The organism is Shinella sp. HY16 (assembly GCF_028534175.1).
Classification (GTDB): Bacteria; Pseudomonadota; Alphaproteobacteria; order Rhizobiales; family Rhizobiaceae; genus Shinella.
The window spans coordinates 459,858-515,321 of the sequence record NZ_JAHYXL010000003.1 but is presented as its reverse complement, the minus strand read 5'-3'; the positions used below and the strand labels follow the sequence as shown (position 1 = coordinate 515,321).

Annotated in this window: 57 protein-coding genes (2 of these 57 running past the window's edge); 14 read left to right on the top strand and 43 right to left on the bottom strand. The window is 64.4% G+C overall.

Annotated features, from left to right (window positions below):
• Positions 1-553, bottom strand: the 5' portion of a protein-coding gene (locus tag K0P03_RS28790; protein ID WP_023514513.1) for an ABC transporter permease. 371 nt of this gene lie to the left of the window's left edge; 553 of the gene's 924 nt are visible here — the first part of the coding sequence; the start codon lies at positions 551-553; its stop codon lies off the left edge, out of view.
• Between the two features lie 2 nt (positions 554-555).
• On the bottom strand, positions 556-1,656 hold the full coding sequence (locus K0P03_RS28785) for an ABC transporter ATP-binding protein (protein WP_050744652.1): 1,101 nt from the start codon (positions 1,654-1,656) through the stop codon (positions 556-558).
• A 257-nt stretch (positions 1,657-1,913) separates the two neighbouring features.
• Here K0P03_RS28785 and K0P03_RS28780 point away from each other — a divergent pair, with 257 nt between their 5' ends.
• The 3 genes from K0P03_RS28780 to K0P03_RS28770 all read left to right on the top strand — a co-directional run bounded on the left by K0P03_RS28780 (position 1,914) and on the right by K0P03_RS28770 (position 3,384).
• Positions 1,914-2,600, top strand: a complete 687-nt coding sequence (locus K0P03_RS28780) for a GntR family transcriptional regulator (protein WP_023514511.1) — start codon at positions 1,914-1,916, stop codon at positions 2,598-2,600.
• Between the two features lie 119 nt (positions 2,601-2,719).
• Complete coding sequence (locus K0P03_RS28775; protein ID WP_023514510.1) at positions 2,720-2,887, top strand: hypothetical protein; 168 nt, start codon at positions 2,720-2,722, stop codon at positions 2,885-2,887.
• A gap of 32 nt (positions 2,888-2,919) precedes the next feature.
• Positions 2,920-3,384, top strand: a complete 465-nt coding sequence (locus K0P03_RS28770) for a GFA family protein (protein WP_272791365.1) — start codon at positions 2,920-2,922, stop codon at positions 3,382-3,384.
• Between the two features lie 83 nt (positions 3,385-3,467).
• Here the strand turns inward: K0P03_RS28770 and K0P03_RS28765 are convergent, their stop codons facing one another.
• The 11 genes from K0P03_RS28765 to K0P03_RS28715 form a co-directional block, all read right to left on the bottom strand.
• Entirely contained in the window at positions 3,468-5,126 is a 1,659-nt protein-coding gene (locus K0P03_RS28765; protein ID WP_272791364.1) for an FMN-binding glutamate synthase family protein, read from the bottom strand.
• Positions 5,127-5,283: 157 nt separating this feature from the next.
• Positions 5,284-5,493: a hypothetical protein gene (locus K0P03_RS28760; RefSeq protein ID WP_023514507.1), complete on the bottom strand. Its 210-nt coding sequence runs from the start codon at positions 5,491-5,493 to the stop codon at positions 5,284-5,286.
• 214 nt (positions 5,494-5,707) lie between these two features.
• Positions 5,708-6,247, bottom strand: a complete 540-nt coding sequence (locus K0P03_RS28755) for an NUDIX hydrolase (RefSeq protein WP_336314304.1) — start codon at positions 6,245-6,247, stop codon at positions 5,708-5,710.
• Positions 6,244-6,414, bottom strand: a complete 171-nt coding sequence (locus tag K0P03_RS28750) for a hypothetical protein (RefSeq protein ID WP_272791363.1) — start codon at positions 6,412-6,414, stop codon at positions 6,244-6,246. Before K0P03_RS28750 ends, K0P03_RS28755 begins: the two co-directional genes overlap by 4 nt.
• Positions 6,415-6,730: 316 nt before the next feature.
• On the bottom strand, positions 6,731-7,717 hold the full coding sequence (locus tag K0P03_RS28745; protein ID WP_037409682.1) for an ABC transporter ATP-binding protein: 987 nt from the start codon (positions 7,715-7,717) through the stop codon (positions 6,731-6,733).
• Between the two features lie 8 nt (positions 7,718-7,725).
• Positions 7,726-8,685 carry an ABC transporter ATP-binding protein gene (locus K0P03_RS28740; protein WP_272791362.1) on the bottom strand — a complete coding sequence of 320 codons (960 nt, stop codon included), beginning with the start codon at positions 8,683-8,685 and terminating at the stop codon, positions 7,726-7,728.
• Positions 8,682-9,653 carry an ABC transporter permease gene (locus tag K0P03_RS28735; protein ID WP_050744648.1) on the bottom strand — a complete coding sequence of 324 codons (972 nt, stop codon included), beginning with the start codon at positions 9,651-9,653 and terminating at the stop codon, positions 8,682-8,684. The genes K0P03_RS28740 and K0P03_RS28735 overlap by 4 nt, the downstream gene beginning before the upstream one ends.
• Positions 9,653-10,669, bottom strand: coding sequence for an ABC transporter permease (locus K0P03_RS28730; protein WP_272791361.1), 1,017 nt, complete (start codon positions 10,667-10,669; stop codon positions 9,653-9,655). The genes K0P03_RS28735 and K0P03_RS28730 overlap by 1 nt, the downstream gene beginning before the upstream one ends.
• A gap of 21 nt (positions 10,670-10,690) precedes the next feature.
• Positions 10,691-12,352 carry an ABC transporter substrate-binding protein gene (locus K0P03_RS28725; RefSeq protein WP_050744647.1) on the bottom strand — a complete coding sequence of 554 codons (1,662 nt, stop codon included), beginning with the start codon at positions 12,350-12,352 and terminating at the stop codon, positions 10,691-10,693.
• A 25-nt stretch (positions 12,353-12,377) separates the two neighbouring features.
• On the bottom strand, positions 12,378-13,283 hold the full coding sequence (locus tag K0P03_RS28720; RefSeq protein WP_050744646.1) for a proline iminopeptidase-family hydrolase: 906 nt from the start codon (positions 13,281-13,283) through the stop codon (positions 12,378-12,380).
• A 21-nt stretch (positions 13,284-13,304) separates the two neighbouring features.
• Positions 13,305-14,819, bottom strand: a complete 1,515-nt coding sequence (locus K0P03_RS28715; RefSeq protein ID WP_050744645.1) for a leucyl aminopeptidase — start codon at positions 14,817-14,819, stop codon at positions 13,305-13,307.
• Positions 14,820-15,078: 259 nt separating this feature from the next.
• On the opposite strand from K0P03_RS28715, the gene K0P03_RS28710 reads away from it, so the two are divergent.
• Both K0P03_RS28710 and K0P03_RS28705 read left to right on the top strand, forming a co-directional pair.
• A complete protein-coding gene (locus K0P03_RS28710; RefSeq protein WP_023514497.1) occupies positions 15,079-15,981 on the top strand; it encodes a LysR family transcriptional regulator in 903 nt (300 codons plus the stop codon).
• Positions 15,982-16,089: 108 nt separating this feature from the next.
• The gene (locus K0P03_RS28705; RefSeq protein WP_050744644.1) at positions 16,090-17,064 is read left to right on the top strand and encodes a threonine ammonia-lyase; all 975 of its coding nucleotides are present in this window, start codon (positions 16,090-16,092) and stop codon (positions 17,062-17,064) included.
• 24 nt (positions 17,065-17,088) lie between these two features.
• Here K0P03_RS28705 and K0P03_RS28700 read toward each other — a convergent pair whose 3' ends face one another.
• The gene (locus K0P03_RS28700) at positions 17,089-17,526 is read right to left on the bottom strand and encodes an acyl-CoA thioesterase (protein ID WP_197283989.1); all 438 of its coding nucleotides are present in this window, start codon (positions 17,524-17,526) and stop codon (positions 17,089-17,091) included.
• Between the two features lie 88 nt (positions 17,527-17,614).
• Here K0P03_RS28700 and K0P03_RS28695 point away from each other — a divergent pair, with 88 nt between their 5' ends.
• Complete coding sequence (locus K0P03_RS28695) at positions 17,615-18,571, top strand: LysR family transcriptional regulator (RefSeq protein ID WP_082342459.1); 957 nt, start codon at positions 17,615-17,617, stop codon at positions 18,569-18,571.
• Here the strand turns inward: K0P03_RS28695 and K0P03_RS28690 are convergent.
• From K0P03_RS28690 to K0P03_RS28560, 27 genes are all read right to left on the bottom strand, one after another.
• Entirely contained in the window at positions 18,568-19,596 is a 1,029-nt protein-coding gene (locus K0P03_RS28690) for a histone deacetylase family protein (RefSeq protein ID WP_050744642.1), read from the bottom strand. The two genes, K0P03_RS28695 and K0P03_RS28690, sit on opposite strands and share 4 nt — an antisense overlap.
• Positions 19,593-20,087 (bottom strand): GNAT family N-acetyltransferase, encoded by a 495-nt coding sequence (locus K0P03_RS28685; RefSeq protein WP_130514259.1) that lies wholly within the window; start codon positions 20,085-20,087, stop codon positions 19,593-19,595. The genes K0P03_RS28690 and K0P03_RS28685 overlap by 4 nt, the downstream gene beginning before the upstream one ends.
• A gap of 9 nt (positions 20,088-20,096) precedes the next feature.
• A complete protein-coding gene (locus tag K0P03_RS28680) occupies positions 20,097-21,026 on the bottom strand; it encodes a 3-keto-5-aminohexanoate cleavage protein (RefSeq protein WP_272791360.1) in 930 nt (309 codons plus the stop codon).
• 9 nt (positions 21,027-21,035) lie between these two features.
• Positions 21,036-22,406, bottom strand: coding sequence for an aminotransferase family protein (locus tag K0P03_RS28675; protein WP_272791359.1), 1,371 nt, complete (start codon positions 22,404-22,406; stop codon positions 21,036-21,038).
• Positions 22,407-22,451: 45 nt separating this feature from the next.
• Positions 22,452-23,216: an amino acid ABC transporter ATP-binding protein gene (locus K0P03_RS28670; protein WP_272791358.1), complete on the bottom strand. Its 765-nt coding sequence runs from the start codon at positions 23,214-23,216 to the stop codon at positions 22,452-22,454.
• Positions 23,213-23,872 carry an amino acid ABC transporter permease gene (locus K0P03_RS28665; protein ID WP_130514256.1) on the bottom strand — a complete coding sequence of 220 codons (660 nt, stop codon included), beginning with the start codon at positions 23,870-23,872 and terminating at the stop codon, positions 23,213-23,215. The genes K0P03_RS28670 and K0P03_RS28665 overlap by 4 nt, the downstream gene beginning before the upstream one ends.
• Before the next feature lie 2 nt (positions 23,873-23,874).
• Entirely contained in the window at positions 23,875-24,525 is a 651-nt protein-coding gene (locus tag K0P03_RS28660; RefSeq protein WP_023516440.1) for an amino acid ABC transporter permease, read from the bottom strand.
• Positions 24,526-24,599: 74 nt separating this feature from the next.
• The gene (locus K0P03_RS28655) at positions 24,600-25,385 is read right to left on the bottom strand and encodes an ABC transporter substrate-binding protein (RefSeq protein ID WP_130514254.1); all 786 of its coding nucleotides are present in this window, start codon (positions 25,383-25,385) and stop codon (positions 24,600-24,602) included.
• 333 nt (positions 25,386-25,718) lie between these two features.
• Entirely contained in the window at positions 25,719-27,815 is a 2,097-nt protein-coding gene (locus tag K0P03_RS28650; RefSeq protein WP_272791357.1) for a xanthine dehydrogenase family protein molybdopterin-binding subunit, read from the bottom strand.
• Positions 27,815-28,291 (bottom strand): (2Fe-2S)-binding protein, encoded by a 477-nt coding sequence (locus K0P03_RS28645; RefSeq protein ID WP_272791356.1) that lies wholly within the window; start codon positions 28,289-28,291, stop codon positions 27,815-27,817. The genes K0P03_RS28650 and K0P03_RS28645 overlap by 1 nt, the downstream gene beginning before the upstream one ends.
• Positions 28,288-29,274, bottom strand: coding sequence for a helix-turn-helix transcriptional regulator (locus tag K0P03_RS28640; protein WP_023516436.1), 987 nt, complete (start codon positions 29,272-29,274; stop codon positions 28,288-28,290). Before K0P03_RS28640 ends, K0P03_RS28645 begins: the two co-directional genes overlap by 4 nt.
• 48 nt (positions 29,275-29,322) lie before the next feature.
• On the bottom strand, positions 29,323-30,273 hold the full coding sequence (locus K0P03_RS28635; protein WP_272791355.1) for an electron transfer flavoprotein subunit alpha/FixB family protein: 951 nt from the start codon (positions 30,271-30,273) through the stop codon (positions 29,323-29,325).
• Positions 30,270-31,022 carry an electron transfer flavoprotein subunit beta/FixA family protein gene (locus K0P03_RS28630; protein ID WP_272791354.1) on the bottom strand — a complete coding sequence of 251 codons (753 nt, stop codon included), beginning with the start codon at positions 31,020-31,022 and terminating at the stop codon, positions 30,270-30,272. The genes K0P03_RS28635 and K0P03_RS28630 overlap by 4 nt, the downstream gene beginning before the upstream one ends.
• Before the next feature lie 64 nt (positions 31,023-31,086).
• Complete coding sequence (locus K0P03_RS28625) at positions 31,087-32,331, bottom strand: acyl-CoA dehydrogenase family protein (RefSeq protein ID WP_023512142.1); 1,245 nt, start codon at positions 32,329-32,331, stop codon at positions 31,087-31,089.
• A 212-nt stretch (positions 32,332-32,543) separates the two neighbouring features.
• Entirely contained in the window at positions 32,544-33,596 is a 1,053-nt protein-coding gene (locus tag K0P03_RS28620; RefSeq protein WP_272791353.1) for an alpha/beta hydrolase family protein, read from the bottom strand.
• Positions 33,597-33,633: 37 nt separating this feature from the next.
• Entirely contained in the window at positions 33,634-34,176 is a 543-nt protein-coding gene (locus K0P03_RS28615; protein ID WP_272791352.1) for a gamma carbonic anhydrase family protein, read from the bottom strand.
• A gap of 24 nt (positions 34,177-34,200) precedes the next feature.
• A complete protein-coding gene (locus K0P03_RS28610; protein WP_272791351.1) occupies positions 34,201-34,533 on the bottom strand; it encodes a cupin domain-containing protein in 333 nt (110 codons plus the stop codon).
• Between the two features lie 8 nt (positions 34,534-34,541).
• Positions 34,542-35,546, bottom strand: coding sequence for a quinone oxidoreductase family protein (locus tag K0P03_RS28605; RefSeq protein WP_272791350.1), 1,005 nt, complete (start codon positions 35,544-35,546; stop codon positions 34,542-34,544).
• A gap of 31 nt (positions 35,547-35,577) precedes the next feature.
• Complete coding sequence (locus K0P03_RS28600) at positions 35,578-36,456, bottom strand: 3-keto-5-aminohexanoate cleavage protein (RefSeq protein WP_272791349.1); 879 nt, start codon at positions 36,454-36,456, stop codon at positions 35,578-35,580.
• Complete coding sequence (locus tag K0P03_RS28595) at positions 36,456-37,217, bottom strand: SDR family NAD(P)-dependent oxidoreductase (protein WP_050744629.1); 762 nt, start codon at positions 37,215-37,217, stop codon at positions 36,456-36,458. Before K0P03_RS28595 ends, K0P03_RS28600 begins: the two co-directional genes overlap by 1 nt.
• Before the next feature lie 3 nt (positions 37,218-37,220).
• The gene (locus K0P03_RS28590) at positions 37,221-38,147 is read right to left on the bottom strand and encodes a dioxygenase family protein (RefSeq protein WP_050744628.1); all 927 of its coding nucleotides are present in this window, start codon (positions 38,145-38,147) and stop codon (positions 37,221-37,223) included.
• An 18-nt stretch (positions 38,148-38,165) separates the two neighbouring features.
• Positions 38,166-38,951, bottom strand: a complete 786-nt coding sequence (locus K0P03_RS28585; RefSeq protein ID WP_023512134.1) for a glutathione S-transferase family protein — start codon at positions 38,949-38,951, stop codon at positions 38,166-38,168.
• A 63-nt stretch (positions 38,952-39,014) separates the two neighbouring features.
• Positions 39,015-40,061: a branched-chain amino acid ABC transporter permease gene (locus tag K0P03_RS28580; protein ID WP_050744626.1), complete on the bottom strand. Its 1,047-nt coding sequence runs from the start codon at positions 40,059-40,061 to the stop codon at positions 39,015-39,017.
• On the bottom strand, positions 40,058-40,936 hold the full coding sequence (locus K0P03_RS28575; RefSeq protein ID WP_023512132.1) for a branched-chain amino acid ABC transporter permease: 879 nt from the start codon (positions 40,934-40,936) through the stop codon (positions 40,058-40,060). The genes K0P03_RS28580 and K0P03_RS28575 overlap by 4 nt, the downstream gene beginning before the upstream one ends.
• 12 nt (positions 40,937-40,948) lie before the next feature.
• A complete protein-coding gene (locus tag K0P03_RS28570; protein WP_050744625.1) occupies positions 40,949-41,677 on the bottom strand; it encodes an ABC transporter ATP-binding protein in 729 nt (242 codons plus the stop codon).
• Positions 41,677-42,423, bottom strand: coding sequence for an ABC transporter ATP-binding protein (locus K0P03_RS28565; protein WP_050744624.1), 747 nt, complete (start codon positions 42,421-42,423; stop codon positions 41,677-41,679). The genes K0P03_RS28570 and K0P03_RS28565 overlap by 1 nt, the downstream gene beginning before the upstream one ends.
• Before the next feature lie 85 nt (positions 42,424-42,508).
• Positions 42,509-43,786 carry an amino acid ABC transporter substrate-binding protein gene (locus K0P03_RS28560; RefSeq protein WP_023512129.1) on the bottom strand — a complete coding sequence of 426 codons (1,278 nt, stop codon included), beginning with the start codon at positions 43,784-43,786 and terminating at the stop codon, positions 42,509-42,511.
• Between the two features lie 316 nt (positions 43,787-44,102).
• Between K0P03_RS28560 and K0P03_RS28555 the strand changes: the two genes are divergently transcribed.
• Complete coding sequence (locus tag K0P03_RS28555; protein WP_130514242.1) at positions 44,103-45,140, top strand: LacI family DNA-binding transcriptional regulator; 1,038 nt, start codon at positions 44,103-44,105, stop codon at positions 45,138-45,140.
• 84 nt (positions 45,141-45,224) lie between these two features.
• Here K0P03_RS28555 and K0P03_RS28550 read toward each other — a convergent pair whose 3' ends face one another.
• Positions 45,225-45,998 (bottom strand): SDR family oxidoreductase, encoded by a 774-nt coding sequence (locus tag K0P03_RS28550; protein WP_130514241.1) that lies wholly within the window; start codon positions 45,996-45,998, stop codon positions 45,225-45,227.
• Between the two features lie 140 nt (positions 45,999-46,138).
• Here K0P03_RS28550 and K0P03_RS28545 point away from each other — a divergent pair, with 140 nt between their 5' ends.
• From K0P03_RS28545 to pncB, 7 genes are all read left to right on the top strand, one after another.
• The gene (locus tag K0P03_RS28545; RefSeq protein ID WP_023512126.1) at positions 46,139-47,038 is read left to right on the top strand and encodes a LysR family transcriptional regulator; all 900 of its coding nucleotides are present in this window, start codon (positions 46,139-46,141) and stop codon (positions 47,036-47,038) included.
• A 542-nt stretch (positions 47,039-47,580) separates the two neighbouring features.
• Positions 47,581-47,835, top strand: a complete 255-nt coding sequence (locus tag K0P03_RS28540; protein ID WP_023512092.1) for an acyl carrier protein — start codon at positions 47,581-47,583, stop codon at positions 47,833-47,835.
• Complete coding sequence (locus K0P03_RS28535; RefSeq protein ID WP_272791348.1) at positions 47,832-49,004, top strand: acyl-CoA dehydrogenase family protein; 1,173 nt, start codon at positions 47,832-47,834, stop codon at positions 49,002-49,004. Before K0P03_RS28540 ends, K0P03_RS28535 begins: the two co-directional genes overlap by 4 nt.
• A 4-nt stretch (positions 49,005-49,008) precedes the next feature.
• Positions 49,009-49,923, top strand: a complete 915-nt coding sequence (locus K0P03_RS28530; RefSeq protein WP_272791347.1) for an amino acid--[acyl-carrier-protein] ligase — start codon at positions 49,009-49,011, stop codon at positions 49,921-49,923.
• Positions 49,924-49,925: 2 nt separating this feature from the next.
• On the top strand, positions 49,926-50,894 hold the full coding sequence (locus tag K0P03_RS28525; protein WP_272791346.1) for a DUF1839 family protein: 969 nt from the start codon (positions 49,926-49,928) through the stop codon (positions 50,892-50,894).
• An 11-nt stretch (positions 50,895-50,905) separates the two neighbouring features.
• Positions 50,906-53,353 (top strand): beta-mannosidase, encoded by a 2,448-nt coding sequence (locus tag K0P03_RS28520; RefSeq protein WP_443020616.1) that lies wholly within the window; start codon positions 50,906-50,908, stop codon positions 53,351-53,353.
• A gap of 194 nt (positions 53,354-53,547) precedes the next feature.
• Positions 53,548-54,852 carry a nicotinate phosphoribosyltransferase gene (pncB, locus tag K0P03_RS28515; RefSeq protein WP_130514236.1) on the top strand — a complete coding sequence of 435 codons (1,305 nt, stop codon included), beginning with the start codon at positions 53,548-53,550 and terminating at the stop codon, positions 54,850-54,852.
• On the opposite strand, the gene K0P03_RS28510 is transcribed toward pncB, so the two are convergent.
• A protein-coding gene (locus K0P03_RS28510) for an aspartate/glutamate racemase family protein (RefSeq protein ID WP_272791345.1) crosses the window boundary here: on the bottom strand, positions 54,849-55,464 show its 3' portion. 68 nt of this gene lie beyond the right edge of the window; 616 of the gene's 684 nt are visible here — the last part of the coding sequence; the start codon falls outside the window, past its right edge; it ends in the stop codon at positions 54,849-54,851. The genes pncB and K0P03_RS28510 overlap by 4 nt on opposite strands.

Sequence of the window (55,464 nt, the reverse complement as noted above, 5' to 3'; positions counted from 1 at the left end):
AGACATAGGTCATGCCGAGCAGGTTGGCGGTGTCCGTGTACATGATCTGCAGGGGGGAATCGATCACGCCGAGCCAGATCAGGGCGTTGTTGAGCAGACCTTCGTTGCGGATGACCTGCTGCATGGCGAAAGTGCGGATCAGAAGGTTGGTCCAGAACGGGATCGTCACCAGGAAGACCCAGATCTCACGGGTATGCGCCGGGCGCGTCGCGATGAAGTAAGCGGTCGGAAAGCCGAGGATCAGGGTGAGGAGCGTCGTGAAGAACGACAGCTGGAGCGAGCGCCAGATAATCGACAGATGCGCATCCGCAAGCCCGAGCGTATCGTCGAATATGTCGCGCTGGAAGAAGACCGAGACCCAGCCGTCGAGCGAGAACTCCCCGAACTTGACGTCGCCGTAGTCGCCCTTCGCCATGAAGGAGTAGAGCAGCATCACGAGCAGCGGGCCGACGGCCGCAAAGAAGATGATGAGCAGGGCCGGCGTGCTGAGCAGCCAGCGGGAGCGGATGTCCTTTTTCTGCGCCGCGAGAGCGGCCTGCTGTGCGCCGCTCATCGTCAATCCCTCAAGATCTGGGCGACGTCGTCGCTGAGGCTGATGCCGACCACCTCGTCCTTCGAAAAGCCGCAGGACCCGCTGCGGGCATTCTGCTGGCGCACGGTGAAGGTCGTGCCGTCCTCGAGGCGAATGTGGAAATGCGTGTCCGTGCCGAGATAGACGATTTCGTGGATGGTGCCGCGCAACACCGAAGACGGCGAGGGGGCTGCGACCTGGGCATGTTCGGGACGGACGACAACAGTCACCTTGCCGCCGGGCGTCAGGTCGGCCGGGAAGGTCGCCGGGATCTCCGCGCCGGAGGAGAGCCGCACGCGGGCCCGGTCGCCGGAAACCGCAACGACCTCGGCCGAAAGGAAATTCGTCTCGCCGATGAAGTCGGCCACGAAACGTTCGGCCGGACGGTCGTAGATATCCCAGGGCGAGCCCACCTGGCGCACCGTGCCCGTCGACATGACGGCGATGCGATCGGACATGGTGAGCGCTTCCTCCTGGTCGTGCGTGACGAAGACGAAGGTGATGCCGGTTTCGGTCTGGAGGCGCTTCAGCTCCATCTGCATGGACTTGCGCAGTTTCAGGTCGAGCGCGGAAAGCGGTTCATCGAGCAGCAGCACCTTCGGTTGCGGCGCGAGAGCCCGGGCGAGCGCCACGCGCTGCTGCTGGCCGCCGGAAAGCTGGGTGACCGGATTGTCGCCTCGCCCATCCAGATGGACAAGCTTCAGCATGTCCTTGACGACGCTGTCGATTTCCGAGCGAGGCTTGCCCAGCATCTTGAGGCCGAAACCGATGTTCTCGGCCACCGTCAGGTGCGGGAAGAGGGCATAGTTCTGGAAGACCGTGTTGACGGGCCGCTGGTTCGGCAGAAGGCTGGAAATATCCACGCCATCGAGCAGGACCTGTCCTTCGGTCGGCAGCTCGAAGCCGGCGATCATACGCAGGAGCGTAGTCTTGCCGCAGCCGGAAGGGCCGAGAAGGGTGAAGAATTCATTCGACCGGATATCCAGCGTCACATTGTCGACGGCCTGGAAATTGCCGAACCATTTCTTGATGCCATGCATGCCGATGGCACCGCCATGGGCCGCGGTCGTTCGGGTCTCAGTCATCGGTTCCCCGTTTATCGTCCGGCCGCCCGAGCGTGCTCCGCCCAAAGCGCCGGCTGTCCTCTGTCCGACCGCTGATCGCGGTTCTTATGTGATAGGCTTATCTTGCTTATGATCACAACAAATCATAATTTGATCAAATCTGTAAAGGGTGATTTTGAGCTTTGCGATTTTATCCGCCTTGCGTGCAAGGGTCGCAGAATTCAGCCCAGAGACGATAAGCCGGCAGAGGCCGGGTCGACAGAGGGGAGGGTTTCCGCATGCTGGTTGCTGCCGGTCGCGAAGCGTCCGAATCCGCCAAGCAATGGGTCTACCGCGTGCTGCGGCGGGCCGTCATGACGGGCCAGTTCGAGCCGGGCGATCCGGTGACGATCAACGGCCTGGCCGAATCCCTCGGCGTCAGCGCCATGCCGGTGCGCGAGGCGCTGCACAGGCTGGTTGCCGACGGCGCGCTGGAACTGCTCGATAATCGCCGCGTCCGCGTGCCGGACATTGATCCGCAGCGCTTCGAAGAGGTGCTGGAGGCCCGCATCGCGCTCGAAACCCGCGCCGCCGAACGCGCCATGCCCTTCATCGATGAGGCCCGACTCGCGCGCCTGCGCGCCTTCGACCAGCAGGCCGACGAGGCACTGGCACGGCGCGATTTCGGCCGCCTCGTGGAGGCGAATTTCGATTTCCACCGCTGCCTCTACGAGGCCCGGCCGGGCACGGTGATGCTGCCGCTGATCGAATCCCTCTGGCTGCGCCTTGCGCCCTTCATGCGCCGGGCGGGCGAAACCCTTTCCGCCACCTACCAGATCGACCGCCACGCCGAAGCGCTCGCTGCCATCGTCGCGCGCAATCCCGACGCGCTCAAGGCGGCCATCGCCGCCGACATCCGCGACGGCACGGGCCATCTCGGGCAGATGCATTTCGAACAGATGGGCGCCGCGCGGAAGGCGAGTTGACGGCACCGGGGTTTCCACGACAACCCGACCGGTATTCTTCTTTGGTGAGCGCTTGCAGAAAGGGGCAGATCGCCGGTAAAGCTCTCGGCGACTGCCAAGCCCGCGCACCGGAGGATGCCATGAACGACAACAATGTTCTGAAATTCGAACGCCGGAAGCCGCAGCAGGAAAACAAGAACACTCCGAAGGCGCCGCAACCGAAAAAGGGCCTCATCTGGATAGCCGTTCTCGCGGTGATCGTCCTTGTCTGGGCCTATTACCAGTTCATCGCGCCACAGACGCTGTAAGCGGGCGGGACCGATCGTCGAAGGAGGCCCCAATGGCGCACGGAGAAAATCCCCTCGACAAGGATATCGACACCATCGGCGGCGCCTGCCACTGCGGCTCCGTCCGCTTCCGGGTTCGCCTTGCAAATGGGCTGCACAGCGCACGCCGTTGCTCCTGTTCCTATTGCCGCATGCGCGGCGCCATCGCGGTTTCCGCCAATCTCTCCGACATCGCCATCGAGGAGGGCGAGGAGCTGCTTACCCTCTACCAGTTCAACACGAAGACAGCGAAACACTATTTCTGCGCACGCTGCGGCATCTATACCCACCACCAGCGCCGCTCCAACCCTGAGCAATACGGTGTCAACGTCGCCTGCCTCGAGGGCATCAGCCCCTTCGATTTTTCTGAAATTCCAGTCAACGACGGCGTCTCGCATCCATCCGACAGGCCAGCCGGAATCGGCCCAAGCCTTGCGGGCGTGTTGCGGTTCATTCCGGCTGATGAGTCCGAGCCCTAAGAGACCGGCAAACGATCACATAAGCTTAATTATGGAACACAAATACCAGGCAGCGCCCCGGCGTATCCGGGGCGCTGTAACCGTCAAGCGGCCTTGCGCTTGCGGAACGGCCCGTGGGGGATTTCCGGCGGGGCGAAGCTTTCGGCGCTGGCACGGTCCCAGCGGTCGTGCCAGTCGGCCAGTTCCGGAATTTCCGAGCCGGAGACGAGAAAGCCCTCGGGCAGATAGGGATAGGCCTCGTTGCCGTCGAGGAACTCGTTGTCCTTCTGCCGGAACATGAAGTGGTAAGGCATGAAATCGCTCGGATCGCCAAGGCCGGCGGCACCGGCGATCTCGCCCAGCGCATGCATGGTATTGCGATGGAACCGCGCGACGCGGTCGCTCTTGTCGCCAAGATCGATCGCGCGCTGACGCACGGGGTCCTGGGTGGCGATGCCGACCGGACAGCGATTGGTGTGACAGGACTGCGCCTGGATGCAGCCGATGGCAAACATGAAGCCGCGCGCGGCGTTGCACCAGTCCGCGCCAAGGGCCAGCGTGCGGGCAATGTCGAAGGCGGAGACGATCTTGCCCGCCGCGCCGATGCGGACCTGGTTGCGGATGCCTGCGCCGCGCAGCGTGTTGTGCACGAAGGTCAACCCCTCGAGCATCGGCATCCCGACGCGGTTTGCGAACTCCACCGGGGCGGCGCCCGTTCCGCCCTCCGCACCGTCGACCACGATGAAATCGGGAACGATGCCCGTTTGAAGCATGGCCTTGACCATGCTCATGAACTCACGGCGATGACCGATGCACAGCTTGAAGCCGACCGGCTTTCCGCCGGAGAGCTCACGCAGCTGCCCGACGAACCGCATCAGGCCGATCGGGGTCGAGAATGTGCTGTGCGCAGCCGGTGAAATGCAGTCGATACCCATCGGAATGCCACGGGCCTCCGCGATTTCCGGCGAGATCTTCGAGGCCGGCAGCATGCCGCCATGGCCGGGCTTTGCCCCCTGGCTCAGCTTGATCTCGATCATCTTGATCTGGGGATCGGCAGAAAGCTGGGCGAATTTTTCAGGCGAAAAGCGGCCATTCTCGCCGCGGCAGCCGAAATAGCCGGATGCGACCTGATAGATCAGATCGCCCCCGCCCTGCCGGTGGTAGCGGCTGATGCTGCCCTCCCCCGTATCATGCGCGAAGCCGCCCTTGCGCGCGCCGGTGTTGAGGGCGAGGATGGCATTGCCCGAGAGCGAACCGAAGCTCATGGCCGAGATGTTGTAGAGGCTGGCTTCATAGGGCTGCCGGCAGGCCGGCCCACCGACGCGCACGCGGAAGTCCGTATCCGCAATGGCGACCGGCGTCGCGGAATGGGTGAGCCAAGCATAGCCGGAACCGTAGACATTCTCGATCGTGCCGAACGGCCGCTTGTCCTCAACCCCCTTGGCGCGCTGATAGACGAGGCCGCGGTCCTGCCGGTTGAACGGGACTGCGTCATTGTCGCTTTCGATGATGTACTGGCGGATTTCCGGCCGGATGCTCTCCAAGAGGAAGCGCAGATGCCCGACCACCGGATAGTTGCGCAGGATCGCGTGCCTGTGCTGGCGCAGATCGTGAATGCCGAGCAGGAACAACGCACCGCAGGCCGCGGCGACGAGGAACAGCCAGCCGCTATAGAGCAGCGCGCCGCCGAGGGAGGCGAATGCAGCCACCCCGACAAGGAAGAACACTGCATAACGCTGGTTGGAAACGAGGGCCTTTACCATATGTCTGGTCCGAAAATCGCTGGTATCGTGGGGAAATCGATGTGATCGGGGCGTTCGAGGAGGAGATGCGGCGAACGACGCCACCATGCCGGTACCACATCTTTGTGTCAGCAGATGTTTACCGGACGGTAAAGGCAATCGTTCGCCGCGCCTCACGTCACTTGAAGCCTGCGCCCGCCAGCTTCTCTGTCAGCACAGCGCGATCCTCGATGGATTGCAGGCGCACCGTCAGGGCCGTGCTCTTCACCGGAACCTGCGGCGGCAGGGAGAAAGCGATGCCCGGCAGGTTTTCCGCCGCCCACTGCCTGAAACGGGGCAGCTTGTTCGGACCGCTGATGGGGAAGGTGTGGCTATATCGAAAGCTCATATCAGGCTCTTTCTGAACAGGGGCAGGGCGGCGGCACGACGACGCGTCCGGCCTTGCTCCGCAGGTTTTGATCTCGGGTCGGAAAGCGAAATCCTGGCGCCGCGCTTGCATTTGCAGTTTGCAGCGCCAGGCTCTCAGCAGTCGGCGCCGATCCTGCGGATAGGGCGTGAGGAACCACGGCGGCGGGCGAGACGGAGCGAAACCATCGGCTCCCTCACCGTTCGCCGGTCTGCGGCTCGCCGGGCGGGTACGTCCACCCGGCAAGTGGACCGAGCGACCGCAGCGCTTCCGAGGAGGCGTCGAGCGACCGCACGAAGGCGGCAAGCTCCGTGTCGTCGAGACGTTCGGCCGCCGCGGTGAGGGAAAACCAGCGCCGCTGCCTTTGCCCCTTCTCGCGCCAATGGCTCAGCGTGCCGCGCACCTTCATGCCGAACACCGTGACGCGGCAGGAAACCTCCGAGCCGTCATCCAGTGCCTTCCAGTAGCGATAGGAGGTCACAGGCGAAGGAGAGATATCGCCGATGATGCCAGCCTCCTCAAAGGCCTCACGGGAGGCCGCGGCCGCCGCCGATCGCCCTTTCATCGGCCATCCCTTGGGCACGATCCACCGCCCGCGCCGGCGCGAAGTGATGAGCAACATCTTCGGCTCGCCATCGCGCCGCAGGCGCCAGGGGAGCACCCCGACCTGCTGCAGTTCATCGCAGTGACCGGCCTCGGGGGCGGGAACGCTGGTGCGTGCCTTGCCTCTCATCATGCCCTCCCCTCGCTGCGCAGGAAGAAGACCGCCACGCCGGGCCCGTGGCGGACGCCGCAGGCAGAGCGGACGAGAATGGGCGCCTTGCACCAGGGGCAACGGCTGGCTGCGCGCGGCAGGCGCCGGTCGCAGGTGAGGCAGGTTTTCAGGGAATGAGACGTGGACATGGAAACGCTCCATCGGAACGCCACAAGGGCGAACGACATGAACCGCACTGTTGGATTGTGGGGTTCCCGGAGCGGCGGGATTTGCGGCGGCGTTACAGGATCAAGACAGCCGGCTCCGGGTCAGGGAGCGCGCTTGATCGCGAAACCTCGAAATTCTGGCGGGCGTTTCCATAGTCATAGCCTGCACTTGGCCGTTCAATGCGGCAAATTCAAGAGGGTGCGTCCTTCTGCAGCATGCCACGGCGCACGACAGCAACGCCGACAACGAAGCATCACGATGCTGGACAGAACAGAAAAAACCCGTCCTGCCCAAGCCTCACAGCGTCGGAAAATGGCAGGCCACCTTACGGCCATTGCCATGCGCCTGCGCCTCGGGTCGCTCCGTCCGGCAGCGGTCCTTCGCGATCGGACAGCGTGGATGGAAACGGCAGCCGGAGGGTGGGTTGAGCGGACTTGGCACGTCGCCGGTAAGGAGGATGCGCCTGCGCGCGCCGCTCGGCGTCGTCTCGACGATCGGAACCGCCGAGATCAGCGCCTGGCTGTAGGGGTGGGCCGGCGCAGAGAAGACCTCCTCGGCAGGTCCCTCCTCGACGACGGACCCCAGATACATGACCGCGATGCGGGTCGAGACCTGGCGCACCACCGAGAGGTCATGGGCAATGAAGATATAGGTGAGGCCAAGCTTTTCCTGGAGATCGGCAAGCAGGTTGACGATCTGCGCCTGTACCGAGACGTCGAGTGCGGAAACAGGTTCATCCAGCACGACGAGATCGGGATTGAGGGCGATGGCGCGTGCGATACCGACACGCTGGCGCTGGCCGCCGGAGAATTCGTGCGGATAGCGCCCGACATGGTCCGGCAGGAGGCCGACGATGTCGAAAAGTTCTGCAACCCGCTTGTCGATCTCGCTAGAGGAGAGTTTCGTGTGGATACGCAGCGGCTCGGCGACGAGATCGCCGACGCGCCGGCGCGGGTTCAGCGAGGCGGACGGATCCTGGAAAACCATCTGCAGGCGGCGACGCAACGGGCGCAGCTCCCGCAGCGACCGGGCGGTGATGTCCTCGCCCTCGAACAGGAGCTTGCCGTCGGAGACCTCGTAAAGCCGCACCAGACAGCGCGCCAATGTGGACTTGCCGCATCCCGACTCCCCGACAAGGCCGAGCGTCTCCCCGCGCCGGACCGTCAGCGAGACGTTGTCGACTGCGTGTACCGTCCGTCGTCCCTCCGCGGAAAACCGCGTGCCGATCGAAAAGCGCTTTCCGAGCGCGCGGGTTTCGAGGATCGGCTGTTCGGTGTCTGTCATTGCAGTGCTCATGCTTGCACCTCCCGGAGGCACGCCGCCGCGTGTAGGCCGGCTGGAAGGACAGGTTTCTCGGTGAGGCAGGGCTCGTAGCGCAGCGGACAGCGCGGGCCGAAGGCGCAGCCCCGCGGCAGGCGCAGCAGCGAGGGCGGTGAGCCGGGAATGGCCGGCAGGCGGTGGGGCTTCTCGCCGTTCAGCGGCGGGATCGAGCCGAGCAGGGCTCGCGTATAGGGGTGGCGCGGATCGGAGAACAACGCAGCACGGTTGCCGCGCTCCACCACCCGGCCGGCATACATCACCATCACCCGGTCGGCGAGCTCGGAGACCACGCCCATGTCATGCGTGATGAAGACGACGGCGGAGTTGTGGGTGGCCCGCAGCTTGCGCACAAGATCGAGAATGCCGGCCTGCACGGTGACGTCGAGCGCCGTGGTCGGCTCGTCGGCGACGAGCAGGGCCGGATTGCAGGAGAGCGCCATGGCGATCACCGCGCGCTGGCGCATCCCGCCGGAAAGCTGGTGCGGATAGCGCGACATCGCTTCGCGCGGATTGGGGAAGTTCACCTCGGCAAGCAGCGCCTCCACCCGCTCCAGCGCCTTTGCCTTGCTGATAGCCTCATGGGCGCGGATCTGCTCGGCAATCTGCCAGCCGATCGTATAGACCGGCGTCAGAGCGGTCATCGGATCCTGGAAGATCATGGCGATCTCCCGGCCGCGCAGGCGCCGGAGTTCTCGCGCCGGCAGGCCGACAAGCTCGCGGCCCTTGTAGCGGATGGAGCCCTCGATCGTGGCGTTGGGATCGGTGATGAGCCCCATCACCGCCAGAAGCGAGACGGTTTTGCCCGAACCCGATTCGCCGACGACGCCGAGAATCTCGCCCTCGTCGAGATCGAAGGAAACGCCGTCGATGGCCCGCACCAGGCCGTCTTCGGTGCGGAACGACACCCTGAGGTCGCGCACGGAAAGCATCATGACGTCCTCACGCGGGGATCGAGAAGGATATAGACGAAATCGACCACCGCATTGGCGATGACCACGAACATCGAGGCATACATCACCGTCGCCATGATCATCGGCAGGTCGAGATTCTGCATCGCGTCATAGGTGAGCTTGCCAATGCCGTTGAGGCCGAAGACCACTTCGGTGAGAAGCGCCGAACCGCCGACCAGCGCGCCGAAATCGAGGCCGAACAGGGTGACGAAGGAGATCAGCGAGGTCCGCAGCCCGTGGCGCAGCAGGATGCGCGTCTCCGACAGGCCCTTGGCCCGGGCGGTGCGGACGAAATCCTCCTGCATGGATTCGATGATCGCCGCGCGCAGCACGCGCCCGTAGATACCGATATAGAGCACGGCGAGCGTGATCCACGGAATGACGAGGGTGAGGAACCAGCCCTTCGGATCGCTCGTCAGCGGCTTGTAGCCGAGCGGCGGCACCCAGGAGAACAGCCAGGTATCGTGATAGCGGCTCTGGGTGATGAGGTTCATCACCTCGCCCAGCCAGTACACCGGCATGGAGATGCCGATGAGGCCGAGCGCCATCAGGAGCTTGTCGAGCCAGCTGTCGCGTGTCGCCGCGGCGATGATGCCGATGGCGACGGAGACGACCACCCAGAGGAAGGCCGCGCCGAAGACCAGCGACAGCGTGACGGGGATGGCGTCGAAGACGGCGGGAACGACCTTCCAGCCGCGGTTGACGAAGGAGGTAAGGTCGCCGGTGATGAAGATCTTCTGCATCATCAGGCCGTACTGCACGTAGAGCGGCCGGTCGAAACCGAAGGAGTGACGCACCGCTTCCAGCACCTCGGGTGAGGCATTGCGCCCGGCAATGCGTGCGGCGGGATCGGAACCGGGCGTGGCGAAGAAGATCAGGAAGACGATGACCGAGATGCCGAACATCACGAACAGCATCTGACCGAAGCGGCGAAGGATGGCGTAGATCATCAGGTGCGCCCCAGCCGGACCTTCGAGCGCGGATCCAGCGCATCGCGCAGGCCGTCGCCGAAAACGTTGAGAACCATGACGGACAGGGCAATCGTAAGGCCCGGCGCAAGCGCCACGAGCGGGCGGGTATAGAGCAGCGCCTGCCCGTCCTGGATGATGGTGCCCCAACTTGCCGCTGGCGGCTGCACGCCGATCGACAGGAACGAGAGCGCCGATTCCGTCAGCATGTTCAGCGCCATCATCAGCGGCACGAAGACGATGAGCGTGGTCGTGATGTTCGGCTGGATATCGCGCAGCAGGATGCGCCAGCCGGGCACGCCGAGATTGATGGCGGCAAGCACGAATTCGCTGTTGCGCAGCGAAAGCACCTGGCCGCGGATGGGACGGGCTACATAGGGCACATAGACGATGCCGATGATGATGACCGGTAGCCATAGCGACCCGGACTCAATGAGGATCGGCCCGATCGAGATTCCGGCGGTGATGGTCACGATGGAAAGAGAGATCGCCAGCAGATAGATCGGGAAGGCCCAGAGGATGTCGAGCAGGCGCGACAGGATCGTGTCGGTGACGCCACCGAAATAGCCGGCGACGAGCCCGGCTGCAGTTCCGACGATCAGCGTGAAGACCGTGGCGGCCGCCGCGATCATCAGCGAGTTGAGCCCGCCGTAGAGCAGGCGCGCCATGACGTCACGGCCCTGGCTGTCCGCGCCAAGGAAGTAGTTGCCGAGCTCCCAGGTGGGGCCGATCGGCGTATAGCCGAGCCCGAGCCCCTCCGTCGAGGCCTCCATGACCGGAACCTCGACGCCGTCGACCATGATGACGGCATCGAGCGTCGAGGTGAACGGATCCACGCCCGCCCAGCGCGCATAGAGCGGCGCGCTGAGACAGGAAAGGACGATGAGCAGAAACACCGCCAGGGACGCGATGGCGGCCCTGTTGCGCCTCAAACGCACGAAAGCGAGGGCCCAAGGCCCTCGCGTCCCGCGCTGCACGGCAACGACTTCATTCGACACGCAGCTTTCCTCCGCCGGGTCTTACTGTACCCACGACTGGGTGATCATCCAGTCGAACTGGCGGTTGAACTTGAAGTTACCGACGCGCTTGCTGACGAAATCGAGCCGCTTCGGCGTGAAGAGACCGATCGCCGGCGCCTGGTCGGTGACCTCCTTGTCGATCTCGCTCCACAGCGCATCGGCGGCCGCCTGGTCGGTGACGCCGAGGTCCATCGCCTTCTGCATCTTGGCATCGATATCCTTGTTGCAGAAGCCCGCGATGTTGATCGAGGCATCCGAGCCTTCGCGGAAGGAGGCGCAGCCGAACAGGATGTTCAGGAAGTTGGATGCCGCCGGGTAGTCCTTATACCACTGGCTCACCGACATCTGCACCTTGTTGTTGGTGTTCTGGATATAGGTGAACTGGATGTTGGCGGAGATCGGTTTGACGTCGGCAACGTAACCGATGCTGGTCAGGACGCTCTGCAGATAGACGCCGATGGAGCGCGAAACGGCCGTGTCCTCGACGATGACGGTGACCTTCTGGCCCTTGGTGCCCGACTCCTCGACAAGCTGCTTGGCCTTCTCGACATCAGGTGCCGACCACTTCGCGCCCGGGTCCTTCGTGTAGGGGCAGTAGTCCACATGGCCGGGGAAGTCCGGCGGCAAGATCTGGCAGACCGGCGAAGCGAGAACCTTGCCGCCGAAGAGTTTTACCAGCGTGTTGCGGTCGATCGCGAAGGAAACGGCCTGGCGGGCCTTCAGATTGTCGAAGGGGGCAAGGCGTGTGTTGAGCGGCGCGTACCACCAGGCCGAAAGCGGCGCGATGTGCAGCTGCTCCATATATTTGGTGCCGACTTCGGCAAGACGGTCGCTCGGCAGGGAATCGAACATCCAGTCGGCCTCGCCGTTCTGGATCGCCGTCACTGCAGCCTCTTCGGAAAGGCCGAAATCGTACTGCACGACATCGGGATAACCGTCGGGCTGGGCGTCCTCGCTCCACTGCTTGAAGTGCGGGTTGCGCGTGACGGTCATGCCCTTGTTGGGGTCGAAGGCGGAGATCGTATAGGGACCGGTGCTCGGGATCGGCACGGAACCCATGTCCTCGGCGGGCGTATCCGCCGGCAACGTCACGGCATGCGGCAGGGCGAGCTTGTAGAGGAATTCGGCGTCCGGCTTCGTCAGGTTGATGGTGATCGTGCCGGCGGCTTCGTCCCCCACCACGCCGCCTTCCAGCGTGCAGCTCTTGGTGTCGGCAAGGCATTTGTCGGCGCCGACGATGCCTGCGTAGAAGGTACCGGAGGTCGGGCCGGAGACCTTGAAGATGCGCTGGAACGAGGCGACCACATCCTTCACGCCGACTTCCTGGCCGGTGGAGAACTTGATGCCCTTGCGCAGCTTGAAGGCGAAGGTCTTGCCGTCGTTGCTCACCTCCGGCAGCGCCTCGGCGAGATCGGCAACGACGGTGAAGCCGTCCATGCCCTCGGCCTTGCGGAAGGTGACGAGGCCGTCATAGATCGGCTGGTACATCTGCCAGCCCTGGGAGGTGTAGTTGATGTGCGGGTCGAGCGTACCGGCCGCCGAGCGGGCGAGCAGCCGCATGGTGCCACCGCGGTGTTCCTGAAGGTATTCGGCCTTGGCCGGGGCCAGCGATGCGCCGGCGATGAGTGCGACGGCCGATGCCGTCAGAAGCAGTTTCTTCATGTTCGATCCCCTTTTCTCTCTGTTTCTACCTGTCATGCTGATTGAGAAAATCTCCCACCACCCGCATGCAGTCGTCCTGTTCCTCGACATGCGGCATGTGGCTGGAATGCTCGAATATCTCCCACCGCGCACCCTTGATACCGTCCTTGAAGGGCTGCACGGTCGCAGGCGTGGCTTCGTCATGGCGCCCGGAGAGGATCAGCGTCGGCGTGTCGATGGCCGGCAGGCGGTCGATGATGCTCCAGGTCTTCAGCGTGCCGATGACGTGGAATTCGTTCGGCCCGTTCATCAGCGTGTAGACGGTCGGGTTGCGCGCGGCCTGCTCGAAGCTCGCCGTCACCTCCGGCGGGAACGGCACGACGCGACAGACATGCCGTTCGTAGAAGGCCATCGTTGCCGCCTGGTAATCAGGATGGTCCGTCGTGCCCGCCGCCTCGTGCCGCGTCAACGTGTCCTGCACGTCCGCAGGCAGGTCGGCGCGCAGCCGGTTCGCCTCCGCGACCCAGAGCGTCATGGAGGCGGGTGAATTGGCGATGGTCAGCGAGGCAAGTCCCTTCGGGCGCAGCACTGCGTATTCGGCGCCCAGCATGCCGCCCCAGCTCTGGCCGAGCACATGGAACCCACCCCGGATGCCGAGGTGGTCGACGAGGTTTTCCAGTTCGTCGATGAAGAGCTGCGGCGTCCAGAAGTCCGCGCCCTTCCCCGGCAGGAGGGTGGAGTTGCCGCATCCGAGTTGGTCGTAGTGGATGACGGCCCGGCCGTCACGGGCAAGCAGCTTGTAGGCGTCGACATAGTTGTGCGCAACGCCCGGCCCGCCGTGCAGGATCACCACTGGCAGCTTGTCGCCAGCGAGGTCACCGCTGATGCGATACCAGGTTTCGTACCCCCTGAACTGCGCCCGCCCCTCGGTGCTGTTGATCGTCGCCGACATTCCCATTCCTTTCCCGGACATTCAAGCGCCTTTCCGACTGGCCTGAACCCACTCTTCCAGCATCTGCACGCCAAAGGCCGTCGCCCCTTGCCGGCCGAGCGGCCGGTCCTCGCCCGCCAGTTCCTTGCCGGCGATGTCGAGATGCACCCAGGGGCGATCCTCGGTGAAATGGCGCAGGAAAGCCGCAGCATAGGGCGCGTCGCCATCTTCCATGTCCTTGGCGTGATGGCGCAGGTCCGCCAATGGCGATTTAAGACCCTCGTCATAGGCCCGGTCGAGCGGCATGCGCCAGAAACGCTCGCCGACCGTTTCGCCGGCAGCGATCATTTCGGCGGCAACCGTGTCGTCGGCGCTGAACAGGCCGGCAAAGATCGAGCCGAGGCCGCGCATCACCGAATAGGTCAGCGTCGCGAGATCGACGATGACGGAGGGCTCGAAACGCGTCGCCGTATAATAGAGACAGTCGGCGAGGATCAGGCGCCCCTCCGCGTCCGTGTCGAAGACTTCGACAGTCTGGCCGGAGAGAGTGGGAATGATCTCGCGCGGCTTTAGCGAATGGCCGGACGGGAGGTTTTCGGCAATGCCGAGCACACCGACGGCATGCACCGGGCTCTTCTGCCGGGCGAGCGACAGGAGCAGGCCGACGACCGCCGCCGCCCCGGCCATGTCGGCCTTCATGTCGAACATCTGCGCGCCGCCCTTGATGCAGAGCCCGCCGGAATCGAAACAGACGCCCTTGCCGACGAAGGCGAGCGGCTGGTCGCCCGAGCCTTCGCCGCGATAGCGCAGCACCGCGAGCCGCGGTGGCCGCACCGACCCCGCGCCGACCGCAAGCAGCGCGTCTGCGCCAAGTTCCTTCAGCGCGGCGGCATCGAGCACTTCGACGTCGATGCCGGCCTCGCGCAGCGGCTCCAGATGCGCGGCAAAACTGTCGGGATGCAGATGGTTCGGCGGCAGATTGACCAGCGTGCGGGCATATTCGACGCCATCAGCCACGGCATTGGCACGGACAAGCGCCGCATCCAGGGCAGCTTTCTGTGCGCCGACCAGCCGCAGCCGCCAGACAGTGTCAACCTCGGCCACCGGCTTCCTGTTGCGAAGGTCGAAACGGTAGCGCCGCAGCCGCAGCCCGAGGGCGATGCGCGCCAGGATCTCCGCCGCTGAAAGCGGCGCGCCGTCGATCCGGTCGAGGAGGATCGTCGCCTCGGCCTCGTCCTTCTCTTCCAGATGCGCGGCAAGCTTCCCGCCGGCTGCCGAAAGGGCAAGCGCCGTCAGGCTCTCCGCCTTGCCGAGGGACAGGACGATGACACGCCGCGTCGATACAGTGGGTGGCGGAACGAGATCGACGACGGCACCGCTTTCGCAAAGCGCCGGTTCAGCAGAACAGGCCCGCGAGAGAATGCCGCCCATGGCCGCATCCAGCACGGCTGCACGCGCGCCGAGTGCCTGCCCGGCTGCGTGCAGGATCACGATGACGGAGCTTTCGACGGATATATCGTCTGCCGCTTCGAAGACCGGTGCGGGCGATTGGGGCATCTGGGCGTACTTCCTGTTGCAGCGCCGGTGATCGCCGCAGCCGACACCGCCTGCCCGGGAACGGCTTGCTGCCGACCCGAACCATGACGGTTACGCCACAAGCCGACCACCGCTGAAGGCGAGATGGTGCCAGAGGCCGAATAACCGTTTCCCCATGGCGACTTAGGACCCTATCTCAAATCGGTACGGGTGAAGGTTCAAGCGTCAATTTCGTCCACATCGATTGACAAAAACTCAGGTGATAATCCATGCTGATTTTATGGCTTTACCCTCCCTCAACGGCATGCGCGCATTCGAGGCCGCCGCCCGCCTCGGCAGCATCAAGGATGCAGCGGAAGAACTGCATCTGACGCCCTCGGCCGTCAGCCGGCACATCCGCACGCTGGAAAAGACCCTTGGCCAGGACCTCTTCGAGCGCGGCTTCCGGCAGGTGACGCCGACCATGCGCGGGTCCTACTATGCGCGCAGCCTCTCGGAGGCCTTCGAGGCGATCTGGCGAGCGACGGAGGATGTCAGCTTCTACGACGAGCCGCGCGGCAGCAAGGCCCGGCGCGTCAAGCTGATGTGCGAGCCGACCTTCCTCAATCTCTGGCTGGCGGATCGCCTGCCGGTCTTCCGGCGCCAGCATCCGACCGTCGATCTCGAAATCTCCACCTCCGGCAAGCGGACCAATGTCGATTTCGCCATCGTCGACGAGTTCGTCTACAAGGCCGGCCCGGCCCTGACGATGATGGTGCCGCTGCTGCTGACGCCGGTCTGTGCACCCTCCGTGCTCGAAGGCCCGATCCCGCTGCGCTCGCCCGCCGATCTGGTGCACCATCACCTGATCCACGAATGCGAGACCACGCGCTGGAAGCAATGGCTGGAGCGGGAGGGTATCGCCGATGCCCGTCCCCCGTCAGGCTCGACGCTGCATGACTGCACGCTGATCATGCGCGAGGCGATGAACGGCGCGGGCATCGCGCTCGCCGACACGATCATGGCGCAGGATCTCTTGCGCCAGGGCAAGCTGGTCGCCCCGTTCGCCGCCCGCCATGCCTATCCGGCCGGCTACTACCTGCAGCAACGGCGCAGCATCGGCAACAAACCCGGCACGCGCCTTTTCCAGGACTGGTTGTTGGCCGAGGTCGCGGAACACAAGCGCGCAATGGGCATCGAATAGAAACAACCGGGCGCCGGCCGGTCCTGTCACCATGACAAGAACGAGCGTTCTCAACGCCGCGGCGGCCCTCTATGAAACAGGCACCGCATCAGCTGAAGGCTTGCTTCAATGACATCCATCGAAATGATCGTCGCCGCCAGATCCCGCCTGCAGGGCCATGCCCGGCGGACGCCCCTGCTATCCTCTCCCTTCCTGGATGAGATGGCCGGACGACGTGTCTTCGTGAAGGCGGAATGCCTGCAGCACACCGGCTCCTTCAAGTTTCGCGGCGGCTGGTCCGCCCTTTCGGGGCTGGAGCCGGACGTGCGCAAGCGCGGGGTGATCGCCTTCTCGTCGGGAAATCATGCCCAGGGCGTCGCTCTCGCCGCCACGCGGCACGGCGTTCCGTCCGTCATCATCATGCCCTCGGATGCCCCGAGGCTGAAGATCGACAACACCCGCGCCTTCGGGGCAGAGGTCGTTCTCTACGACCGCGACAGGGAAGACCGGGACGCCATCGGTGCGCGGCTTTCCGCGGAGCGCGGCCTGACGCTGATCCGGCCCTTCGACGAGCCGCTGGTCATTGCCGGCCAGGGCACGACGGGCCTGGAAATCGCGGAACAGGCGGAAGAGGAAGGTATAACGGCAGCCGATGTGCTGGTGCCCTGCGGCGGCGGCGGGTTGAGTTCAGGCATCGCCCTCGCGCTCGAGGCCACCGCGCCGGGCTTTACCGTGCGTACCTGCGAACCGGAGAATTTCGATGACACCGCACGCTCGCTGGCGGCCGGAGAGGTCGTGCGGAACGCCACGCTGTCGGGCTCGATCTGCGATGCGATCGTCACCCCGGAGCCCGGCAGGATCACCTTCCCCATTCTGAAGCGTCTCGCCGGGGCCGGCATTGCCGTGACGGAAGAGGAGGTCCTTCGCGCGATGGCACTCGCCTTCAAACGGCTGAAGATCATCGTGGAGCCCGGCGGGGCCGTCGCCCTTGCGGCGGCGCTCTTCCACGGTGCTGCGGTCAAGGGCGATACCGTGATTGCCGTTACCTCCGGCGGCAATGTCGATACGGATCTGTTCACCGCAGCGCTCCAGCGCTTCGGCTGAAGACACGGCCTTCCATCAAGGCCGTCATAGGGCGTCTGTGCTATCCATGTCCGTCTCCAAAAGACCGCGGACGCCGCTCACGATGGTTTCCGGCAGGATGCGCGATTCCCGGCGCGCAAGGTCGAAATAGACGGAGACGGCCAGCAATTCGGCGCAAAGGTGGCCGTCCGCCTTGTCCAGCAGCCTATGACGGGTGGTGAGCGAGGTGCGCCCGACCTTGACGACGGCGCTGCGGATTTCGAACAGGCTGCCGACCGGCAGCTCCCGCCGGAAATCGATCTCGTAGCGGCGGTCCGCCCAGCCCTCCTGCCGCTCGGCGATCCAGGTTGCCGAGTAGCCGGCCGCGGCGATCAGATGCCAGAACGCCTGGTCGAAGGCGGCGATATAATATTGCACGTTCATGTGCCCCATCGCATCGCATTGCGCGGGATAGACGACACCCTGATAGGTGAGAAGCGGCACGGCGGATCTCCTTTGTCCGTTGAAACCTTTGACGCCCGATGGGCACATGCAATAGTCGCGCCCCGAAGCATAATTTCAGGGAATGCACATGGCGCGGCAAAGACGGCGTTTCGTCTGGGAAATCGACTGGAACCTGCTCAGGACCTTCATGGTCATCGTGCAGGAACGCGGCCTGACCGCGGCGGGCGAAAAACTCTCCCTCAAGCAGCCGACCGTCAGCAACGCGCTCAAGCGGCTGGAAACCCATATGGGCTGCCGGCTGGTGGAGCGGAACGCTTCGCACTTCGCCGTCACGCCCGCCGGACAGCGGCTGTTCAGCGAATGCATCGCTCTGTTCGAGATCGTCTCCGGCCTGCCGCAGCACATGGAGGAGCAGCCCGGCGACCTGACCGGTCATATCGAGATCGCGCTGGCGAGCCATGTCGTCTGCCCATTCCTCGACGAGGTGCTGGCCGGTTTTCACACCACATTTCCCCAGGTCACGCTGTCGCTCTCCGTCGCCTCCAGCCAGGAAGTGACGACGGCGGTGCTCAACCGGGACGCCGGCTTCGGCATCTGCCTGATGCAGGAGCGGCATCCGAAACTCGAATATGACGTGCTCTACCGGGAGAGTTTCGGTTATTTCTGCGGCGCGCGGCATCCGCTGTTCGGCGTCAAGAACCTGCCGTTGCAGGCGCTGCGCCAGGAGCCCTACGTCTCCTTCAAGACGGACCAGATGTCCGGCGCGCTCTGGCCCGTCGCGCTCCTGCGCCAGCAGGAAGGGTTCGAGGGCCAGACCGTCGGCACCTCCTCGCATCTGGAAGAGGTCAAGCGGCTCATCATCGCCGGATTCGGCTTCGGTCCTCTGCCGATCCATGTGGTGGAGGAAGATGTGCGCGTCGGCCGCCTCTGGCGCCTGCCGCCCTATCAGGACCCGCCAGTCATCGACGTTCACCTCGTCTATGACGGCGCGGCCCGCCGCAGCCGGGCCGAGACGATCCTGCTTGCCGAACTGCGCCAGGCGATCGCCACGATACCCTTCGCGCAACGAACCTATCCCGCCTAACCGTTCTTCGTACCCAAACCGGTGAGAAAGGCCGTCAGGTTGTCGCCAAGGGCGTCGCAGAGATAGCCGCCCTCCTGTACGACGACGGTCGGCAGATGCAGCGCCCCGATTGCCTCCGCGATGCGCGCAAAACCCGGCGTCGAGACCGAGAGGCCACCGAACGGATCCTTTTCGAAGGCATCGAGACCGAGCGCCACGACAAGCGCATCCGGCGCGAAGGCCCCGATGCGGCGGATGGCGGCGGCCAGCGCCTCCAGATAGACGTCGTCGCCGGACTTGCGCGGCAGCGGCAGGTTGAAATTGTAGCCGAGACCTAGCCCTTCGCCCCGCTCGTCGGCATGCCCCCAGAAGAAGGGGTAGAAACGCACCGGATCGGCGTGGATCGAGACCGTCAGCACGTCGGCGCGCTCGTAGAACATGCCCTGCGTGCCGTTGCCGTGGTGCAGGTCCACGTCGAGGATGGCGACGCGTTTAGCTTGCCGCAGCAGGTGCTGCGCGGCGATGCCGGAATTGTTGAAGAAACAGAATCCGCCGGCGACATCCCGGAAGGCGTGGTGGCCCGGCGGGCGGCAGAGGGCGTAGGACCATCTCTCGCCGGCCATCACCGCTTCGGCGGCGGAAACGGCCGTAGACGCACTCCAGCGCGCACTCTCGAAGGTGTGTTCGGAGATCGGGCAGGACGTATCGGCCATGTGATAGCCGGCCTGCCCGACCGCTGAGGCGGGATAGCTGCCCGTGCGGGCGATCGGGTGAATGTTGGGGATGACCTCCGCGGAAGCCCCCTCGATCCGCTGCCAGCGCTCGTAGATGCGGCTCAGGAAGTCGATATATTCCGGCGTGTGCACAGCAGAAACGGGTGCGAGGCCATGATCCCCAGGCCGCACGATCTCCGTGCCTGCCGCCCGCGCGCCGGCGAGCAGGCGCTCGACGCGTTCCGGTTGCTCCGGGTTCGGCTGCGGCGCGCCGCTGGAGAGGAAGAAGCTCGGATCGTGGCGTTTCTGTTCTTCCGCAAAAAAGGTCTTCATGGATCTCCCTCACCGGCGAAATTGTCGAAATCCGCGCCCTTGATCATGTGGATCTGCTCGCTGCGGGAATGGCGGATCCCGAGGCGATCGTAGACGGCCTGCGCACGCACATTGTCCACGTCGACCGACAGGCGCATGTAGCGCGCACCGTGCGCCCGGCCATTCTGCGCGGTGGCGCGCAGAAGCCGTTCGCCGATCCGCCGTCCGCGAAAGGCATCCGCGACGAAGAGGTCCTGCACATAGAGGCCGGGCTCGCCCATCCAGGTGGAAAAGCTCGGGAAGCTCAGGCACAGGCCGGCGAACGTCGTCCCCACCTCGGCGATCAGCACCTCGAAGGCCGGCGCCTCGCCGAAACCGTGGCGGCACACGTCCTCGACCGTCGAGACGAACTTCGTCTCCGCGCCCATGTCGATGGCCATGGTCCTCAGCGCCGCGTGGATGGTCGCAGCGTCATCGGCGACGGCGAACCGGATCGTGATGTCGTCCTGCATGTTTTCTCCTCAGAATGCGACGCGGTCGCCACCCTTGAGACCGAGTATGGCGCGCGCCTCGTCGGGCGTTGCGACCTCCAGCGAAAGACCTTCGAGGATCGCGCGGATGCGTCGTACCTGATCCGCGTTCGAGGTCGCAAGCGCACGGCCATCGAAAAGACTGTCCTCCAGGCCGACGCGCACGCTGCCGCCCATGGTCGCCGCCATCGTTATCATCGGCATCTGCCTGCGCCCGGCGGCGAGCACCGAGAAACGGTAGTCATCGCCGAACAGCTTGTCGGCGATACGCTTCATATGGACGAGGTTTTCCGGATCCGCGCCGATACCGCCGAGCACGCCGAAGACGAACTGCATGAAGGGTGTGCCGGGGATGAGCCCGCGATCGCGGAAATGGGCGAGCGTGTAGAGATGCCCGACATCGTAGCATTCGAACTCGAAGCGCGTGCCGCACCCCTCCCCGAGACGTTTGAGGACCGTCTCGATATCGGCGAAAGTGTTACGGAAGATCGTGCCGCGCGTCGCTTCCAGAAGCGCGGGCTCCCAGGCGTGTTTCCACTCCCGCGGCCGGTCGAGCATCGGGAAGAGGCCGAAATTCATCGAGCCCATGTTGAGCGAGCACATCTCCGGCTCGGCGGCGAGCGCTGCAGCCAACCGGTCCTCCAGCGCCATGACGGAGGAACCGCCGGTGGTGATGTTGATGACCGCATCGCTCGCCTGCTTGATGACCGGCAGGAAGCGCATGAAGACCTTGGGATCGGCCGTCGGACGGCCGTCATCCGGGTCGCGGGCGTGCAGGTGCAGGATCGATGCTCCCGCTTCTGCGGCTGCGATGGCTTCGGCGGCGATGTCCTCCGGCCTGTAGGGCAGATGCGGCGACATGGACGGCGTGTGTACCGACCCCGTCACCGCGCAGGTGATGATGACCTTGTCCGATTTCATGACCGGCTCCTACTTCGTGACTGGCAGCGAAAGCTCGCCGGCAAGTTGCGCCAGCGTCGCATCGAGGATCGTCACAATCTCGCCGACCTGCGCCTCGGTGGTGATCATCGGCGGGCAGACGAGGAAATGATCGCCCTCGACGCCGCCGCGCGTGCGGCGCGAATAGATGATGAGGCCGCGCTCATAGGCAATGTCGACGACGCGCTGATGCGCATCGAGCGCCTTGGGCAGCGGTGTCATGGTCGCACGGTCGGACACGAATTCGGCGGCGAGCAGCAGGCCCTTGCCGCGCACGTCGCCGATGAACGGGTAACGTTCGGCAAGACCCTCCAGCTCGGCCTTGAGAAGAGCGCCGATGCGGGTGGCGTTGCCGAGCAGATCCTGCCGCTCGATCTCGTCGAGCACGGCAAGCCCCGCCGCGCAGGCGAGCGGATTGCCGGCATAGGTGTAGCCATGGGCAAAACCGCCGCGATCAAGCACCGGCTTCACCAGCTTCGAATGGGCGATCATCGCACCGAGCGGGCAATAGCCGGCCCCTAGTCCCTTGGAAAGCGCGACGATGTCCGGCCGGCAGTTCCAGTGGTCACCACCGAGATAGCGGCCGGTACGGCCGGCTCCGCTCATCACTTCGTCGTGGATCAGGAGGATGCCGTACTTGTCGCAGATCTCGCGGATGCGCGGATAATAGCTGTCGGGCGCGACGAGCGCGCCGGTGGAAGCACCGCCGATCGGCTCCATGATGAAGGCGAGAACGCTTTCCGCCCCCTCCTCGAGGATCTTTTCCTCTAGCATGTCCGCATAACGGATGCCGCGCTCCTCCATGGAAAAGTTGTCGCGGTCGAGATAGGCGGTCGGTGCCTTGATGTGCGGCATGTCGCGCAGCATCGGCAGGAAGGGTTTCTTCAGCGCATCATAGCCGGTGACGGCGAGCGCACCGAGGGTCGAGCCGTGATAGGAAGGGAAGCGCGAGATGACTTTCCAGCGCTCCGGCTGGTCGGTGGCGAGCGCCCATTGCCGGGCGAGCTTCAGGCAGGATTCCACCGCCTCCGAGCCGCCGGAGACGAAGAACACCCGATCGAGCCCCTCGGGCATGTAACCGGAAAGGCGCCGCGCCAGATCTTCCGCCGGCTGGTTCTCGAAATGCAGGCGGTAGGCAAAGGTCGCCTTGTCCATCTGCCGCTTCATGGCATCGAGCACGTTGCGGTTGGAATGGCCGATATTGACGACCATTGCGCCGCTCGAGCCGTCGATGACCTTTCGGCCGTGTTCATCCCAGATGTAGATGCCCTCCGCCCGGTCGGCGAGCGGCCGACGCATGCGGGATTGGTAGAAGAGGTGGGAGGCCGGGCGTTCGCCGGATGCATTCTGATGCTGGCTCATGATCGATCCATGAAAGAAGGAAGCGGTTTCAGCGGCCGGAAAACTCTAGCCGCCCAGGAATTTCTTCAGGAAGCTGCGGGTGCGCTCCTGCTTCGGATTGCGGAAGAGCTCGGCCGGGCTGCCCTCCTCCACGACCGCGCCATCGGCCATAAAGATCACCCGGTCGGCGACTTCGGCGGCAAAACGCATCTCGTGGGTGACGATCACCATGGTCATGTGCTCGCTCGCCAGCTGCTTCATGACGAGGTTGACCTCGTCCACCAGTTCCGGATCGAGCGCCGAGGTCGCTTCGTCGAACAGCATGACCTTCGGCTGCATGGCAAGCGCCCGGGCAATCGCCACACGCTGTTTCTGCCCGCCCGAGAGGCGTGCCGGAAAGGCATCGATCTTGTCGGCAAGGCCGACCTTGTCGAGCATCTTCAGAGCAAGCGCCCTCGCCTCCGCTTTCGCCATGCCCTTCAGCTTGGTCGGGGCGATGGTGATGTTCTCCGCAACGCTCAGATGCGGGAACAGATTGAAGTGCTGGAAAACCATGCCCATCTGCTGGCGCACATTGTTGATGTGGCGTTCGAAGGAACGGCGATCAAGCTTTTGATTTACCTGAATACCATCAAGCCAGACCTCGCCGCCATCGAGCGTTTCGAGATGGTTGATCGAGCGCAGCAGCGTGCTCTTGCCCGAACCACTCGGGCCGATGACAGCGACGATCTGGCCGCGCGCCACGCTGAAATCGATGCCCTTCAGCACCTCCAGCGGCCCGAAGAATTTTTGGGCGCCGCGCACCTCGATCATCGGACGGGTATCGTTCATCGCGAAAGCTCCACTTTCCGTTCGATCCCGCGCAGGACCGCTTCGAGGATGAGATTGAGGCCGTAGTAGAGGGCGGCGGCCGTCAGGTAGAATTCGAAGGGCCGATAGGTCTCGCTGATGACGAGCTGGGCGCTGTGCACCAGTTCGGCGATACCGATCATCGAGACGATCGACGACTCCTTCAAGAGCGCGATCATCATGTTGCCGACCGCCGGCACCGTGTTGCGCACCGCCTGCGGCACGACGATGTAGATCCGCGTCCGCCAGGCCCCGAAGCCGAGCGAGCGCGCCGCCTCCGTCTGCCCCTTGTCGAGGGATACGATGCCGGCGCGAAAGATGTCGGCATTGTAGACGGCGAAATGCAGGCTGAGAGCGATGATGCCCGACCAGATGGCGGGAATGTCGATGCCGATCTGGACGAGGCCGAAATAGATGAGGAAGAGCTGCAACAGCAGCGGCGTCCCCATGAAGAGCCACATGAAGAGACGCACGGGATAACGAACGACCGGCGTGGCATAGAGCACGAGAAGGGCGAAGCCGATGCCGGCGAGAACGCTGAGCACGGCGGAGGCGGTGGAGATGACGACGGTCCACCACAGGCCCTTGCCGATCAGCGGCCAATATTCAGGAACGATACTGAAATCGAGACCCTGCATCTTCACGCCTCCCCGGCATAGGCGCGGTCGAGACGGTCGATGACGAGCGTCAGGCCGTAGACCATGATCATGTAGAGCACCGCCGTCACCGCGAAGATCTCAAAGGGTTTGTAGGTGGAGCCGATGAAGCGTTGCGCCGTGTAGGTGAGTTCCACCACCGAGATGGTGGCGACGAGCGCCGTGCCCTTGACCAGCGCCACGGCATTGACGCCAAGCGGGCGGATCATCAGCTTGGCGGCCTGCGGCAACACGATCCAGCGCATGGACTGCCCTTCGCCGAAACCCAGCGAGCGTGCCGCCTCCATCTGTCCCCGATCGACCGACAGCACGCCGCCGCGGATCGATTCCGCCATGTAGGCTGCGATGTTGAGCCCGAGCGCAATCGCGCCTGCCGCGAAAGGTTCAAGCTGGATACCGACCTGGGGCCCGCCGAAATAGAGCAAAAAGATCTGGATGAGCGCCGGCGTGCCCCTGAACACGCTGACATAGGCCGCACCGACGAAACGCAATGCCGCGACATGCGAGAGGCGGAGCATCGCGATCAGCGCCGCCACCGTAAGCCCGATGGCAAGCGACAGCAGGGAAAGCTCGACGGTCGTCCAGGCCGCCTGGACGAAGACTGGGACAATGCGGCCGATGAGAGCGATATCCATTGCCGGATCCTCGGCGATCGGTCAGCCGGCCGGCAGTTTCCCGCCGGGCCGGCCCTGTGACGGGCAGAAAGAGGTCAGCGGATGTCCGAGCCGATCCACTTCATGGCGATGGCCTCATAGGTACCGTCGGCCATCATGTCGTCCAGCGCCTTCTGCATGGCGGCCTTCAGCTCCGGATTGCCCTTGCGGATGGCGATGCCGATCCTATCCTCGGTACCGGCAAACTCGGGCACGTCGAGCTTGACGACCTTGTCGCCCGTCTGCTTGACCGCGATCGATACCGGCACCGCATCGACGATCATCGCCTGAATGCGGCCGGCCTTGAGTTCGAGGAAGAGCTCCGGCAGCCCCTTATAGGTGCGGATTTCCCAGCCGCCGCGCTCGCGTGCCCATTTCTCGTGGGTTTCGCCGAGCGTCACGCCGATCGTCTTGTCCTTGAGATCGTCGATCGACTTGATCTCGGACCCGTCCGAAACGAAGACGCCGCGCCCCGACTTGTAGTAGGGGCCGACGAAATCGACAGCCTTCTCGCGCTCCGGGGTAATGGTCATGCTGCCGATGATGGTGTCGTATTTACCGGCAAGCAGGCCGGCGATGATGCCGTCCCAGGCGGTGCTGACGCCGGCACCCTTCACGCCGAGGCGCTTGGCGATCTCGTTGCCGATATCGACGTCGAAGCCAACGGTCTGGTTGCTGTCGTCAACGAAGCTGAAGGGCGGATAGGCGCCACTGTTGGCGAACTTGAACTCTCCCGCGGCCTTGATGGTCTCGAGGTCGTCGGCACGCGCGGCGAGCGGCGCTCCGAGGACGGAGAAGGCAAGGCCTGCGGCCACGGCATAGGACAGAATGGACTTCAACATGATTGTTCCCCTTGTTGGTGCAGGATCACCGCCGGAGCAATGACGCCCTTGGGGGACGATATGTCGCCAAGCCCATGCATTTCGCAAATAGATATATGAAATGCAGTTCATAGCCTCAGGGAATGAGGTACTTGATGCCTGCCTATCGCCCACTGTGCTTCCTTCAAGCGCCACCGGCGGCAGATCCGAGTTGGTTTGCTCGGGCCGGATCACCATGACAAGCTCCTGGGCCGGATCGGCGGTGAAACTGCCGAACTCCGCGCCTTCGCACGCTCTTCGCCTGATCAACTCGCTTTGCAGGATTCTGGAAAACTGGAACGCATCGGCTGGCGGTCAGGCATTCATAAGCGCCTCGATCAGTCGGTCCCGCGTCAGCGGCAGGTCGCGCATCCTCAGCCCGAGCGCGCGGGACGCCGCGTTTCCGATGGCCGCGGCCACCGGCCCCTGTGCGGCCTCGCCCGCGCCGAGCGGCGGGTGCATCGGATCGATGATGAACCGCGTCTCGATCTCCGGAATTTCCGAGAATTTCAGGATCGGATAGGCATTCCAGTCCAAGGCCGGCACCCGGTCGCCCTCAACCTTGACCTCTTCCTTGAGGGTCCAGCTCGCCGCCTGGATCGCGCCGCCCTCGATCTGGCTGCGCGCGCCCTCCGGGTTGATCACAAACCCCACATCGGCGCAAAGCCACAACCGCTCCAGCCTGATCTCCTCTTCCACCGAGACCTCGGCAACCGCGGCAAGCCAGGCGCCCTTGTTCTTGTAGCGGGCGGCGGCAATCCCAAGCGACCGCCCCTCACTGGCCCCGTGGCTGCCGGGCCAACCGCTCATTTCGGCCGCCCCTTCGAGCACGGCGCGACAGCGCTCGTCGCTGAGATGGCGAAGCCGAAAATCCAGCGGGTCGGCACCGGCGAGATCCGCCAGTTCGTCCATCGCCGATTCGATGGCAAAGACGTTGAGATGGGCGCCGAGCGAACGCAGCGAAGAGGTACGGATACGGCTGCGCGTATCGAGCCGGACCGTCACGGTCTGGCCCGGGAAATCATAGATCGCCACGGCATTGCGCGCGGCACCGCCACCGGCAGCGGCGGGAAGGTCCGCAACCTTGCCCGGCAAATGGGCGCTGTCGAGCGCCTCAGCCGAACTGAGATTGACATGGCCGCCGAAGCCCGGGCGCTGGGCATGCGGTTCGCTCACCACCGAGAGGTTCCAGGACGTCACCCTGCCGGCGGCATCGATCTCCGCGTCGACGGCCGCGGACATGGCAGCCCCCAACGGACCGCGTCCGAGCTCGTCCTCCCGTGACCACTGGATACGCACCGGCCGGCCCGGCCGTTCCAGTGCGATGATGGCCGCATCGAGCGCGGCGTCGTCGGCACCGTTGTGACCGTAGCAGCCGGAGCCGTGCGCATGGACGACCCGAACCGCCCGTAGCGCGAGCCCGAGGCATCTGGCTATCTGCGCGCGAAGCGGAAAAATACCCTGCGAATGGCTCCACACCGTCAGCCGGCCGGCATCGAACAGGGCAAGGGCACAGGACGGGCCGATCGATGCATGCGCCACACGTGCCCGCGAGTATCGTTCGTCAAGCCTCGCCGCCCCGCGAGAAGACGGGGCCGATCCAAGCCGGGTGACAACCTCCCCGGCGGTTTCCGCCGGCCGCCAGCGGCCGGGCACCTCTTCCCATGTGGTGAACCTGCTCGCATCGGCATGTGCGGCATGAACACCATATTCGTCCGGTCCGATGAGGGCGAAAAAGTCGTTCCTTCGCAGAACCGCGATGCCGGGATAGCGGCGCTGCAGCCATGCCTCATCGACATCGGCGAGGCGAGCGAGCCGGAACGGTTGCCGGATGACCCTGGCATGCAGCAGCCCCGGCAGGGAAAGATCATGGATGAAACCGGCACCACCGCGCTTTGCCGCCATATCGATGCGCGCGTGGTCGGCGCCCACAGCGCAGCACGCGGCAATGGGCTGGACAGGCACATTGCCACTGACGGGCTGCTTCCAATCAACCAGGGCGGCGACCGACCAGAAATCGAGGCCCGTCGGTGCACCCTCGAGAAGCACGACACCATCGTGACACGAGAGACGGGCGGCATCCGCACCAAGGCGGGCGGCGGCGGCATCGATCAGCGTTGCACGCGCCTGCGCCATGGCGATGCGGATGGAGGCGCCCGAGACCTCGACGGACTGGCTGCCGGCGGTGATGCCCTCGTCCGGCGAGCAATCGGTATCGCACGGGGCCAACCTCACCAGCCTTGGATGGAGACCCAGTTCATCGGCGGCAATCTGCGCAAGCGCCGTGAGGATGCCCTGGCCGAGTTCGACCTTGCCCGAGCGGATGGCAACAACGCCCGGCTCATCGAAGGAGACCCAGCGACCCAGTTCGGGATTGTCCTGGAGGCTTTTGGGAAGCGCGTTGTCCGCCATCACACCGCCTCGCCGAGACGGGCCACGGCACGCTCCGCCGCGCGCAGGATACTGCCATGCGCTCCGCAGCGGCACAGGTGCTTGTCGAGCGCCGCGAGGATCATGTCCCGGCTCGGCCGGCGCTCCGTTTTGAGCAGCGCATGGAGACGCATCAGGATGCCGGAGATGCAGTATCCGCACTGGCCGGCCTGTTCCACCTCGAAGGATGTGAGCAGGATCGCGCCGACACGGTCGTTCGCCAATCCCTCGGGCGTCGTCACGTCAGCCCCGGCGAGGGCAGAAACAGGCAGCGTGCAGGAATAGCGGGCCTGCCCGTCAATGCTGAGCACGCATGCCCCGCACTGCTCCAGGCCACAGCCGAAATGGGTCGCCTTGAGATCGAGCTGGTTGCGCAGCACGAAGAGAAATGGCGCCTCACCGGTTTCATCAATCTGCGCCGGCGATCCGTTGAGTCGGAAGGAGACGGGCGCGCTCATGGTTTGCGCTCCGCAGTCGCGGCGCGGTCTTCCTTCGCCCGCTTCAGCCGGTAGGCCGTCGGCGTCATCCCCGCCGAACTCTTGAACGCCCGAAGGAAATACTTCTCGTCGTTGTACCCGACGCGGTAGGCGATCTGACCGATCGTATCGTCGGTGAGGACCAGACGCTCCCGGGCGTCCTCGATCCGCATTTCGCGGATCAGCACCTGGAAACTGGTGCCGGTATACTGGCGGATCAGAGCGCACAGCCGGCTCTTGGAGAGACGTGCGGCGGCCGCCGCTTCATCGAGGCTCGGGCCACGTGTATAGTTTTCGCCTATGAACTCGGCGATGCGGCGCATGTGCCCGCTGTCGCGACCGACCACCGGCAGCGTCCTCGACAGTTCGGCGAATTCGGCCTCGTGATCCTGGCACAGCGTGGCAAGCATCAGCGTCAGCTCAGCACGCACAATCTCCGCTGCCCCGATGCGCTCGGACCCGTGCTGGTCGATCATCGACCTGATTGCGCGCTCCGCTCGTTCGCTCTGTGCGGTATCGAGATCGAAGTTCACATGGTTCTGCCACGCAAAGGGAGTCAGCTCCGGCGCCAGCCGCACCAGCTCCGCCACGGGGTAGGAGCGCGTGATGTTGGGGCGCAGGAAATCTAGATCGAAATAGGCAACGACACACCGCGTCGCATAGTCGAAACGGATCTGGTGCGGCACCATCGGTGCGATGAAGTAGATGGAACCGGCTCTGGGCTTGTGCGACGTCAGGCCGATCCGGATCGCCGGCGCATCCGACAGGAAGTAAAGAATCTGAAAATAATCGTGCTTGTGGGCGGGGTAGAGCCGCTGGGTGTTCTCCACGAGCCTGATGTGGAAACGCGGGCTGCCGGATCGATCGAGCGCATAGGAACGGAAGGGGGCGACCTCGCCCCGATCCTGCCGATCGTCGTCCGGGTCCACTTGCGGTGGCTCCGTCCTGCCGCTTCCCTTGGCCATGTGCGCTCCTGTCCTGCGATCCTCTCAAGAAACGTGGTCTCCGGTCGCCTAGGTTTTTGCACCCTCGGCAACCGCGGCATGAAACTCCGGCACGGCTTCGAACAGATCCGCGACCAGACCGTAGTCGGCAACCTGGAAGATCGGCGCGTCCGGGTCCTTGTTGATCGCAACGATCACCCTGGAATCCTTCATGCCGGCGAGGTGCTGGATTGCACCGGAAATGCCGCAGGCAATGTAGAGGTCGGGCGCGATGATTTTGCCCGTCTGCCCGACCTGGAGATCGTTCGAGACATAGCCGGCATCGACGGCCGCGCGGCTCGCGCCGATCGCCGCCCCCAGCGCATCGGCCAGCGGGGCCAGCACCGTTTCGAAGTTTTCAGCGGACGCCAACGCCCGCCCGCCCGACACAACGGTCCGCGCGCCCGCCAGTTCCGGGCGCTCGGATCGCGACAGTTCGCTTCGGACGAACGACGACCGCCCCGGATTTGCCGGAATGGCAACGGCTTCGATCGGTGCCGCCGCAGTTGCAATGGATGCAGCAGGAAAGGACGAGGCGCGAACGGTCAGCACCGTCTTCGCGTCCGTGGAGCGAACGGTCTGGATGACGTTGCCCGCATAGATCGGGCGCTGGAACAGGTCCGGCCCGTCGACCGCAATGACGTCGGATATCTGCATCACGTCGAGCAGCGCAGCGACGCGCGGCAGGATGTTCTTGCCGCTGGTGGTTGAGGGGGCGAGGATGGCGTCATAGCCGGCGGCGAGACCGACGATCAGCGCTGCCACCGGCTCGGCAAGCCGGTTCGACAGGGCAGCGTGGTCCGCGACGAGCACCCTGGCGACGCCAGTCAACCGGGCCGCTGCTTCGGCGGCCGCGCCGCACCCCTCACCTGCGACCAGGACGTGGACATCGCCCCCCATTCTTCCCGCGGCGGAGACCGCCTTGCCGGTCGCTTCGTCAAGCAGCGTGTCGTGATGCTCTGCAAGTACGAGAATGGTCATGCGAGAACTCCTGCTTCCGTGCGCAAGCGCGCAACAAGTTCACCCACCGATCCAACCTTGATGCCGGCCTTGCGGGTTGCCGGCTCGTGGACCCGCACGACCGTCAGGCGCGGCTCCATCGCCACACCATAATCCGCAGGCGTGCGTTCATCGATCGGCTTTTTCTTGGCTTTCATGATGTTGGGCAGCGAGGCGTAGCGCGGCTCGTTCAGCCGGAGATCGGCGGTGACGAGCGCCGGCAGAGGCAGATTGACCGTCTGCAGGCCGCCATCGACCTCGCGGGTGACCTCGATGGTCCCGTCGCCGACGACGATCTTCGAGGCAAATGTCCCCTGCCCCCATCCCAGCAATGCCGACAGCATCTGGCCGGTCTGGTTGGCGTCGTCGTCGATCGCCTGCTTGCCGGTGATGATGATATCCGGCTGTTCGGCCTCCACGACGCCTTTCAGGATCTTGGCGACGGCGAGCGGTTCGACCACCGCCTCCGTGCGGATCAGGAGGCCGCGATCCGCGCCCATCGCGAGGGCCGTGCGCAGCGTTTCGGCTGATTTTTCCGATCCGATCGACACGACGACGACGTCGCTCGCCTGACCCGCCTCCTTCAACCGGACCGCCTCCTCGACGGCAATCTCATCGAACGGGTTCATCGTCATCTTGACATTCGCAAGGTCGACGCCCGAGCCGTCCGCCAGGGCACGCACCTTCACGTTGGGATCGGCGACCCGCTTTACGGCAACCAGTATCTTCATCTCCGTTCCTCCTTTGACAGGCGCTGGGGCAGGCGAACCGTCCTGTCCCCTCGCCCGCTTCGCTTCAGGTTTCCGGGCCGGCATATTTGCCGGCGGTGGCGGGGAACATGTTCTTGATGATCTTCATGCGGCTGACATCCACCGTCGCATCCATGTGCAGGAAGATCGCCGCATCGCGGAACAGCTTTTCAATGCCGAATTCCAGCATGGCACCGTTGCCGCCATGAAGCTCCAGCGCATGGGTCGCGACTTTCATGATCTCCTCCGAAGCATAGACCTTGGCCATGTTGCAGAGAACGTCGGCATCGGGATGCGCCTCGTCCACCGCCTTCGACGCCCGCTCGACCAGTGACCGGACGGCTTCGATGCGCGTTGCCATGTCGGCAAGCCGCAACGCCACGGCCTGGTGTTTGATGAGGATGCGCCCACCCTGGACGTAGTTCTGGACATAGTCCGCCGTGCGCTCGAAACAGGCAACGCCGACCCCAAGGTTCTTGGCGGCCTGGATGATCTTGCCGGCACGGAAATACTGGCCGGCAGAGGCCAGCGCCGTGCTCTTGACGAGCAGATGGTCAGCCGGAATGCGGCAATCCTCGAAAACCAGCTCGCCGTTGTTCATGAACCGGCAGCCCATGGTTTCGTTGCACTTGGTGACGGTCAGGCCCGGCGTTTCGCGGGGAACCAGGAAGCTCGATGTGCCCTGCAGCATGCCGACGGAGGGATCGGTGTTGGCATAGACGACATAGAGACTGGCGTCGAAACCGTTCGAGATGAACTGCTTGCGACCGTTGATGACCCAGTGGTCACCGTCCAGCACCGCCTTGGTGTGCATCGAGGCTTCCGGCACATTGTAGGGCAGCCAGCGGTCGGAGGCGCCCCTCGGTTCGGTGAGGCAGTGCGCCAGAAGGAACTTCGGATCCTCCAGCAGGCGTGGAAACCACTTCTCCTGCAGGTGCTTGGCAGCGAATTGTCGGATGACGATCGAGACCTTCCAGTTCTGCACCAGCTTGTCGGCGAGGCCGGAATCGCCGCGGGCGATTTCCTCGGAGATCAGGGCGAAGGTCCGTACCTCGGTCTCCCGCTCAAGATCGATGCCGCCGAACGCCTCCGGCACGCCAAGGGTACGGATGCCGATCGCCTCGGCGCCTTCGAGGATCGCGCCCGGCAACCGTTCGCCGGGACTCATGTCCCATTCGCGTTGCCAGTTCGACCGGATGAAGGGCGTCACCACATCGTCGACAAACGATCGGCAGCTGTCGCGCATCAGGCGCTGTTCCTGGGACAAGATCCCGTCATCGGCGTGTATCATCGTCGCTCCCCTTGAGTGCTAAGCGGTCGGCTGCTTGGTCTTCCGCTGTGCCTCAATTGGTATCAGCACCTTGGATACCTGATCAGGCGGTGGTGTCCGCTTGTGGTGGACAATCGTCCAGCTTCAAGTGGACATTTTCTACCTCACCCCGTCCGATCGACTTGTCACCCGAAGCCGTCAGCTTCGCGCATGCGCTGCCATAATCGGCAGCGCTAGACTTTCAGCCGCTCCGCGAGCCAATCGGCAACGAGGGGCCGATACATCCAGGGAATGTTGTTGCAGACATGGTTTCCGGTCGGAAAGACGTGCAGTTCCGCACCCGCCCTGCAGATGTCGGCACATTTTTGCGCTTCCGACGGCGGAAAGATCCTGTCGCGAGCGCCATGCAGGATGAGCGCGGGAACTGCCGGTCCCCTGATGCCCAACAGGGTGAAGCAACGTGCGCTTTCGACGACGTCACCGCCCCCCAGCGCAAAGGTCATATTGTCCTGATAGACCTTCGGCAGCGTTGGCCAGAACGCCCCGAGATCGTAAAAACCGTTGACGGAGACGACGGCGGCAAGCCCCTCCAGCGCGGCCGCCGCCCGCAACGCGAGGAAGCCGCCAAAGGCCATGCCGACGAGGCCGACGGCACCCGTCAGGCCGGGCCGCCCCTCGAGCGTCTTGATCGTAGCAGCGACCACCGGCGCGATGTCGGCGCGCAGGTGGCCGTGGGATCGCCCCTCGCCCTGTCCCGGACCGTCAAGCGACAGCGTCGCCACGCCGCGAAGAAGGAAGTGCCGTTCGAAGGCCGGGAACTCCTCCTTGGTCGAATCCGAGCCGGGGATGATCAGCGCCAGCGGATGCGGTCCCGCTCCGGCCGGCCGGCGGAGATAGCTGCGCAGCACACCGCCCTCGAACGGCACCTCGACCAGTTCTCCGGGGTGCTCCAGCAGAGGTGCGGACCTGCGGAAAGTTGCCACCTTCAGCGCCGCGACGCGCTCCTTCGCATCAAGGTCGTCGAAAGCCATGAACTGACCGAAGTGGTAGAACAGGCTGGCGCGGGCGAAGGCTTCGCCTGCAGTGACTTTGCGGCCCTGCGCAAGGGCCGCCTCGCCCATCGCGGCATGGCGGTCGCCTTCGGCGCTCCAGGCGGTGAGCCAGTTCTCCCAGACGCCCGCGCTGTCGATCACCGCCCTCGCCGTTGCCGACGGTATGCCGGCGACCTCCATGCGCGGCAGCCAATGTTCCACCACACTCAGCAACCTGTTTTCCGCCTCGCTCATTCTCTCGTCCTTCCAGCGTTGCCGAACATATCCGTTTTCAGGGGTCGAACATTTTAAGGTCACGGGAATAAGAGTCTGCCTTCGCACGGTATCGTTCCGCGCCGCGCGACAGGTTCTCCGCCGCATCCCTATCGAGCGTCCTGACGATTTTGGCCGGAACACCGATGACGAGCGATCCGTCCGGCACCACCATGCCTTCGCGAACGAGCGAATTCGCCCCGACCAGGCACCGCTCGCCGATGCGGGCGCCGTTGAGGATGGTCGTACCCATGCCGATCAGGCTTCCTCTGCCGATGCTGCAGCCGTGCACGATCGCATTGTGGCCGACGGTGACGTCCTCGCCGATCGCGACCGGAAACCCCGGATCCGTATGGATGACGCAGCCGTCCTGGACATTCGAGCCGGCACCGAGGGTTATCGGTTCGTTGTCGCCGCGCAGGACCGCGTTGAACCAGATGCTGACGCCCGGGGCGATGCGCACGTCGCCGATGACGGCGGCGCCCGGGGCAATGTAGAATTCGCCGTCTGCCGGCAGGCTGGGCGCCCGGTCGCCCAGCCGGAACAGTGTCGGATTGTGCATGATTTCCGGCCCATCCCTTCGGCTTCAGGTCGGCATTGCGAGAAGGATCGATGCCGGCGCATTGGTGCGGTTGACGAGTACGCGCGCTTCGCCCGGCGCCAGCCGGCAGCTGTCGAGCACACCGAGCGTAACGGCGGTATCGGCGGTTTCGACCGTGACCTCGCCGGCAACGACGATGTAGATCTTCTCCACTGCCGCCGCCTTGAGCGAGGTGCGTCCGCCCGGCAGGAGATGCGACAGGCCGATCCAGATCGTGTCCGTCGCCGTCGCCTCCTTGCCCTGCAGGCGCAGGCAGTGCATGTCGTAGTGTTCGGCCGCCTCGTAGGGCTTCGCCTCGCTGTAGCGCGTGACCTGCATGATGCGTCCTACGGCTTGAGCAGGACCCGCTCGGGCGTCCCGCGCAGCACTGAAGCGTAGGCCTTCGCAGCGTCCTTGAGGTCGTAGCAGCAGTCGGGATTGATCGGGAACGGCTTGAGCAGGCCCTCCTCGAACTTCAGCTTCAGCCGGTCGAATATCCGCGCGCCATCGACGGAGGACAGCGCCAGCGTGTCGATGCCTATATATTTGTGGCGGCCGCGGAAGAAGTTGAAGATGTCGAAGGGCACGGCGCGGTCGAAGGTCGAGATGAAGATCTGCCGCGCCTGCTTGGCCATCGCCTTGTTGGCGATCTCGAAATAGGGGCTGCCGACGGTGTTGAAGACGATATCGGCGCCGTGACCGCCCGTCATGTCGCGAACGATGGCCGCGACATCGTCGACGGCGCTGTTCAGCATCGTGACCGGGCCGTTGGTGTGGCCCATCAAGGGCTGTTCGTTGTACTCGACGGCGAAGACCTTCGCCCCGGCCATGGTGGCGAGCTGGATTGCGGCCTGCCCGACCTTGCCATTGCCGCCGCAGACGAGCACGACATCGGTCGGCTGGGCGCCGCCCGCCTCGCGCAGGCCCTCATAGGCGGTGATGAAGGGCACGCCGACCGAGCCCGCCTCCTCCATCGAAAAGGTCTTCGGCTTGGCGCGCACGGCCTTCTGGTCGAGCACCATCCATTTGCCGTGGCTGCCATCCTGGCTGATGCCGAGCTCGCCGCCGCCGCCCCAGACCTCCATGCCGATCATCTGCGACGGCCCCTCACGCACGATGCCGCCGAAGTCGCGCCCGGGTATGCGCGGCCAGATGGCGTGCGGCATGTGGCCGAGCGAAGCCTTGACGTCACTGGGATTGACACCCGCCGCGACGATCTCGACCAGAACCTGGCCGGGGCCCGGGCGCGGTACGGCCACCTCGACGACATCGATCAGAAGATTATCGAGATCCGGCGATTTCTGGGAAACCCTGAGGGCATTGCCGGCTTTGGCGCTTGCTTGAATGTTCATGTCTTCGTCTCCTTTGCTCCAGCTGCGCCGCTCAGGCCGCAAGCCCCAAGATTTCCCTGGCTTCCGACGGACCGGCAATCTGCCCGCCGAGTTTCTCGATCAGATCGCGGGCGCGCTCCACCAGCTCGCCATTGCCTTTCGCCAGCACGCCCTTGTCGATGTAGGAATTGTCCTCGAGGCCGACGCGGACGTGCCCGCCGAGCAGATAGGCCTGCATCGCCATCGGGAACGACATCCGGCCGACGCCGAAGCCCGTCCAGACGGCATCGCGCGGCAGCATGCGCGCGGCGGTGGCCATCACGTCTGTCGTGGAGGGGAAGCCGTATTTGACGCCGGTGACGATGGTGAACATTGCAGGCGACGTGAGCACGCCCGCCTTCATAAGATCCTGCGCGAGCACGATGTGGCCGGTGTCGAAGACTTCGAGCTCCGGCTTGGAGCCGGCCGCGTTGATGATCTCGGCCATGATCTCGACGTTGGCGGGAGTGTTGATCACCACCTCGTTGCCGAAGGTCATGGTGTTGAGGTCGAGCGTGGCAATGTCGGGCTTCAGCGCGGTGATGTGCTCGACACGCTTTTCCGGCCGCATCAGCGTCGTGCGCGGACCGGCCACCGCCGGATTCTCGTCGCTCGGGTGGTAGCGCCCGCCCGGTCCCGTGGTCACGTTGAGGATCAGCGCGTTGTTCTTCGCCCTGATCCGCTCGACCACCTCGCGGTAGTGCTTCAGCTCCATCGACGGTTTTGCCGTTTCGGGATCGCGGACATGGATGTGGGCGATGGCCGCCCCGGCATCCGCCGCCTCGAGACAGGCGTTCGCAATCTCCTCCGGCGTCACCGGCAGGCCGGGATGGTTCTCCCGGGTCGTCAGATTGCCGGTCACGGCACAGGTGATGATGACTTTCGGCTGCATTACAGGTGCCTTCCTCCATCGACGACAATCCGGCTGCCGGTCGAGAACTTCAGATGCGTGGCGCAGGAGACGATCGCCTCGGCAACGTCCGCCGGGCTGGTGATCCGCTTGAGCGGAGTGGTCGCGGCGACCTTGTCGGCAAATTCCTTGCCGCGGCCCGGGACGAACTGCGTGTCGACGGCGCCGGGCGACACCACCATGACGCGGATTTCGGGGGCAAGCGCCCGGCCGAGCGAATTTGCCATGATGTCGACGCCCGCCTTGGCGCCGCAATAGGCGACATTCGAGCCGATGCCGGTGAAGGCGGCGATCGACGAGACGTTGACGATCAGGCCGTCACCGCTCGCCTTCAGCGCCGGCGCGAAGGCGCGGATCGTGGCGAAGACGCCGCGCCAGTTGTTGACGAAGATACGGTCGATCATCGCGTCCGTCAGGGCATCGAGATCGCCATGCGCCACCGGTTCCGTGACACCTGCCGTGTTGACGAGGATGTCCGCTCGGCCAAGCCTCTCCAGCACCGCATTCCGGAACGCCTCGATCGTCGTGGTCTCTTCGATCGAGACCGGCAGCGCGACATGGCCTTCGCCGGCAAGTCCAGCGACGATTTCCTCTGCCTTCTGCCTGCCCGAACGGTAGCCGACGACAACGGCCGCACCGGCGGCGGCGAGCATCCGGCAGGCCTCCCGGCCGATACCGCCGGAGCCCCCGACGACGACGGCCACCTTGCCCTCAAGCGGTTGATGGGAATTGTGCGCTGCCATGGATCAGCTCTTCTTTCCCGAAATCGGCGGCACAGGCATTGTCGATTTACCGGGCACCAGCTTGAAATCGTATTCACAGGTGTAGAAGGGCAGGCTCGCGTCCGGATAATCGGGATGCGGCTCGGTATGCATGACGAAGTTGCCGACGATCTGCTGCTTGGCACCGAACACGACATCGGCTGCCAGTGCCTCGGGCGTGTCGGAAAAGATCTGCGTGATCAGGGTCTTGTGCCCCGGCGCTGAAACGATGAAATGAACGTGCGCCGGCCGCATCGGCTCGCGCTTCTGGGCTCGCAGCAGCACACCGACGGGACCGTCCGTCGGCACCGGATAGCCTGCCGGCTTCACCGAGCGGAAATGATATCGCCCATCGGCCTCGCTCGTGAACTTGCCGCGAAGGTTGCAGTCCTCCTGGGTCTCGTCCTGGTTCTCGTAGAGACCCACGGGGGACGCCTGCCACACATCGAGCACGGCGCCGGCGACCGGCGCGCCGTCGACCCCGATCACCCTACCGGAGAAGAAGAGCGTGGCGCCGGGCGTTTGCGAGCGCGCGATGCAGTCGCCGTTGGTGCAGATTGGCGCGCCACCGCGGTAGAACGGACCGAGCAGCGCCGACATCGTCTCGCCCTGCATGCCGTCATTGTTGATGAGGTCGATCAGCGTCGATGCGCCGACCACGTCCGCGGCAAGCACCACCTCGTTGTGGAACTCGTTCGTCAGCTGACCGATCTCGACGATCCAACGCAGCGCATATTCGAACTCCTCCTCGGTCGGGCGGGTCTTGAGAATGAACTGGTGAAGGTGTTCCACCAGCACGGTCATGACTTCCTTCAGCCGCGGATTGTCGGTGTTCGCCATCGCCGCAAGCACCGTGGGTGTGACATCCGCTTCCTTCGTGATGAGCTTGGGGGGGCTGCTGATATAGTCCATGATGATCCTCCACTGCGTTCAGGCATTCACGGGCTCGGGCTGCTTCGCGCCGGCCTTGAGGTGTGGGTATTTTTCGGTCAACAACGACCCGTGGTAATAGGCCGCAGAAAAGGCGGGCGTTTCCCGGATCCTCTCGAGCCAGCGGCCAATCGCCGGGGCGCCATGCCATGTGCCGGAAAGCCGGATATCGTCCATCCGCACGATGACGGGCATGATCGCGATATCGGCAAGGCTGAGGTCCGCGCCCATCAGCCAGGGCCCGCCGCTGGCGGCAAGCCAGGCCGCCATGCGGTCGATGCCACGCTGCAGACGTGCCAGGGCCTCGTCCATCTCGGCTTTCGGGAACCCCGTGCGCCCCATCTTCATGAGGAACTCGCGGCGCAGGGGTTTGCTGTCACACAACGCCTGGAACTCTTCATCGCCCATCGCCTGGAAGTGCGGCAGGAAAGCCAGATTGTACGACGGCACGCGGATCGCCGGTGTCGGCACCTCGTCGATGAAACGCATCATCGCGCGCATCTCCGCCACCTTGAGCGGATCGCCGGGCCTCAGCGGTGCCAAGCCGCCGAGGATATCCTCCAGATACTCCATGATGACGGCGGAATCGGTGACCGGGGCACCGTCATGCAGCAGGGTCGGGACCACGCCATTGGGGTTGATCGCGAGATATTCCGGCTTCAGCTGATCCCCCTTGAAGAGATCGAGCTTGTGTTCCTCGAAGGCCTTGCCCTTGGCGTGAAGGACATAGCGAACCCGCTGGCTGCATGTGGACTGCGGCGCGTTGTAAAGCACGAATTCGGGCATGTCGGTTTCCTCTCGTTGATGATACGAGCCGTCTTCTCTGATGTCGGGCCGTGCGGTGCCTGGCTAGTCCCAGTTGAGGACGCGCGGCAGCCTTCCGCTTCTGGCGAGGGTCCCGACCAGTCCAAGCGGGAAGAAGATCAGGCCGAGCGCCATCACCAGGCCGGTGCCGAGGATGTTGATTTCGGATGCCCCCATGGTGGCGACGAAGAGCTCGTTGAGCGCGACGATGAGGACCGCGCCGATCACCGGTCCGGCGATCGTGCCCTTGCCGCCGAGGATGCACATCAGCACCATGTTGGCCGAGATCAGGATGAGCAGGAAAATGTTCGGCCGGAGATAGGTGAGGTACTCGCCCCATACCGCACCCGCCATGCCGACGAAGAAGGCCGAGAGTGCGAAAGCCGAAACCTTGTAGAAGCGCGTGTCGATGCCGGCGCTTTCCGCCTTGATCTCGTCCTTGGAGAGAGCCCGCAGACCAAGGCCGAACTTGGAGTGCTTGATCTTGTAGGCCGACCATACGGTGAAGGCCGCGATCGCCAGCATGGCATAGTAGTACGGCACCTTCGCCCACTGCACCGACAGGTCATTCGGCGGCAGGGTGAGACCGTTGGCACCACCGATGAAGTGCCAGTTGTCGAACAGGATACGGGCGATCATCAAAAGGGCGATCGACGAGATGATGAAGCTCGGGCCGCGTACCTTGAGCGTGACCATGCCGACGGCATAGCCGAGGGCTGCGGCAACGAGGCCGGCAATCGGCGCGGTGATCAGCGTGGAAATGCCGTAGCGCGCCAGAAGCATGCCGGAGAAATACCCCCCGACGCCGAAGAACACCGCGTGGCCGAGCGAGACGTAACCGGCAAAGCCGCCGAGGATGTTCCAGCCCGAGGCCATGGCGACGTAGGAGGCGGTGAACAGCACCAGGTGCAAGACGTAATTGTAGTTCCCGGTAAATTGCAGCAGCGGCAGTGCGGCGAGCAGCGCAAGCAAGGTGAGCGGGAACCAGGTCGCGCGGGTCTGGTCCGCCTTGCGCGACAGTTTCTCGTTGTGGGCGCGGCGCGCCTCGATGACAGCGCTGGCGCTGGAATCCTGAAGGGTAACGGCCATCATGCCATCTCCGGTTTTTCGCCGAACAGGCCCTGTGGCCGAACCAGCAGAATGATGAAAAGGGCGAGGAAGAAGGTCAGCGTCGACCAGGTCGCCCCGATCCAGGTGCCGACAAAGGCGGCGATGACGGACAAGACCAGCGCGCCGACCACCGTGCCGAGAATGCTGCCCATGCCGCCGAGAACGACCACCGACATCAGCATGGCGATCCACTCCCAGTGCTTGGCCGGAAAGAAGCTGAACACGAAGCTGACCAGCGATCCGGCAGCACCCGCAAGACCGATGCCGATGGCAAAGGCAAGCACGCTGATGAACTGTACGTTGACGCCGAGGAGTTCGGCCGCCTCGCGGTTCTGCGTCGTGGCACGGATGGCATAGCCGAGCCGCGAATATTTGAGGAACAGGGACAGCGCCGCGATGATCGCCAGCGAGACGAGACCGGCATAGAGCTGCCCCTTGGGGATGAAGACGTCGCCGATGAAGAACGCCGCGGTGGCGTAGTCGGGCGACGTCACCCGCTGCGTGTTTGTGAACAGGCCACCAAGCAGCCCCTCCACCATCATCGCCAACGCGAAGGTGAGCAGCACGGTCATCTCGGAGTATTTGGCGCTCTTGGTCTCTCGCTGGAACAGCAGCCGGTAGAGCACCACGCCGACGGCCGCCATCGCAACGGCCGCGACGGGCAGCATGGCGATCGGGTCGATACCGAACGTCTTGAACGCCAGGTAGGTGATGTAGGCGCCGCCGATGATCAGCGCGGGATGGGCGAGATTGACGATGCGCATCACGCCGAAGACAAGCGACAGGCCGGAGCCCATGAGAGCGATGACGCCGCCAAGCGCCAGGCCCAGGATCAGTATCTGCAATATCTCTGCCATGTCTGTTCCTCGTCAGGCGGCCTTCTTGCCGCCGAGGTAGAGTTCCTGGATGCGCGGATCGGCCAGCACCGTGGCGGCCGGGCCTTCGAACAGTGTCCGGCCGAGATCGAGCACCACGCCCCAGTCGGCGTTCCTGAGCCCCATCAGCGCGTTCTGTTCGACGAGGAGGACGGTGACGCCTTCCGCCGACATCATCTTCATGATGTCGAACATCTCCTGGACGACCTTCGGCGCAAGACCGAGGGACGGCTCGTCCAGCATGACGATGTCCGGCTTGATGATGAGCGTGCGGGCCATGGCGAGCGTCTGCTGCTGGCCGCCGGACATCGTGCCGGCATGCTGGTCGGCACGCTCGCGAAGGATCGGGAAACGTTCGAGAATGCCTTCGATGCGGCGCTCCAGCTCCTTCTTGTCGTCAAGGATGAAACCGCCCATGCGCAGGTTCTCCCGCACGGTCATCTTCGCAAACAGCGCCCGTTCCTGCGGCACGAAACAGATGCCCTTGCGCAGGATTTGGTCTGGGCGCAGCCCGTTCAGCCGCTCGCCCTTGAACAGAACGTCGCCCTTGCGGATCGACAGCATGCCGCAGATCGCCTTGAGCAGCGTCGACTTGCCGGCACCGTTGGGGCCGATGATGCAATGGACCTTGCCGGGCTCGACGGTCAGATGCGCCCCATCGATGATGGCGGGGCCGTCGCCGTAGCCGGCGGTGATGTTGGTGACCTCAAGAAGTTTCGTCATCAGGCGGCCTCATCTTCCAGGACGCCGCCGAGATAGGCATCCAGCACGTGGGGATCCCTGCGCACGACGTCGGGCGTGCCGGCGCAGATGACCTTGCCGTGCGCCATGACCACGACCTTGTGCGAGAGGCGCATGATCAGGTCCATGTTGTGCTCCACGATCAGCACCGTCAGGCCCTTGTCGTTGAGCGCGCGGATATGGCCGACGATCTCTTCCATCAGCGACGGGTTGACCCCGCCGGCCGGCTCGTCGAGCAGGATGATCTTCGGGTCGGACATCAAAAGCGCGGCGAGGTCCATGAGCTTCTTCTGCCCGTAGGAGAGATTGTGACCATCCTCGTGGGCGATGCGGGTGATGCCGAGGAAATCGAGGATCGACATCGCCTTGTCCTTCTCCTCCCGCGACATGGCGGGGCGGAACAGGCCGCGCAGGCCCTCGACCCGGGATTGAACGATGACATTCTCGATCACCGTCATGTCGCCGAGGTTGCGCGAGATCTGGAACGTCCGGCTGAGGCCCTTGGCCGTGATCTTGTGCGGCCGGAGGTGGTCGATCCGCTCGCCATCGAGCCAGACCTCGCCGGATGTCGGCGCCGCCGTTCGGCTGATGCAGTTGAACGCCGTCGTCTTTCCGGCGCCGTTCGGTCCGATCAGGGCGGTGATCGCGCCTTTCTCAACCGTGAACGTCGCACCGTCGACAGCCTTGATGCCGCCGAAATGCTTACAGAGGTTCTTCACTTCCAGCATGCGCCATCTACCTTTCGCAGTTGCGCTGACAATGGCCGGCGACGGGAAGGATGCCCGGGCGGGCACCCCTCCACTGCCTGTCTTCTCAGAACCCGTTCTTGGGATAGCTGAACGGCGATACGCCCTCGAATTCGCCAGTCGGGTAGACGAACTTCAGGCTGCCATCCTGCCACTGCGTCATGATGTGGGACTTCTCCACCGGCAGGCCGACGTCATCCCAGGAGAAGCGGCCAAGCACCGTGCGGACCGGGTCCTCCTTGGTGCGCGCATGCAGCCATTCGCCCATCTTGGCATTGTCGGTGGTCCCCGCTCCGAGGATCGCCTGCTCGATACCCTGGCAGACGGCGAACGGAATGGCGCTGTCCTCGTCCGGTTCGACACTGTATTCGGCGGTGAAGGCCTTGACGAAGTCAGCGTTGTTGAACGGCTTGCCGGCCAGCGTGCTCTCGAACGGCACGTCTTTGTGCCAGGTGGTGTGGATCAGCACGCCATCGGCCGCTTCCTTGCCAACGCCCTCGATGAACTCCGTCTGCGCTCCCTGGCTGAGATAGACCAGCTTGGGAGTGGCGCCGACGGTCTTGAGGCTGCGGGTCAACTGCACCGCTTCTTCCGCCGATGCCGTGAGGCCGATGACCATCTCGGCACCGGAGCGCTTGACCGAATTGGCAAGGTTCAGCCAGTCGTTGAAACCTTCCTCCGGCCACTTCTCCTTCATCAGGACCTCGATACCCGCATCCGCGAGGTAACCGGGTGCCAGATCGGCGATCTCCTTGTCGGTCGCGGGGTCCTTCACCTTCTGCCCGAGCAGACCCGCCTCGATGGCATTGGCGAAGAAGTCGTCCGCTGAAACCACGGCCACACTCTTCGGCGCTTCGCCGGCCGGAATGAGCTGCTTGATCACCGCGGCCACGTCCTTGCCGGTATATTCAGCGGCGTTGACCTGGAAGTAGAACAGGTTCTTGTAGCCCTGCTCGTAGATGCGCAGCGCCCCGCCCGAGGGAATGGCGTGCACCATGTTGTATTTCGAAAGGATGCTGGCGACCGGGAAGGTCAGGCGGCTCGAAAACGTGCCATATACCGCCTCGACCTTGTCGACATTGATGAAACGTTCGTACTGGTTGATCGCGGTCGCCGTGTCGGACCGGTTGTCGCTGACGATCAGCTCGACCTGCCGGCCGAGAATGCCGCCGGCTTCGTTGATCAGTTTCGTGCAGAGCTCGTAGCCCCGCTTGTGTTTTTCGCCACTGACCGAGAGTCCCCCGGTAATCGGCAGCGAAGCGCCTATCCTCAGATTTTCCGCATGGGCCGCACTGGCCGTAATCGCCACAGCGGCCGTTGCCGCGAGCAATGTATTCAATCTCATACGCCTTCCTCCCGTTAGCGATCGATTGTATCCGCGACCGGGCGCCCACCGCGGGGAGCCCGGCTGAATTTCGTGCCCGGTAAAGGAAGCCCTGCGGACGCTGCCGCATTCCCCGTCCGGGATCATTAGGGGTATTTTCCCGGTCGCCCTCCACGACGAACCGGTATCTGCCCGATGCAGGAGCTCTCCTCCAAGTGCTCATGCAATCGATTGCGAAGATGAGGTATCATGGCACTTGCGTTTGGTCAAGGATTTTCGCAAACGATTGCGTGCGCCATCCGTCATCTGCTAATATGGAAAAATCAGAGGGGATCAGATGCGGCAGAAACGGGTTACGCTGAAGGATATCGCCCGGGAGACAGGCGTACACGTATCCACCGTCTCCCGGGCGCTTGATCCTGTGGAGCGCAAATCGATCACGGAAGAGGTTGCCAGCCGCATCCAGGCTGCGGCGGATGCCTTGGGATATCGGCCGAACCGCATTGCCGCCGGGCTTCGGACCAATCGCACGATGACCGTCGGCGTGATGATTCCCGACATCACCAACGTGATCTTTCCGCCTATCCTGCGCGGTATCGAGAGCGTTCTCGAGCCGCTGGGCTACGCATCGATCATCGTCAACACCGATAGCGAACGGGATCGGGAAAGCCGTCTTGTCGACGTGCTGCGGGACCGCGGCGTCGATGGCATCATTCACGCGGCCGTGTTGAGAAGCGATCCGTCCATCGCGCGGGCCGCAGCCGAAGGCCTGCCGGTGGTGACGCTGAACCGCATGGTCGAGAACTCGCAGATTCCCTATATCATCAACGACGAGGACGCCGGCATCTGCGAGATGCTGCGCCACCTGCGCGATCTCGGCCATCGCGACATTGCCCATCTCGCCGGTCCGCAGGACCTGTCGACCGGCCAGCTTCGCCTTGCCGCCTTCCGCAACGCCGCTGCTGCCCTTTCACTGGAGTTCCGCCCCGACCTCGTGGCAACCGCCCGGCGCTTCGACGAGCAGGAAGGCGCACGCTGCATCCGGGATCTCCTGGTACCGGGCCGGAAATTCACGGCCGTCCTGTGCGCCAACGACCGTCTTGCACTGGGCGCGATCGACGAGTTGCGCGAGCGCGGCATCGACTGCCCGCGCGAGGTTTCCGTCACCGGCTTCAACGACATGCCGTTTCTCGACCTCATCCGCCCCCGGTTGACGACCGTCCGCATCCTCCAGCACAGTGCCGGCCAGACCGCGGCCACCGTGCTGCTGCAACTCATGAATGGCGAGAAGGCGGAGGACATCCCCGCGGAGACGATCCTGCCGGTCGAAATCATCGTCCGCGAGAGCACCGCTCCCGTCAGCAGCCCCGTGTGATCCCGAAAACCGGAATGCGCCGCCACGACCATCCCGGCGGACAGAAGGCGGCCTATCCCGTGGGAGGAAGGCCGCCCCTCGCCCCTACTTCGTCGTGTAGCCGCCGTTGACGAGGATGGTCTGGCCGGTCATCCACCAGCCATCGGAAACCATGAAGCGGATATAGGGGACAATATCCTCGATATCGGTGAGGCCGGTTTTCGAAAACCCCGACAGGGCTGCGGCGGTCTTGTGATAGGCAACCGCGTCGGCTCCCTCGGCCGGATAGAAGAAGGGTGTATCCATCGGGCCCGGCCCGATCGCCGTTACCGAGATGCCGCGCTCACCGAACTCCTTGGACGCGGCCCGCGTGAAATGCTCGACCGGCGCCTTGGTGCCGGCATAGCTCGCATAAAAGGGCGTGAAGGCGCCGAGCAGGGACGTGACGAGCGTCACCAGCTTGCCATTGTCGTTGAGATGCCGGCCTGCTTCCTTGATGAAGAAGAAGGCCGTTTTGGCGTTGACGGCGCTCATCTCGTCATATTCGGCTTCGCTGATCTCGAGCATGGGCTTCTTCAGCACCTTTCCGACGGTGTTGATGGCGATATCCGGCCGGCCGATGGCAGCGACCGCATCGACGAACAGTTTTTCGACGGCACCGGCCGTCGTCAGGTCGGCCTGGAAGGCGACGGCCTCCGCGCCCGCGGCCTTGACGGCGGCCACGGTGGCGTCGGCCTCCGCCCTGCTGGCGGCGCTGTTGTAGTGGATTGCGATCGCCTTCGCGCCATGTGCCGCGAGGTCACGGGCGACCAGCCCGCCAAGGTTCTTCGCGCCTCCGGCGATGATGACGGTTTTGCCTTTAATGCTGTGGTCGGTCATGGGCGGCCTCCTTTGCCGGTTCCGCGATCACATGAGCGATCGCTTTCTTGGGAAGAACATATCGTCTAGGATCAGCCGATAAAGACGGCCATTCTGACATCACTTGTCAGAAATTCCGTGCAATCGAGTGGATAGAACACGTGGACCGTATCGATCTGTTCCGCATTTTCGCGCGTGTCGTCGAGCAGGCAAGCTTCACCCGCGCCGCCGATACGCTGGGGATTGCCCGTTCTTCCGTATCGGCAGCCGTTCAGGAACTGGAGGGCCGCGTCGGCGCGCGGCTGCTCTATCGCACCACGCGCAAGGTCTCCCCGACCCAGGACGGCGTGGCCTTCTACGAACGCTGCCAGCGCGTCATCGCCGATGTCGAGGACACGGAAAACCTGTTCCGCCAGACATCCGCACGGCCATCGGGAAAGCTGCGAATCGACGTGCCCGGCCGGATCGGACGCCTGATCGTCGCGCCGGCCCTGCCCGGCTTCCTTGACGACTATCCCGAGATCGACATCGATCTCGGCGTCACCGACCGCGCGGTAAATCTCGTCGAAGACGGCGTCGATTGCGTTCTGCGCGTCGGTTCGCTCGGTGATTCCGGCCTGATCGCACGCCCGATCGGCAGACTGCCGCTCATCAACGTCGCCAGCCCGGCCTATCTGGCGCTTCACGGAACGCCGCACACGCCAGACGATCTCCGGGATCACCGGGCGATCAACTACGCCTCGCCTTCCAGCGGTCGGGTCGAGGACTGGGAATGGCTTGAAAACGGGACGCTGCACAGGATGCAGATGCAGGGACGCGTCACCGTCAACAGTGCGGAGGCCTATATCGCCTGCTGTCTCGCCGGCCTCGGACTGATCCAGATACCGGCCTATGACGTCAGAGGGCACCTGGAAGCCGGAGAACTGGTCGAGATCATGCCCCATCACCGCGCCGAGCCGATGCCGATGGCCCTGCTATACCCGCACCGCCAGCACCTCTCCCGTCGGTTGCAGGTCTTCGCCGACTGGCTCGAGGCGCTGCTCAGGCGACAACTTTTGTAGTCCTCCGAAACGGCTTTTCTTCACTGTACGAGGCAGAGGTCGCCCATATCCCGCCTCCCAATCCCGAAAGAGCACCTCCGGCAAGAGTTCAACCGGAGCGCCACGACCGGCTGCTCAAGGCTGCCGTCGGCTTCAGGCGCAGGCGCTGAAAGGCGATGTCGATCCAGATACCGAAGGGTCGCATCGTCGTTGGCAACCGCAAACCGCTCTTCCCGAACCGCCGGAAACGGCCACTTCAACCCTCTTTGTCATTCAATCCTACACGTCCTGCGTTTATGGCTAACGGAGTTTTTACGCCGGCGGGACGCACCATTTCAGGACATAACACACTTCCTCCAACGCCCTGAAAAACCGGGACTGTTACCACCTTCTTCACAAAGCACCGCAATGGTACGCCTCGGTTCAATCCAGCAATCCCACCCGCTTCACGAAATCTTATCCATGTCCTTTCAGCCGATCTTATCAACCGTCGGTTATGCCTTTGAGGAACGATAAGCCAAGAGCCCGCTGTCCGGCCGGCAATGAAAACGACGGAGAAGACCATGAAGCAGAAGATTCGTGATATCCTGGCGAAACACGGTGGCCTGCCGACGCCGGTCGATCAGCTCGCGGACGATGCCGATCTCTATGCAGCCGGCCTCTCCTCCTTTGCTTCCGTGCAGGTGATGCTCGGCATCGAAGACGCCTTCGACGTCGAATTCCCCGACAACCTGCTCAACCGCAAGTCCTTCCAAAGCATCGACGCGATCACGAAGGCGGTGTCGGGCCTTGTCGGGAGCACGGAGGCCGCCGAATGACACTCACCGTCGGAAAGGGGCTGACGGAACGCGCCGAGCGCGTCTCCGCCGTGGCCGCAGCACATGCCGACGACGTGGACGCCAAGGGCCGCTTCCCGCGGGAAGCCGTCGATGCGATGATCGCCGAACGGCTGCTGTCCATCCAGATTCCCGCCACGCTCGGCGGCGAGGACGCCTCCGTCTCTGAAATCGCCGAAATCTGCTCGGTGCTCGGCCAGACCTGCTCGGCCGCCGCCATGGTCTTCGCCATGCACCATATCAAGCTGTCGAGCCTCGTCTCACACGGCGCGGGTGATGCCTGGCACTCGGGCTTCATGCGCCGCGTTTCCGACGAACAGCTTCTCCTCGCCTCGGCAACGACCGAGGGCGGCATCGGCGGCAACCTGCGCAACAGCATCTGCGCCATCGAGATTACCGGCGACACCTGCCGCCTTACCAAGGACGCCACCGTCATCTCCTACGGTGCCCATGCCGACGCGATCCTCATCACCTCGCGCGCCCATGCGGACGCCGCCTCGACCGACCAGGTGATGACCGTCTTCACCAGGGACCAGTATACGCTCGCGCAAACCCATGTCTGGGATACGCTCGGCATGCGCGGGACCTGCTCGGACGGCTGGCTGTTCAAGGGCGAGGCGCCGAAGGCGCAGATCCTGCCCAAACCCTTCGCCGAGATCGCGGCACAGTCGATGCTCGCCACCTCGCACCTGCTTTGGAGCGCAGTGTGGTACGGCATCGCCGTCAACGCCGTCGCCCGTGCACAGGCCTTCGTGCGCGCCGCCGCGCGCAAAAGCCCCGGCGTGACACCACCCGGCGCGTTGCGGCTTGCGGAAGCCTCGAATCTTCTCCAGCTCGTCAAATCGAATACAATTGCGGGCCTCAAGGAATATGAAGCGGCCAAGGCCGATCCGGACCGCCTCTCCTCCATGGGCTTTGCCGTGGCGATGAACAATGTGAAGATCGCCTCCTCCGAAACGATCCTCACCATCATCAACCAGGCCATGCTGATCTGCGGCATCATGGGCTACAAGAACGGCACGCCCTTCAGCCTCGGCCGGCATCTGCGCGACGCGCATTCCGCCCAGCTCATGATCTCCAACGACCGCATCCTCGGCAACACGTCGAACCTCCTGCTTGTGCACAAGCAGGACACCAGCCTGATCGGGTGACACCATGGACATGCAGACCTCCCTTCTCGACCGGCTCTTCGATTCGGGCCTCCTCATCGACACCGGCGTCGAAGGCCTTTACGGCCGCAGCGGCGCCTTCGAGGATGTCATCGCCCGCTTCGAGCGGCTGATCGACGCCTATGGCGGCGCCGACGGCGCGGAGGCGATGCGCTTTCCGCCGGGCATGAACCGCGCGCATTTCGAAACCTCGGGCTACATGAAGAGCTTTCCGCAGCTCGCCGGCACCGTGCACAGCTTCTGCGGCGGCGAACTCGACCATATGAGCCTCCTGCAATGCATGGAGGTCGGCGGCGACTGGACCAAGGACCAGAAGGCGACCGACATCGTGCTGACGCCGGCGGCCTGCTATCCGCTCTATCCGACGATTGCCAAGCGCGGCCGCCTGCCGGCTAAGGGTGGTCTCTACGATCTGCAGTCCTACTGCTTCCGCCACGAGCCCTCGAACGATCCGGCCCGCCAGCAGCTTTTCCGCATGCGCGAATATGTCTGCATGGGCACGCAGGAGCATGTGACGACCTTCCGCCAGACCTGGATGGACCGCGGCCTCGACATGATGGCCAAGGTCGGCCTCGACGTGACGATGGATGTGGCGAACGACCCGTTCTTCGGCCGCGCCGGCCGCATGCTGGCCAACAATCAGCGCGACCAGAACCTGAAGTTCGAGCTGCTCATCCCCGTGACCTCGGCCGCCAAGCCGACCGCCTGCATGAGCTTCAACTATCACCAGGACGCCTTTGGCGCGAAGTGGGGGCTCAATCTTGAAAACGGCGACGTCGCGCACACCGCCTGCGTCGGTTTTGGCCTGGAGCGCATCGCACTTGCCCTCTTCGCCCGCCACGGCATGGATATCGCCGCCTGGCCGGACGACGTTCGCAAGACGCTCGGATATCAGGACTGAGCATGGCCGCCGTCTTCCCCGGGGCAGCCCCCGAGACCTTTCGGCCGCACGCGCTGCACGATGCGGAGCGCATGTGGCCGGAGACGAACTGCTATGTCGATCTCTGGATCGAGGTGCTGAACGCCTTCGGGAGCGCCCCGGAGGCGATGCTCGGCTTCTCCCTGACCCAGGATTTCGAGGGCGACCAGTTCACCTTCTTCAAGGTGCCGCTGGAAGACCTGGAAAGCCTCTACGGCATCCGCTGCACGGAACTTGCCATTTTCGACAAAGTGGAGAGCCATGTCGCGACCCAGATCGCGCGCGGCCGCCTCTGCCTCGTTGAGATGGACAGCTTCTACATGCCGGATACCCGCGGCGTCGCCTACGGCCAGGAGCACGGCAAGACGACGGTCGCGATCAACCGGCTGGACCTTCAGGCAAAGCGGCTCGATTACTTCCACAATGCCGGCTTCTTCCGGCTGGAAGGCGCGGATTTCGACGGTCTGTTTCATCTGAACGACGGCCCCGACGACCTGCCCTTCCTGCCCTACACGGAATTCGCCAAATTCCCGGAAAAGCGGCCGGACGAGACCCATCTGCGCCGCGAGGCAAAACGCCTCGCCGCCGTGCATTTCGCCCGCCGCCCCGCCGAAAATCCGGTTGCGGCCTTCGCAAAGGTCTTTCCGGGCCAGGTGGAAGCGGTGGCCGATCGCCCCTTCGGCTTCTTCCACAAATACGCCTTCAACACGCTGCGCCAGCTCGGTGCGAATTTCGAACTCGCCGGCAGCCATCTCGACTGGCTCGCGCCGGATGGCAGCCTGAACGAGGCGGCCGAGGCCGCGCGCAAAATCTCGGAAACGGCGAAGTCCGTGCAGTTTCAGCTTGCCCGTGCCGTGACGCGCAGGAAGTTCGATCCGCTGGCAACGGCACTCGATCCGGCGATCGAAGCGTGGGATAGTCTGATGGCTCAACTGGCCACCCGCGTCGACTGAAGGAAGACGGAATGCCCGAAACCGGAAAGGCGCTTTCCACCGGTTGGCGCATGGCGCTGACAGTGGCCAACGCTGCGGCTGATCCCGCGGCGCTGGACAGCCTTCCCGATTTCCTCGACGCTCCCGTGCCCGGGACCGTTGCTGGTGCACTCGAACGGGCCGGCCGTTTCGACCGTACCGCCCCGCAGCCGCTCGACCATCTCGACGCCTGGTACACGCTCGATCTCTCCGGCGAAGCACCCGGCGAGGCTCTGCTGCAGTTCGACGGGCTCGCGACGATCGCCGAGGTCTGGTGGAACGGCACGCTGGTTCTCTCCTCCGACAGCATGTTCGTACGCCACAGCCTGCCCGTCACCCTCACCGGCAACGACCGCCTGGCTCTCTGCTTCCGCGCGCTGAAACCGCATCTGGAAAGACGCGGCCCCCGCGCCCGCTGGCGGCCGCAGATGATCACGCCGCAGGGCTTGCGCCTCGTGCGCACCACCCTGCTCGGCCGCATGCCGGGCTGGTGCCCGGAAGTCCACGCCGCCGGCCCCTGGCGGCCCGTGCGCCTCACACGGCCGAGCCCAGCCGTTGCCTCAGAAATCCGCCTCTCCGCGCGCCTGCACGAGAACGGCAAGGGCCAGCTCGAGATCGGCTTCACGCTCTCGGGTGCAGTCGCGCCAGTGGTGGAATGTGCGGGCGTTGCCGTCGAAGCGATCCCGAACGGCGCGCATAGTTTTAGCGCCAGCCTCAGCATTCCCGATGTCGAAGCCTGGTGGCCGCGCAGCCATGGCAAGCCGGTTCTGCACGACATCACCCTCGTCGTCGACGGTGTACGCCAAAAACTCGGCCGCACCGGCTTCCGCCGCATCGAGATCGATCGCGGCGCCGATGGCCGCGACTTTGCTCTCCATGTCAACGGCGTCAAAATCTTCTGCCGCGGGGCGGTCTGGACCAATGCCGATATCGTCGATCTGCCGGGCACGCGCGCGCGCTACGAACCACTGCTGACGCTTGCGGCCGAGGCCAACATGAACATGCTGCGCATCGGCGGCACCATGGCCTACGAGACGCCGGATTTCTTCGCGCTGTGCGACGAGCTCGGCCTTCTCGTCTGGCAGGATTTCCAATTCGCCAATTTCGATTACCCGGCAAACGATCCGGCCTTCCTCGAGAATGTCAGGGCCGAAGTCGCGCAGTTCCTCGATGCCACCGCCGCCTCGCCGTCGCTCGCCGTGCTCTGCGGCGGCAGCGAGATCGACCAGCAGGCGGCCATGCTCGGTCTGCCGGAGACGGCCTGGGCGGGGCCGCTGACGCTCGATATCCTGCCCGCGCTCGTTGCCGCCCATCGTCCCGACGTGCCCTATGTCGAGAATTCGCCGAGCGGCGGGGCGATGCCCTTTTCGCCCGATGCCGGCGTCACGCATTATTACGGTGTCGGCGCCTATTGCCGGCCGCTGGAGGATGCGCGCCGCGCAAACGTGCGTTTTTCCGCCGAAAGCCTCGCCTTCGCCAATGTGCCGGAACAAGCAACGCTCGACGCGCATCTGCCCGTGCCCCCCGTGCACGATCCGCGCTGGAAGGCCCGCGTGCCGCGTGACCGCGGCGCCTCCTGGGATTTCGAGGATGTGCGCGACCATTACCTCACCCTCCTTTACGGACACGAGCCGGCGCGTCTGCGGCGCGAAGACCCGGCCCGCTATCTCGATCTCTCCCGCGCCGTCGTCGGCGAAGTGATGGAGGCGATCTTCGCCGAATGGCGGCGGGAGCAATCCACCTGCAATGGCGCGCTCGTCTGGACCTTCCAGGATCTACTGCCCGGCGCCGGCTGGGGTATCGTCGATGCGACCGGCCTACCGAAATCCGTCTGGCATGCGCTGCGCCGCGCCTTCCGGCCCATGCAGATCACGCTTTGTGACGAAGGCACCAACGGCCTCGACATCCATGTAAGGAACGACGGCCCGGAGGAGCGGCGGCTGATGCTGGAGCTTTCCTGCCTGCGCCATGGACGGCAGCCGGTGGTCTCCGGTCGTAGAGAGATCACGCTCGCCCCGCATTCCGCCGAAACGCTGCCGGCAACCGCGCTCTTCGGCGCCTTCTTCGACACGACCTACGCCTTCCGCTTCGGCCCGCCCTCCCATGACGTCACGGTCGGCCGGCTCATCGATACGGACGGGACGGTGGCCGCGGAAGCCTTCCATTTTCCGCTCGGCCGGGCAGAGGCGTTCTTTTCCGCCAGCCTGACGGCGACGCTCCGGCAGGACACGGATGGCTGGCTGCTCGACCTCTCGGCCGATCGTTTCGCCCAGTCGGTCGCCATCGAGATCGACGGCTTCCGGCCTTCCGACAACTGGTTCCATCTGGCCCCCGGCAACGTGAAAAGCATCCGCCTTCTTCCGTCTGCCGGCACGTCCCCCGAGACAACACCGCACGGCACGATCCGCGGCATCGGTGCCGAAGCCGTCATCTCCATCTGAGCATCGGGGATTTACAGGCGATATGGGTGGCGGCCTCGTGTCGAGGTCACCCATGCCCCGAGAAGGTGCGCAAGACTCCCGACCCCAAAACATCAGCCCGGATGCTGCCCGTACTGCTCTTGAAGCCAGAGAAGCATTCCGAAGCGTTTGGCGGTGCGCTATACCCCTCTCGAGCATCGTTCAGGAGGAGCCGGATGGCCGTCACCGATTTCGCGACCCGCACCTACGACCATAATTTCCGGCTCGACCCGATCGTGCGCAGCCTGCTCGACACGGATTTCTACAAGCTGCTGATGCTCCAGATGATCCGCCAGCTGCATCCGGATGTCCAAGCGACCTTTTCACTGATCAACCGGACGAAAACCGTGCGGCTTGCCGAAGTCATCGACGAAGGGGAGCTGCGGGCACAGCTTGACCATGCCCGGGAGCTTCGTTTCACCAAGAAGGAACTGATCTGGCTGGCGGGCAACAGTTTTTACGGCAAGGCCCGCATGTTCGGCCCGGACTTCATCGCCTGGCTCGCCGCCTTCCGCCTGCCCGACTACGAGCTGCGCAAGGTGGACGGGCAGTACGAGTTGCATTTCGAAGGGCCGTGGACCCATACCAGCATGTGGGAGATCCCGGCACTCGTCATCATCAACGAGCTGAAATCCCGGGCGGCGATGCGCGACAAGGGGCTTTTTGCGCTCGACGTGCTCTATGCCCGCGCCAAGGCCCGGCTCTGGGAGAAGGTCGAGCGGTTGCGGCATCTGCCGGATCTCGTCATCTCCGACTTCGGCACGCGCCGCCGGCACGGTTTTCTGTGGCAGCGCTGGTGCGTGGAGGCCCTGAAGGAAGGGCTTGGCGAGCGCTTCATCGGCACATCCAACGTGTTGCTCGCGATGGATGCGGACCTCGAGGCCATCGGCACCAATGCGCATGAACTGCCGATGGTCGCAGCCGCACTGGCCGAGAATGATAAGGCGCTTGCCGCCGCGCCCTACCAGGTGCTGGAGGAGTGGCGGCAGCACTACAACGGCAATCTCCTCATCGCCCTGCCGGACGCCTTCGGCACCACTGCCTTCCTTGCCGAGGCGCCGGACTGGGTGGCGGACTGGACCGGTTTCCGGCCGGACAGCGCCCCGCCGATCGCCGGCGGCGAGCAGATCATCCGCTGGTGGCAGGAGAAGGGGCGCGATCCGCGGGAAAAGCTGCTGATCTTCTCCGATGGCATGGATGTCGATACGATCGAGGAAACCTATCGGCATTTCCATGGGCGGGTGCGCATGAGCTTTGGCTGGGGCACCAATCTCACCAACGATTTCCGCGGCTGCGATCCGGATGGCGGCAGCGGGCTCGATCCGATCTCGCTCGTCTGCAAGGTGACGAGTGCCAACGGCCGGCCGGCGGTCAAGCTTTCGGACAATCCGCTGAAAGCAACCGGCGATCCCGCCGAAATCGAACGGTATCGCCGGGTGTTCGGCACGAAGGCCGAGCATGCCCGGCCAGTCGAAGTTTAGCTCTCTGCCGCCTGCGGCGCATCGCTGGCCACGTTGACGAGGCCGATGATGCGCTCGACCGCACAGGGGATCGGGCCGAGCACGGGCTGATCGAAGCGCGGACGCAGCTTTTCTGCCGCCTGGCCGAGCGGGCCGCCGCCGATGATGACGGCTTCGGCTCCGTCCTCGAAGATGCACGCGTGCACCGCACCGGAGAGCGCCTCGGTGAGCAAGCCCGGATCGGATGCAAGCGCGACGGGGTCGCCCTCGGTACAGCGGATACCCCTGTAGAGATGGGCAAGACCGAGATCGTGCGCCCGCTGGCCGATGGCCTCGATCAGGTCAGGCGTCGAAGTGGCTACGGAGAAGGCCCGGCCGCCCCGCGACGCCTCGATCATCGAGGCCTCGCAGATGCCCACCACCGGGACCGCGACCTTGCGGCGAAGCTCCGCAAGGCCGGGATCGCCGAAGGCGCTGACGATGATCCCCGCACAATCCCGCCCTTGCGCGGTGCCGAGTTCCACCACTTCAGCGGCGGAGGCGGCCAGTTGCTCGGGGGTGACGATCATGCCCGGCGCGCGGCGCGCGGTGACGGTCTTCACCACCAGCCGGCCCGCCGAAGAGGCCAGCGCG

What these genes read in the sequence shown, in the direction of transcription:
- K0P03_RS28660 (WP_023516440.1), bottom strand. Translation starts at nt 24,525, where the DNA reads ATGGATATCGCTCTCATCGGCCGCATTGTCCCAGTCTTCGTCCAGGCG.
- K0P03_RS28755 (WP_336314304.1), bottom strand. Translation starts at nt 6,247, where the DNA reads ATGATGAGAGGCAAGGCACGCACCAGCGTTCCCGCCCCCGAGGCCGGT.
- K0P03_RS28530 (WP_272791347.1), top strand. Translation starts at nt 49,009, where the DNA reads ATGGACATGCAGACCTCCCTTCTCGACCGGCTCTTCGATTCGGGCCTC.
- K0P03_RS28740 (WP_272791362.1), bottom strand. Translation starts at nt 8,685, where the DNA reads ATGATGCTTTCCGTGCGCGACCTCAGGGTGTCGTTCCGCACCGAAGAC.
- K0P03_RS28560 (WP_023512129.1), bottom strand. Translation starts at nt 43,786, where the DNA reads ATGAGATTGAATACATTGCTCGCGGCAACGGCCGCTGTGGCGATTACG.
- K0P03_RS28705 (WP_050744644.1), top strand. Translation starts at nt 16,090, where the DNA reads ATGACATCCATCGAAATGATCGTCGCCGCCAGATCCCGCCTGCAGGGC.
- K0P03_RS28655 (WP_130514254.1), bottom strand. Translation starts at nt 25,385, where the DNA reads ATGTTGAAGTCCATTCTGTCCTATGCCGTGGCCGCAGGCCTTGCCTTC.
- K0P03_RS28605 (WP_272791350.1), bottom strand. Translation starts at nt 35,546, where the DNA reads ATGAACATTCAAGCAAGCGCCAAAGCCGGCAATGCCCTCAGGGTTTCC.
- K0P03_RS28735 (WP_050744648.1), bottom strand. Translation starts at nt 9,653, where the DNA reads ATGATCTACGCCATCCTTCGCCGCTTCGGTCAGATGCTGTTCGTGATG.
- K0P03_RS28640 (WP_023516436.1), bottom strand. Translation starts at nt 29,274, where the DNA reads ATGGCCAAGGGAAGCGGCAGGACGGAGCCACCGCAAGTGGACCCGGAC.
- K0P03_RS28635 (WP_272791355.1), bottom strand. Translation starts at nt 30,273, where the DNA reads ATGACCATTCTCGTACTTGCAGAGCATCACGACACGCTGCTTGACGAA.
- K0P03_RS28715 (WP_050744645.1), bottom strand. Translation starts at nt 14,819, where the DNA reads ATGCCCCAATCGCCCGCACCGGTCTTCGAAGCGGCAGACGATATATCC.
- K0P03_RS28760 (WP_023514507.1), bottom strand. Translation starts at nt 5,493, where the DNA reads ATGAGCTTTCGATATAGCCACACCTTCCCCATCAGCGGTCCGAACAAG.
- K0P03_RS28695 (WP_082342459.1), top strand. Translation starts at nt 17,615, where the DNA reads ATGGCGCGGCAAAGACGGCGTTTCGTCTGGGAAATCGACTGGAACCTG.
- pncB (WP_130514236.1), top strand. Translation starts at nt 53,548, where the DNA reads ATGGCCGTCACCGATTTCGCGACCCGCACCTACGACCATAATTTCCGG.
- K0P03_RS28725 (WP_050744647.1), bottom strand. Translation starts at nt 12,352, where the DNA reads ATGAAGAAACTGCTTCTGACGGCATCGGCCGTCGCACTCATCGCCGGC.
- K0P03_RS28575 (WP_023512132.1), bottom strand. Translation starts at nt 40,936, where the DNA reads ATGGCAGAGATATTGCAGATACTGATCCTGGGCCTGGCGCTTGGCGGC.
- K0P03_RS28680 (WP_272791360.1), bottom strand. Translation starts at nt 21,026, where the DNA reads ATGAAATCGGACAAGGTCATCATCACCTGCGCGGTGACGGGGTCGGTA.
- K0P03_RS28650 (WP_272791357.1), bottom strand. Translation starts at nt 27,815, where the DNA reads ATGGCGGACAACGCGCTTCCCAAAAGCCTCCAGGACAATCCCGAACTG.
- K0P03_RS28525 (WP_272791346.1), top strand. Translation starts at nt 49,926, where the DNA reads ATGGCCGCCGTCTTCCCCGGGGCAGCCCCCGAGACCTTTCGGCCGCAC.
- K0P03_RS28590 (WP_050744628.1), bottom strand. Translation starts at nt 38,147, where the DNA reads ATGGACTATATCAGCAGCCCCCCCAAGCTCATCACGAAGGAAGCGGAT.
- K0P03_RS28665 (WP_130514256.1), bottom strand. Translation starts at nt 23,872, where the DNA reads ATGCAGGGTCTCGATTTCAGTATCGTTCCTGAATATTGGCCGCTGATC.
- K0P03_RS28555 (WP_130514242.1), top strand. Translation starts at nt 44,103, where the DNA reads ATGCGGCAGAAACGGGTTACGCTGAAGGATATCGCCCGGGAGACAGGC.
- K0P03_RS28625 (WP_023512142.1), bottom strand. Translation starts at nt 32,331, where the DNA reads ATGATACACGCCGATGACGGGATCTTGTCCCAGGAACAGCGCCTGATG.
- K0P03_RS28630 (WP_272791354.1), bottom strand. Translation starts at nt 31,022, where the DNA reads ATGAAGATACTGGTTGCCGTAAAGCGGGTCGCCGATCCCAACGTGAAG.
- K0P03_RS28690 (WP_050744642.1), bottom strand. Translation starts at nt 19,596, where the DNA reads ATGAAGACCTTTTTTGCGGAAGAACAGAAACGCCACGATCCGAGCTTC.
- K0P03_RS28780 (WP_023514511.1), top strand. Translation starts at nt 1,914, where the DNA reads ATGCTGGTTGCTGCCGGTCGCGAAGCGTCCGAATCCGCCAAGCAATGG.
- K0P03_RS28775 (WP_023514510.1), top strand. Translation starts at nt 2,720, where the DNA reads ATGAACGACAACAATGTTCTGAAATTCGAACGCCGGAAGCCGCAGCAG.
- K0P03_RS28570 (WP_050744625.1), bottom strand. Translation starts at nt 41,677, where the DNA reads ATGACGAAACTTCTTGAGGTCACCAACATCACCGCCGGCTACGGCGAC.
- K0P03_RS28670 (WP_272791358.1), bottom strand. Translation starts at nt 23,216, where the DNA reads ATGAACGATACCCGTCCGATGATCGAGGTGCGCGGCGCCCAAAAATTC.
- K0P03_RS28645 (WP_272791356.1), bottom strand. Translation starts at nt 28,291, where the DNA reads ATGAGCGCGCCCGTCTCCTTCCGACTCAACGGATCGCCGGCGCAGATT.
- K0P03_RS28620 (WP_272791353.1), bottom strand. Translation starts at nt 33,596, where the DNA reads ATGAGCGAGGCGGAAAACAGGTTGCTGAGTGTGGTGGAACATTGGCTG.
- K0P03_RS28565 (WP_050744624.1), bottom strand. Translation starts at nt 42,423, where the DNA reads ATGCTGGAAGTGAAGAACCTCTGTAAGCATTTCGGCGGCATCAAGGCT.
- K0P03_RS28600 (WP_272791349.1), bottom strand. Translation starts at nt 36,456, where the DNA reads ATGCAGCCGAAAGTCATCATCACCTGTGCCGTGACCGGCAATCTGACG.
- K0P03_RS28710 (WP_023514497.1), top strand. Translation starts at nt 15,079, where the DNA reads ATGGCTTTACCCTCCCTCAACGGCATGCGCGCATTCGAGGCCGCCGCC.
- K0P03_RS28580 (WP_050744626.1), bottom strand. Translation starts at nt 40,061, where the DNA reads ATGATGGCCGTTACCCTTCAGGATTCCAGCGCCAGCGCTGTCATCGAG.
- K0P03_RS28595 (WP_050744629.1), bottom strand. Translation starts at nt 37,217, where the DNA reads ATGGCAGCGCACAATTCCCATCAACCGCTTGAGGGCAAGGTGGCCGTC.
- K0P03_RS28785 (WP_050744652.1), bottom strand. Translation starts at nt 1,656, where the DNA reads ATGACTGAGACCCGAACGACCGCGGCCCATGGCGGTGCCATCGGCATG.
- K0P03_RS28550 (WP_130514241.1), bottom strand. Translation starts at nt 45,998, where the DNA reads ATGACCGACCACAGCATTAAAGGCAAAACCGTCATCATCGCCGGAGGC.
- K0P03_RS28750 (WP_272791363.1), bottom strand. Translation starts at nt 6,414, where the DNA reads ATGTCCACGTCTCATTCCCTGAAAACCTGCCTCACCTGCGACCGGCGC.
- K0P03_RS28610 (WP_272791351.1), bottom strand. Translation starts at nt 34,533, where the DNA reads ATGCAGGTCACGCGCTACAGCGAGGCGAAGCCCTACGAGGCGGCCGAA.
- K0P03_RS28765 (WP_272791364.1), bottom strand. Translation starts at nt 5,126, where the DNA reads ATGGTAAAGGCCCTCGTTTCCAACCAGCGTTATGCAGTGTTCTTCCTT.
- K0P03_RS28720 (WP_050744646.1), bottom strand. Translation starts at nt 13,283, where the DNA reads ATGTCGGCGACGATCAACAGCACCGAGGGGCGGGCGCAGTTCAGGGGG.
- K0P03_RS28535 (WP_272791348.1), top strand. Translation starts at nt 47,832, where the DNA reads ATGACACTCACCGTCGGAAAGGGGCTGACGGAACGCGCCGAGCGCGTC.
- K0P03_RS28540 (WP_023512092.1), top strand. Translation starts at nt 47,581, where the DNA reads ATGAAGCAGAAGATTCGTGATATCCTGGCGAAACACGGTGGCCTGCCG.
- K0P03_RS28615 (WP_272791352.1), bottom strand. Translation starts at nt 34,176, where the DNA reads ATGCACAATCCGACACTGTTCCGGCTGGGCGACCGGGCGCCCAGCCTG.
- K0P03_RS28675 (WP_272791359.1), bottom strand. Translation starts at nt 22,406, where the DNA reads ATGAGCCAGCATCAGAATGCATCCGGCGAACGCCCGGCCTCCCACCTC.
- K0P03_RS28585 (WP_023512134.1), bottom strand. Translation starts at nt 38,951, where the DNA reads ATGCCCGAATTCGTGCTTTACAACGCGCCGCAGTCCACATGCAGCCAG.
- K0P03_RS28520 (WP_443020616.1), top strand. Translation starts at nt 50,906, where the DNA reads ATGCCCGAAACCGGAAAGGCGCTTTCCACCGGTTGGCGCATGGCGCTG.
- K0P03_RS28745 (WP_037409682.1), bottom strand. Translation starts at nt 7,717, where the DNA reads ATGACAGACACCGAACAGCCGATCCTCGAAACCCGCGCGCTCGGAAAG.
- K0P03_RS28685 (WP_130514259.1), bottom strand. Translation starts at nt 20,087, where the DNA reads ATGCAGGACGACATCACGATCCGGTTCGCCGTCGCCGATGACGCTGCG.
- K0P03_RS28770 (WP_272791365.1), top strand. Translation starts at nt 2,920, where the DNA reads ATGGCGCACGGAGAAAATCCCCTCGACAAGGATATCGACACCATCGGC.